The 55,693-nt window shown below is 55.9% G+C and carries 60 protein-coding genes and 1 tRNA gene; 44 read left to right on the top strand and 17 right to left on the bottom strand.

All coding sequences use genetic code 11. The features are described from left to right. Positions 1-204 precede the first annotated feature (204 nt). The 4 genes from FGF66_RS07090 (at position 205) to FGF66_RS07075 (ending at position 3,971) form a co-directional block, all read left to right on the top strand. Positions 205-930: a murein L,D-transpeptidase catalytic domain family protein gene (locus tag FGF66_RS07090; RefSeq protein ID WP_170181261.1), complete on the top strand. Its 726-nt coding sequence runs from the start codon at positions 205-207 to the stop codon at positions 928-930. A gap of 13 nt (positions 931-943) precedes the next feature. Then, on the top strand, positions 944-2,686 hold the full coding sequence (locus FGF66_RS07085; protein ID WP_139456969.1) for a L,D-transpeptidase family protein: 1,743 nt from the start codon (positions 944-946) through the stop codon (positions 2,684-2,686). Positions 2,687-2,722: 36 nt separating this feature from the next. After that, positions 2,723-3,193 carry an SRPBCC family protein gene (locus FGF66_RS07080; RefSeq protein WP_139456968.1) on the top strand — a complete coding sequence of 157 codons (471 nt, stop codon included), beginning with the start codon at positions 2,723-2,725 and terminating at the stop codon, positions 3,191-3,193. Positions 3,194-3,554: 361 nt separating this feature from the next. Beyond that, complete coding sequence (locus FGF66_RS07075) at positions 3,555-3,971, top strand: hypothetical protein (RefSeq protein ID WP_139456967.1); 417 nt, start codon at positions 3,555-3,557, stop codon at positions 3,969-3,971. A 109-nt stretch (positions 3,972-4,080) separates the two neighbouring features. On the opposite strand, the gene FGF66_RS13145 is transcribed toward FGF66_RS07075, so the two are convergent. Then, complete coding sequence (locus tag FGF66_RS13145) at positions 4,081-4,263, bottom strand: hypothetical protein (RefSeq protein ID WP_407923811.1); 183 nt, start codon at positions 4,261-4,263, stop codon at positions 4,081-4,083. Here FGF66_RS13145 and FGF66_RS13140 point away from each other — a divergent pair. From FGF66_RS13140 to FGF66_RS07030, 11 genes are all read left to right on the top strand, one after another. Beyond that, a complete protein-coding gene (locus tag FGF66_RS13140) occupies positions 4,216-4,350 on the top strand; it encodes a DUF4160 domain-containing protein (RefSeq protein ID WP_407923810.1) in 135 nt (44 codons plus the stop codon). The two genes, FGF66_RS13145 and FGF66_RS13140, sit on opposite strands and share 48 nt — an antisense overlap. 225 nt (positions 4,351-4,575) lie before the next feature. Then, positions 4,576-4,857 carry a DUF2442 domain-containing protein gene (locus FGF66_RS07065; protein WP_139456966.1) on the top strand — a complete coding sequence of 94 codons (282 nt, stop codon included), beginning with the start codon at positions 4,576-4,578 and terminating at the stop codon, positions 4,855-4,857. Between the two features lie 15 nt (positions 4,858-4,872). Then, entirely contained in the window at positions 4,873-5,127 is a 255-nt protein-coding gene (locus FGF66_RS07060; protein ID WP_139456965.1) for a DUF2442 domain-containing protein, read from the top strand. Next, positions 5,128-5,259 (top strand): hypothetical protein, encoded by a 132-nt coding sequence (locus FGF66_RS13030; protein WP_281279059.1) that lies wholly within the window; start codon positions 5,128-5,130, stop codon positions 5,257-5,259. 96 nt (positions 5,260-5,355) lie between these two features. Then, on the top strand, positions 5,356-5,583 hold the full coding sequence (locus FGF66_RS07055; protein WP_139456964.1) for a DUF2281 domain-containing protein: 228 nt from the start codon (positions 5,356-5,358) through the stop codon (positions 5,581-5,583). Positions 5,584-5,604: 21 nt separating this feature from the next. Continuing rightward, positions 5,605-5,865 carry a DUF4160 domain-containing protein gene (locus FGF66_RS07050; RefSeq protein WP_139456963.1) on the top strand — a complete coding sequence of 87 codons (261 nt, stop codon included), beginning with the start codon at positions 5,605-5,607 and terminating at the stop codon, positions 5,863-5,865. 11 nt (positions 5,866-5,876) lie between these two features. After that, on the top strand, positions 5,877-6,164 hold the full coding sequence (locus FGF66_RS07045) for a DUF2442 domain-containing protein (RefSeq protein ID WP_139456962.1): 288 nt from the start codon (positions 5,877-5,879) through the stop codon (positions 6,162-6,164). A 29-nt stretch (positions 6,165-6,193) separates the two neighbouring features. Beyond that, positions 6,194-6,325, top strand: coding sequence for a hypothetical protein (locus FGF66_RS13025; protein ID WP_281279060.1), 132 nt, complete (start codon positions 6,194-6,196; stop codon positions 6,323-6,325). A gap of 65 nt (positions 6,326-6,390) precedes the next feature. After that, on the top strand, positions 6,391-6,618 hold the full coding sequence (locus FGF66_RS07040; RefSeq protein ID WP_139456961.1) for a DUF2281 domain-containing protein: 228 nt from the start codon (positions 6,391-6,393) through the stop codon (positions 6,616-6,618). Continuing rightward, positions 6,618-7,052: a type II toxin-antitoxin system VapC family toxin gene (locus tag FGF66_RS07035; RefSeq protein ID WP_139456960.1), complete on the top strand. Its 435-nt coding sequence runs from the start codon at positions 6,618-6,620 to the stop codon at positions 7,050-7,052. Before FGF66_RS07040 ends, FGF66_RS07035 begins: the two co-directional genes overlap by 1 nt. A 303-nt stretch (positions 7,053-7,355) precedes the next feature. Beyond that, positions 7,356-9,005 (top strand): WG repeat-containing protein, encoded by a 1,650-nt coding sequence (locus FGF66_RS07030; RefSeq protein ID WP_170181260.1) that lies wholly within the window; start codon positions 7,356-7,358, stop codon positions 9,003-9,005. A gap of 153 nt (positions 9,006-9,158) precedes the next feature. On the opposite strand, the gene metH is transcribed toward FGF66_RS07030, so the two are convergent. The 3 genes from metH to mnmA form a co-directional block, all read right to left on the bottom strand. Further along, positions 9,159-12,842, bottom strand: a complete 3,684-nt coding sequence (gene metH, locus FGF66_RS07025) for a methionine synthase (RefSeq protein ID WP_139456958.1) — start codon at positions 12,840-12,842, stop codon at positions 9,159-9,161. Positions 12,843-12,928: 86 nt separating this feature from the next. Then, the gene (locus tag FGF66_RS07020) at positions 12,929-13,600 is read right to left on the bottom strand and encodes an alpha/beta hydrolase (RefSeq protein WP_139456957.1); all 672 of its coding nucleotides are present in this window, start codon (positions 13,598-13,600) and stop codon (positions 12,929-12,931) included. A 285-nt stretch (positions 13,601-13,885) separates the two neighbouring features. After that, entirely contained in the window at positions 13,886-14,980 is a 1,095-nt protein-coding gene (gene mnmA, locus FGF66_RS07015; protein ID WP_139456956.1) for a tRNA 2-thiouridine(34) synthase MnmA, read from the bottom strand. A 184-nt stretch (positions 14,981-15,164) separates the two neighbouring features. Between mnmA and FGF66_RS07010 the strand changes: the two genes are divergently transcribed. Continuing rightward, on the top strand, positions 15,165-15,443 hold the full coding sequence (locus tag FGF66_RS07010; RefSeq protein ID WP_139456955.1) for a hypothetical protein: 279 nt from the start codon (positions 15,165-15,167) through the stop codon (positions 15,441-15,443). Further along, on the top strand, positions 15,427-16,113 hold the full coding sequence (locus tag FGF66_RS07005; protein WP_139456954.1) for a CPBP family glutamic-type intramembrane protease: 687 nt from the start codon (positions 15,427-15,429) through the stop codon (positions 16,111-16,113). The genes FGF66_RS07010 and FGF66_RS07005 overlap by 17 nt, the downstream gene beginning before the upstream one ends. Before the next feature lie 4 nt (positions 16,114-16,117). Here the strand turns inward: FGF66_RS07005 and mgtE are convergent, their stop codons facing one another. Next, positions 16,118-17,500: a magnesium transporter gene (mgtE, locus tag FGF66_RS07000; protein WP_139456953.1), complete on the bottom strand. Its 1,383-nt coding sequence runs from the start codon at positions 17,498-17,500 to the stop codon at positions 16,118-16,120. Between the two features lie 69 nt (positions 17,501-17,569). Then, complete coding sequence (locus tag FGF66_RS06995; RefSeq protein ID WP_139456952.1) at positions 17,570-18,196, bottom strand: DNA-3-methyladenine glycosylase; 627 nt, start codon at positions 18,194-18,196, stop codon at positions 17,570-17,572. Between the two features lie 108 nt (positions 18,197-18,304). Here FGF66_RS06995 and FGF66_RS06990 point away from each other — a divergent pair, with 108 nt between their 5' ends. The 4 genes from FGF66_RS06990 to FGF66_RS06975 are packed head-to-tail and all read left to right on the top strand — an operon-like array spanning position 18,305 to position 21,326. Further along, on the top strand, positions 18,305-19,102 hold the full coding sequence (locus FGF66_RS06990) for a ParA family protein (protein ID WP_139456951.1): 798 nt from the start codon (positions 18,305-18,307) through the stop codon (positions 19,100-19,102). Positions 19,103-19,124: 22 nt separating this feature from the next. Beyond that, positions 19,125-20,009: a ParB/RepB/Spo0J family partition protein gene (locus FGF66_RS06985; protein ID WP_139456950.1), complete on the top strand. Its 885-nt coding sequence runs from the start codon at positions 19,125-19,127 to the stop codon at positions 20,007-20,009. 45 nt (positions 20,010-20,054) lie between these two features. Then, complete coding sequence (dapB, locus tag FGF66_RS06980; protein ID WP_139456949.1) at positions 20,055-20,804, top strand: 4-hydroxy-tetrahydrodipicolinate reductase; 750 nt, start codon at positions 20,055-20,057, stop codon at positions 20,802-20,804. A gap of 3 nt (positions 20,805-20,807) precedes the next feature. Further along, positions 20,808-21,326, top strand: coding sequence for a hypothetical protein (locus FGF66_RS06975; RefSeq protein ID WP_139456948.1), 519 nt, complete (start codon positions 20,808-20,810; stop codon positions 21,324-21,326). A 91-nt stretch (positions 21,327-21,417) separates the two neighbouring features. Here the strand turns inward: FGF66_RS06975 and menE are convergent, their stop codons facing one another. The 3 genes from menE to menB are packed head-to-tail and all read right to left on the bottom strand — an operon-like array spanning position 21,418 to position 24,700. Continuing rightward, the gene (gene menE / locus FGF66_RS06970) at positions 21,418-22,803 is read right to left on the bottom strand and encodes an o-succinylbenzoate--CoA ligase (protein ID WP_139456947.1); all 1,386 of its coding nucleotides are present in this window, start codon (positions 22,801-22,803) and stop codon (positions 21,418-21,420) included. After that, positions 22,791-23,882 carry an o-succinylbenzoate synthase gene (menC, locus tag FGF66_RS06965; protein WP_139456946.1) on the bottom strand — a complete coding sequence of 364 codons (1,092 nt, stop codon included), beginning with the start codon at positions 23,880-23,882 and terminating at the stop codon, positions 22,791-22,793. The genes menE and menC overlap by 13 nt, the downstream gene beginning before the upstream one ends. Further along, entirely contained in the window at positions 23,879-24,700 is an 822-nt protein-coding gene (gene menB, locus FGF66_RS06960; protein WP_139456945.1) for a 1,4-dihydroxy-2-naphthoyl-CoA synthase, read from the bottom strand. Before menB ends, menC begins: the two co-directional genes overlap by 4 nt. 269 nt (positions 24,701-24,969) lie before the next feature. On the opposite strand from menB, the gene FGF66_RS06955 reads away from it, so the two are divergent. The 3 genes from FGF66_RS06955 to FGF66_RS06945 all read left to right on the top strand — a co-directional run bounded on the left by FGF66_RS06955 (position 24,970) and on the right by FGF66_RS06945 (position 26,694). Next, a complete protein-coding gene (locus FGF66_RS06955; RefSeq protein ID WP_139456944.1) occupies positions 24,970-25,941 on the top strand; it encodes a KamA family radical SAM protein in 972 nt (323 codons plus the stop codon). A 187-nt stretch (positions 25,942-26,128) separates the two neighbouring features. Further along, positions 26,129-26,398 (top strand): YlcI/YnfO family protein, encoded by a 270-nt coding sequence (locus FGF66_RS06950; RefSeq protein ID WP_139456943.1) that lies wholly within the window; start codon positions 26,129-26,131, stop codon positions 26,396-26,398. Beyond that, positions 26,395-26,694 (top strand): type II toxin-antitoxin system RelE/ParE family toxin, encoded by a 300-nt coding sequence (locus tag FGF66_RS06945; protein WP_139456942.1) that lies wholly within the window; start codon positions 26,395-26,397, stop codon positions 26,692-26,694. Before FGF66_RS06950 ends, FGF66_RS06945 begins: the two co-directional genes overlap by 4 nt. Here the strand turns inward: FGF66_RS06945 and menH are convergent. After that, positions 26,685-27,485 carry a 2-succinyl-6-hydroxy-2,4-cyclohexadiene-1-carboxylate synthase gene (gene menH / locus FGF66_RS06940; protein WP_139456941.1) on the bottom strand — a complete coding sequence of 267 codons (801 nt, stop codon included), beginning with the start codon at positions 27,483-27,485 and terminating at the stop codon, positions 26,685-26,687. The genes FGF66_RS06945 and menH overlap by 10 nt on opposite strands. A 464-nt stretch (positions 27,486-27,949) precedes the next feature. Here menH and FGF66_RS06930 point away from each other — a divergent pair, with 464 nt between their 5' ends. The 9 genes from FGF66_RS06930 to FGF66_RS06890 all read left to right on the top strand — a co-directional run bounded on the left by FGF66_RS06930 (position 27,950) and on the right by FGF66_RS06890 (position 40,265). Beyond that, entirely contained in the window at positions 27,950-29,857 is a 1,908-nt protein-coding gene (locus tag FGF66_RS06930) for a site-specific DNA-methyltransferase (RefSeq protein WP_139456940.1), read from the top strand. 2 nt (positions 29,858-29,859) lie between these two features. Then, a complete protein-coding gene (locus tag FGF66_RS06925) occupies positions 29,860-30,909 on the top strand; it encodes a PDDEXK nuclease domain-containing protein (RefSeq protein ID WP_139456939.1) in 1,050 nt (349 codons plus the stop codon). After that, positions 30,906-33,887, top strand: coding sequence for a type III restriction-modification system endonuclease (locus FGF66_RS06920; protein WP_139456983.1), 2,982 nt, complete (start codon positions 30,906-30,908; stop codon positions 33,885-33,887). Before FGF66_RS06925 ends, FGF66_RS06920 begins: the two co-directional genes overlap by 4 nt. Positions 33,888-33,927: 40 nt before the next feature. Continuing rightward, on the top strand, positions 33,928-34,416 hold the full coding sequence (locus FGF66_RS12645) for a hypothetical protein (protein WP_170181259.1): 489 nt from the start codon (positions 33,928-33,930) through the stop codon (positions 34,414-34,416). Positions 34,417-34,429: 13 nt separating this feature from the next. Next, positions 34,430-34,759 carry a TfoX/Sxy family protein gene (locus FGF66_RS06910; protein WP_139456982.1) on the top strand — a complete coding sequence of 110 codons (330 nt, stop codon included), beginning with the start codon at positions 34,430-34,432 and terminating at the stop codon, positions 34,757-34,759. Positions 34,760-34,795: 36 nt separating this feature from the next. Continuing rightward, a complete protein-coding gene (locus tag FGF66_RS06905) occupies positions 34,796-35,284 on the top strand; it encodes a GNAT family N-acetyltransferase (RefSeq protein WP_139456938.1) in 489 nt (162 codons plus the stop codon). A gap of 655 nt (positions 35,285-35,939) precedes the next feature. Continuing rightward, positions 35,940-38,552: an AAA family ATPase gene (locus FGF66_RS06900; protein WP_139456937.1), complete on the top strand. Its 2,613-nt coding sequence runs from the start codon at positions 35,940-35,942 to the stop codon at positions 38,550-38,552. Between the two features lie 357 nt (positions 38,553-38,909). After that, positions 38,910-39,434 (top strand): DinB family protein, encoded by a 525-nt coding sequence (locus FGF66_RS06895; RefSeq protein WP_139456936.1) that lies wholly within the window; start codon positions 38,910-38,912, stop codon positions 39,432-39,434. A gap of 60 nt (positions 39,435-39,494) precedes the next feature. Then, on the top strand, positions 39,495-40,265 hold the full coding sequence (locus FGF66_RS06890) for an arylamine N-acetyltransferase family protein (RefSeq protein WP_139456935.1): 771 nt from the start codon (positions 39,495-39,497) through the stop codon (positions 40,263-40,265). Between the two features lie 132 nt (positions 40,266-40,397). Here FGF66_RS06890 and FGF66_RS06885 read toward each other — a convergent pair whose 3' ends face one another. After that, positions 40,398-40,913, bottom strand: a complete 516-nt coding sequence (locus tag FGF66_RS06885; protein WP_139456934.1) for a rhodanese-like domain-containing protein — start codon at positions 40,911-40,913, stop codon at positions 40,398-40,400. 197 nt (positions 40,914-41,110) lie between these two features. Here FGF66_RS06885 and FGF66_RS06880 point away from each other — a divergent pair, with 197 nt between their 5' ends. Then, entirely contained in the window at positions 41,111-41,476 is a 366-nt protein-coding gene (locus tag FGF66_RS06880) for a DUF488 domain-containing protein (protein ID WP_139456933.1), read from the top strand. A gap of 61 nt (positions 41,477-41,537) precedes the next feature. On the opposite strand, the gene menD is transcribed toward FGF66_RS06880, so the two are convergent. The 3 genes from menD to FGF66_RS06865 are packed head-to-tail and all read right to left on the bottom strand — an operon-like array spanning position 41,538 to position 45,334. Continuing rightward, a complete protein-coding gene (menD, locus tag FGF66_RS06875) occupies positions 41,538-43,292 on the bottom strand; it encodes a 2-succinyl-5-enolpyruvyl-6-hydroxy-3-cyclohexene-1-carboxylic-acid synthase (protein ID WP_139456932.1) in 1,755 nt (584 codons plus the stop codon). Positions 43,293-43,299: 7 nt separating this feature from the next. Continuing rightward, positions 43,300-44,679, bottom strand: coding sequence for an isochorismate synthase (locus tag FGF66_RS06870; RefSeq protein ID WP_246046611.1), 1,380 nt, complete (start codon positions 44,677-44,679; stop codon positions 43,300-43,302). A 40-nt stretch (positions 44,680-44,719) separates the two neighbouring features. Continuing rightward, entirely contained in the window at positions 44,720-45,334 is a 615-nt protein-coding gene (locus tag FGF66_RS06865) for a tetratricopeptide repeat protein (protein WP_246046610.1), read from the bottom strand. Between the two features lie 159 nt (positions 45,335-45,493). On the opposite strand from FGF66_RS06865, the gene FGF66_RS06860 reads away from it, so the two are divergent. Next, positions 45,494-45,700, top strand: coding sequence for a heavy-metal-associated domain-containing protein (locus FGF66_RS06860; RefSeq protein WP_139456930.1), 207 nt, complete (start codon positions 45,494-45,496; stop codon positions 45,698-45,700). Between the two features lie 71 nt (positions 45,701-45,771). On the opposite strand, the gene FGF66_RS06855 is transcribed toward FGF66_RS06860, so the two are convergent. Continuing rightward, positions 45,772-45,846: transfer RNA gene (locus FGF66_RS06855), tRNA-Asp, on the bottom strand. 218 nt (positions 45,847-46,064) lie between these two features. Between FGF66_RS06855 and FGF66_RS06850 the strand changes: the two genes are divergently transcribed. The 7 genes from FGF66_RS06850 (at position 46,065) to FGF66_RS06820 (ending at position 50,674) form a co-directional block, all read left to right on the top strand. Continuing rightward, positions 46,065-47,408 (top strand): citrate synthase, encoded by a 1,344-nt coding sequence (locus FGF66_RS06850; protein ID WP_139456929.1) that lies wholly within the window; start codon positions 46,065-46,067, stop codon positions 47,406-47,408. Positions 47,409-47,462: 54 nt separating this feature from the next. After that, entirely contained in the window at positions 47,463-47,750 is a 288-nt protein-coding gene (gatC, locus tag FGF66_RS06845) for an Asp-tRNA(Asn)/Glu-tRNA(Gln) amidotransferase subunit GatC (RefSeq protein ID WP_139456928.1), read from the top strand. 11 nt (positions 47,751-47,761) lie between these two features. Then, a complete protein-coding gene (locus FGF66_RS06840; protein ID WP_139456927.1) occupies positions 47,762-48,079 on the top strand; it encodes a DUF167 domain-containing protein in 318 nt (105 codons plus the stop codon). Next, positions 48,076-48,528, top strand: a complete 453-nt coding sequence (dtd, locus tag FGF66_RS06835; RefSeq protein WP_139456926.1) for a D-aminoacyl-tRNA deacylase — start codon at positions 48,076-48,078, stop codon at positions 48,526-48,528. The genes FGF66_RS06840 and dtd overlap by 4 nt, the downstream gene beginning before the upstream one ends. Continuing rightward, positions 48,525-49,271 carry a 3-deoxy-manno-octulosonate cytidylyltransferase gene (kdsB, locus tag FGF66_RS06830; protein WP_139456925.1) on the top strand — a complete coding sequence of 249 codons (747 nt, stop codon included), beginning with the start codon at positions 48,525-48,527 and terminating at the stop codon, positions 49,269-49,271. The genes dtd and kdsB overlap by 4 nt, the downstream gene beginning before the upstream one ends. Before the next feature lie 123 nt (positions 49,272-49,394). Beyond that, positions 49,395-49,889, top strand: a complete 495-nt coding sequence (locus tag FGF66_RS06825) for a hypothetical protein (protein WP_139456924.1) — start codon at positions 49,395-49,397, stop codon at positions 49,887-49,889. Next, positions 49,889-50,674: a DUF1828 domain-containing protein gene (locus FGF66_RS06820; protein ID WP_139456923.1), complete on the top strand. Its 786-nt coding sequence runs from the start codon at positions 49,889-49,891 to the stop codon at positions 50,672-50,674. The genes FGF66_RS06825 and FGF66_RS06820 overlap by 1 nt, the downstream gene beginning before the upstream one ends. A gap of 72 nt (positions 50,675-50,746) precedes the next feature. Here the strand turns inward: FGF66_RS06820 and xseA are convergent, their stop codons facing one another. Further along, complete coding sequence (gene xseA, locus FGF66_RS06815) at positions 50,747-51,943, bottom strand: exodeoxyribonuclease VII large subunit (RefSeq protein ID WP_139456922.1); 1,197 nt, start codon at positions 51,941-51,943, stop codon at positions 50,747-50,749. 139 nt (positions 51,944-52,082) lie between these two features. Here xseA and FGF66_RS06810 point away from each other — a divergent pair, with 139 nt between their 5' ends. Further along, entirely contained in the window at positions 52,083-53,111 is a 1,029-nt protein-coding gene (locus FGF66_RS06810; RefSeq protein ID WP_170181258.1) for an SPOR domain-containing protein, read from the top strand. Continuing rightward, positions 53,092-54,339: a chlorophyllide a reductase subunit Y gene (bchY, locus tag FGF66_RS06805; RefSeq protein WP_170181257.1), complete on the top strand. Its 1,248-nt coding sequence runs from the start codon at positions 53,092-53,094 to the stop codon at positions 54,337-54,339. Before FGF66_RS06810 ends, bchY begins: the two co-directional genes overlap by 20 nt. 209 nt (positions 54,340-54,548) lie before the next feature. Here the strand turns inward: bchY and FGF66_RS06800 are convergent. Continuing rightward, positions 54,549-55,693, bottom strand: a 1,145-nt coding sequence (locus FGF66_RS06800) for a protein kinase domain-containing protein (protein WP_139456920.1), incomplete at its 5' end; no start/stop codon positions are given.

Here is a 55,693-nt window from a genome sequence, read left to right as displayed (position 1 = left end):
GCTTGCCGCAAGGTTTTGCCTCAACGAAAAAAGGGTTATCTTTACGGGATTTTATAATAAAAGCCTGCCGGACTCTCCGGCGCGGCTATTGTACAGGGGCTTGAACCAATTCTTCCTTTCCTGTCCGAAAGTCGCCGGCTGCGTGAAATGACTGAACGATCACCATGACGCGGGAACTCTGACCGCGCTAAGAGGAGCATGTCTATGAAAAAAAGAGGAATTGCCCTTTCCCTGATGCTGATCATGGCTCTGCCCGTGACCAGCAAATCCATCACCCTCGAAGACCAGCCGATGCACCGGCGGGTCTCTTCGGTATTCAACGCCATCGAGCAGAACAGCGATATCGATCCACGAGCGCTTCAGCTCGCCCTGCAAGGTTACTCCAACCTCAAACGCCAGGGACTTATCCGCCACGAAGGTCTCATCACCCTCATCGATTTCAACAAACCTTCGGATCAGAAGCGTCTCTATATCATCGATATCAATAGCGGCACGGTGCTTCATGCCGCTCTTGTCGCCCACGGCAGGGGAAGCGGCGATGTCCTGGCGACCAGCTTTTCCAACAAGCCAGGCTCGAACAAAAGCAGCCTCGGGTTCTATTTGACCGAGAACACCTATACCGGCAATAACGGTTACTCCCTTGTGCTGAAGGGGCTCGACCAGGGGATCAACGACAGGGCGGAGACGAGGAGCATCGTGATTCACGGCGCGGATTACGTTTCCGAAGATTACATCCGGCAAAACGGCCGTCTGGGCCGCAGCCTTGGGTGCCCTGCACTGTCGATGGATCAGTGCCAAGAGTTGATCGATCTGATCAAGGATGGCACCTGCCTTTTCATTTATCATAAAGGGGAGGACTATGCTTCCCGCTCTGTTGTACTCAATCCCGAACTTGCGCTTGGCGGCGGGAAGAGGCAAAATCCTGCATAAGTTAAATATATCGATGGCTCCTTTAATATTGCTCTGCTTGGCGCTGATGCCGGTTATCATCAGTGTATCGTCGGTTCAGGTTTATGCAGCCGAAAGCGCCGGAAACCTTGAACTTCCTGACCAGACTGTCAGGACGCATCTGAAGAGTTATCTCGACCGTCTCGACCGTCTGGATGCTTCTTCCTCTTCAAGCCGGCTTGAGATTGACGGGCAGTTGCAGCGTTTTTACCGGGTGCTGGATTATCGCGTTGCCTGGACAAATCGAAATGCCATCAAGCGTCTTGTGGAGGTTATCGCTGAATCCGTCGATGACGGGCTTAAGCCCTCCGATTATCATTACGATGAAATCAGGGATTTTGCGCAAAATCCACCCGAATCGCCTGCGTTGAAGGCGCGGGCTGACCTGTTGATGACCGATGCCATCTTCTCGCTGCTCTCGCACATGCGTTTAGGCAAGGTTATGCCCAGGTCGCTCGATCCGAACTGGAACATTCCCGCCCCAAAGCCCGGCGTGAACCATGACCAGTCGCTGATGATGGCGGTCATGGGCGGCAAGTTTCCCGAGATGATTTCGTCTCTGCGGAGATCGTCACCAGGGTATTTGCCATTGCGCAAAGCACTTGCGAGCTACCGCAAGGTCGTCGGCGAAGGCGGATGGCAATCGGTATATCAGGGGCCGCAGATTGAAAAGGTCGGCCAGGTCGATAGACGTATGCCGCTGATCCGCCAGCGCCTCATCCTGTCGGGCGATCTTTCGGCGGACGCGCCGCTGGCGAAGACCAATGCCTTGCCCGCCGATTCCTCGGCCTCCGGCGTCGCGCCCGCGCCGCCCATTCCTCCCGCCCAGGTTTATACCCAGGAGCTGTTCGATGCCGTGAAGGCCTTCCAGCAAGGGCACGGTCTCTCGGTCGATGGCGTCATCGGCATCGAGACCCTCAATGCGATGAACTATCCGGCTGAGTTGCGCGCCGATCAGATTCGCGTCAATCTGGAGCGCGAGCGCTGGCACTCCAAAATATTTGGCCGGACCTACGTGATGGTGAACATTCCGGCGTTCTCGGTCGAATATGTGCAGGACAACGTCGTTCGCTGGAACTCGCGGGTCATCGTCGGAAAGCCTGAAACGCAGACGCCGGTGTTTAGCGCTCAGATTCAATCCGTCATCTACAATCCCCAGTGGGTGATTCCTTCGGGTATTCTTGTCAAGGAGGCCATTCCCGCCATCAGGAAAGATGTCGGCTATCTCGACAAGCACCGGTTGACTATCGTGGACAGCAAAGGAAAGCCGGTCGATCCCAACCGGGTCAACTGGTCGCAGTACAGCAAAGGCGGGTTTCCTTACCGGCTGGTTCAAGCTTCCGGAGACGACGGGTCGCTTGGCAGGATCAAGTTCAATATGCCGAACCGTTTCACGGTTTATATGCACGACACCCCAACCAAGCCGCTCTTCGAAAGAGCCCGCAGGGCCTACAGCCATGGATGCGTCAGGGTTGACCGGCCTTTCGAGCTTGCCGAGCTTCTGCTCCGCAATCCGGAAACGTGGAGCCTGCCAAAGATCCAGGCGGCGATCAACACCGGCAGGACGCGCACGGTGCCGATTCCGGTCAAGGTGCCGGTTTTTTTCCTGTACCAGACAGCCTTCGCCGATGGCGGCAAGGTCAGTTTCAGGGACGACATCTACAACCGCGACAAGGAGTTGCTCGGCGCGCTCAACAGCAACAAAGATCGCCGGAGCGTAGAGGAGGCCGCGCGGTAAGGGATTTCGTCTGACTGAACCTTAAACTGCCGGTTTATGCCGTTCACCGTCACTATCGACCTCTCGAAGCAGTTCGAGACTTCCGCCTCGCCGGAGCGGGTGTTCGAGCTGCTTGCCGACGTGCCTCGCTCCGCTTCGCACTTTCCCGATGTCGAAAAGCTCGAACCCCTCGGCGGCAACACGTTCCGCTGGATCACGGAGAGAATCGCCATCGGCGACCACACCTTGCAGCAGACCATCTACGCCTGCGTTTACCGCAGCGACCGCGCGGCAATGAGTGTAAGCTGGACGCCCGTGGAGGGTGAGGGCAACGCACGGGTTGAAGGCGGCTGGCGCATCGAACCCGCCGGAACCGGCTCGAACGTTCAGCTCCACACCAAAGGTACGCTCGATGTCGATCTCCCTGGCTTCCTGCAATTTCTGCTCTCGCCGCTCATCGAACTCGCCTTCACGCAAAAGATCGACCGCTACATCTCGAATCTGCAAGCCGCTTTCGCAAAGGGGTAAGAGGCACGTTGCCTTGAAGCTCTTTGTCATTGCGAAGAGCGCAGCGACGCGGCAATCCACTCTTTTCCGGTATCGCGCGACCTGTTGGCAAGGCTGTAACAAACAGGGCGGTTTCGTTTGTATTGCCTGTCATTCTGAACCCGACGCAGTCAGGCGAACAATCCGGAATGGCTTCGTAACATATTATGAATTTGTCATATACGGCAATATTCCAAAAACTGGATTCTTCACTTCGTTCAGAATGACAATCGAAAAATGAATCAGTTTTTCTTTGGTGAACGTAGCGCCCGGATGCTTCGATTGTTCGGGATATTTCCGTTTATTCAGGGCATGACATGCCAACTCTCAAGACACTTGACCAATGAACGACCTTTCTGAAAAGAGCCTCGAATCGGTAACGAAACTCGCGTTGCAATTCCTTGCCGAAGCTATCGGCCATTGTCCGGCGGGGCTTGAGCGGAGTGGCAATCAGGATGTGGTGTTCGCCGTGGTGGGCTTTCAGTACGGCGCGGTGCAGAGCGCGGCGTATGTTGCCGGACTTGGCGCGGAGGCGTGGAACGGCATCGCGGGTGAGGTGATCGCCCGGATCAACGGCATGGAGCAAGCGATGGTCGCGCAGTTTCTCACCGTCATGCCGATGCTCGCCCGAAAGGAGTATCCCCCGATCAGCATCGGAGGCCAGGCAATCATCCGCTTCTACAACGCCGCCACCGACGAAGAAAAGCTCACCGCCGCCGCCTCGCTGAGCGAAATTCTCCGCCAGATTGATGAGGGGTGAGCGCGCACATTAGGATCAGCCGCACAAAATCCGCGATAAATTTGTTAAAATCGAAAGTTCAACGCTGCATTTAACAAGCCGGATAACGGGAGGATCGATGCCAATCATATCAATGTTTTACGGAATCATTATCCGGCTGTATCTGCTCGATAACAAACATCACAATACTCCGCACTTTCATGCGAGATAAGCGGAATATGAAGCCTCTGTTGGTTTCAAAGATGGGGAGATTCTGGCTGGCAATTTGCCGCGCAAGCAACTGCGCTTGGTGCAGGCATGGATTGAATTGCATCGTGATGAATTGATGGCTGATTGGGAGTTGGCGGTGAATGGAGAAGAGCCTTATAAAATTAGGTTCTTCGTAGAATTTCGTGGGTAAGCTCAAGAAGTTTCGCTCAGGCAAGCATATGGGCCACACAATAAATTTTACTAATAATCATAATAAGTGTTTATAATATAATCAGTTAATGTGATTTTTTAATTGATGAACTGCGGCTTGAAAAGGGTTTTAGAAGGGGCTCGTGGTCACTCAATTCACCCATACTCACCATTCACCCACGAAATTCCGCGAAGAACCTAAAATTACACCACTGTGAGGTCTTGTATGTATTGGGATGCAAAAGTTGTGAAGCCGTTGCCTGATTATCGGCTTTATGTTGAAGTTGAAGATGGGCGTCGGGGTGTTTTTGATATGAAGCCTTATCTCGATCTTGGCGTTTTCCGGGAGCTGAAGGATGAGCATTATTTCAATCAGGTAGGCATTCTTTTTGGCGCTGTGACCTGGCCGCACGAGCAGGATATTGCGCCGGAAACGTTGATCGAGGAGATGGTTCCGGTTGACGCGATGCCGGATAATGTTCTGCAATCGGACGCTTTGAACCGGTGAGCTGGAGATAACCCCGTGTATCCTTCAGTAATAAAAGTCACGGCGGAAAAGGATTATCAGATAGTTGTGGAGTTTGATAATGATGAACGTGGTGTTCTGGATATGAAGCCGTATCTGAATTTTGGTGTTTTCAAAAAGCTTTCAGACCCGGCGGTGTTTCATGCTGTAAAAGTGTCGTTTGATACCGTCGAGTGGCCTGATGGCGTCGATCTCGATCCTGAGTTTGTATATGAGAAATGTATAAGAGTGCCGTGTTCGGCAAAGGTGTGAATGGCGTGGTGTGGGGGGTTCAGCATCGGCCGCCAGGCGATCATCCGCGTCTACAGCGCCGCCACCGACGAAGAAAAACTCACTGCCGCCGCCTCGCTGAGCGAAATTCTCCGCCAGATTGATGAGGGGTGAGCGCGCACATTAGGATCAGCCGCACAAAATCCGCGATAAATTTGTTAACATCAAAAGTACAACGCTGCTTTCTCAAGCCGGAAAACAGGAGAATCGATGAACACCGCTGAAAAGATAAATAAAGTTATACAGGGACTTTCCGAACCGATGCGTCATGAAGTGCTCGATTTTGCCGAGTTTCTCAAGCAGAAAAGGGCTGCTGGGGTCTCAAAACCAGGCAATATCGCTGAACGGATTCACAGGCGATTTGCAGGACTGGATGCGGAAAATATTCCGTTCCCCGAGCGTCATTTACCCCGTACACCTCCATCTTTTGACGAATGAATAAAGAAAGGATGGAGAATCATGCCTGAAATCAGTCGTTTTCTGGGAATTGTGATCTACATGTATTTTAACGAACACAACCCGCCTCATTTCCATGCTGAGTACAATGAGCATAAGGCGTCAATTGCCATCGATACCTTTGGACTGATGGAGGGCAAGTTGCCTTCGAAGGTCATGAGTCTTGTTGTTGAATGGGCGCAAGAGCATCAGGAGGAGTTGCTGAAAAACTGGAATAGTATTAAGGAGACTGGCGAATTTCATAAAATCGAACCACTGGTATAAGAGGTGCCCTTATGGTAGAGGTGAGCAACGCAGAGTATTTGGGGGATTATGTGATCAGCCTTTTTTTTAATAATGGCAGATCAGGGAACGTGAATCTTGAAGAGCCGTTGTTCAATGATAAAAGAGCTGCCTTTGCCGTGTTGCGAGATAAATCAGAATTCAGGAAGTTCAAGGTAGAGCACAGCACGCTTGTGTGGGGTGACGAGTTCGATCTGGCTGCGGAATACTTGTTTTTTCTTGCTTTCAAAGATGACCCGGAATTGCAGGATCAATTTAAAGCCTGGGGCTATGTCGCATAAATGGGAGAAAAAAGATAGTGATTTCCGTGATGCTGGTGCTCGCCCCGATCAGCATCGGCGGCCAGGCGATCATCCGCTTCTACAACGCCGCCACCGACGAAGAAAAGCTCACCGCCGCCGCCTCGCTGAGCGAAATTCTCCGCCAGATTGATGAGGGGTAGAATGCGAATTTTGTTAATATCAAAGCTGCAACGCCGCTTTGTCAAGCTGGATAACAGGAGAATCGATGACTACAGCCGAAAAAATAAATAAAGCCATACAGGACCTTTCCGAACCGATGCTTCATGAGGTTCTGGATTTTGCCGAGTTTCTCAAGCAGAAAAGAGCGGCGGAGACTCCTAAACCAGGCAATATTGCCGAACGGATCCACAAGCGTTTTGCCGGACTGGATGCGGAATCTATTCCTTTTCCAGAGCGTCATTTACCCCGCACGCCTCCATCTTTTGATGATTGATGAAGGCCTCATTTCTGATAGACACCAATGTTTTGTCTGAATTGATGCGTGTTCAGCCGGACGAGCGGGTTCTGAAGTGGCTTGAACGACAAGCCGATACAGAACTATTTACCTCTTCGATTACAAAAGCCGAGATTTTTCTCGGTATTGCAGTGCTTCAACAGGGTAAGCGTCGAACGCATCTGGAAGCAGCGGCATACGTAATGTTCACTGAAGATTTTTCTGGCCGTTGTCTGCCGTTTGATAGTCAATCGGCAGAGGTTTATGCCCAAATCGTTGCGAACAGGCAACGTCTGGGAAAGCCGATAACTACCGAAGATGCACAGATTGCAGCTATTGCCCTGACAGCCAATCATACCCTTGTTACTCGGAATACGAAGGATTTTGTCGAGATCAATGGGCTAAAGCTTGTGAATCCGTGGGAGAGCGATTGAGTGCTGTCGGATTGTATTCAGCATCGGAGGCCAGGCGATCATCCGCTTCTACAACGCCGCCACCGACGAAGAAAAACTCACCACCGCCGCCTTGCTGAGCGAAATTCTCCGACCGATCGACGAGTGATAGTGAGATTTGAGGATGCTGTAAGTGCACTCGTTACGATTATTTTAAGAAAATATAGTGTGCACGATGTTGAATTTTTGCGTTTAATATATTAATATAATTTTATCCTGCTTTTATTGTCGAGATGCTCATTCCCGATTCAATCCAGACAAGCTTTGCAAATTCTGTTTTGAAGTTTGAAGAAAAAATCCACAATAATAAAATACGTTAAAATGAAAATTCGTATCGCATTATTACTGTCCCTTATTATGGTGAGCACCTCTGTTTGCTTTGCAAGAAGTAAAGGTGCTGCAAATAATACAGTAAAAAAAACTGCTTTGTCCCAAAGCTTTGAAATATTTGCTCTGTCGCAGTATCCAGATAAAGATTATGTGCCTATTGCTATTCATGGCGCTAAACTATGGGGATATGCAAATAGAGATGGTCGAATTGCAATAGATTTTCAATTCGATGAAGTTTATCCATTTGCACAGAATGGTCTTGCGCTTGTTAAAAAAGATAATTTATTTGGATATATACGTTTTGATGGGAGTTATGCTATAAAGCCGCAGTTTTTGGAGGCTTGGGATTTTGGGCCGAACGGTCTTGCTCCAGTACGGGTAAACAATAAATGGGGTTATATTCGTGAAGATGGTTCAGTGGCAATAGCTCCTATTTACATAAATGCATTGTGTTTTGCGGCTAACGGACTTGCTGCAGTGCAATTAGAAAGTTCTCGTCGGTGGGGTTATATAAAACAGGATGGCAGTTTTGCTATCACGCCAAGATTTGTTGAAGCTGGGAATTTTGCAGAAAATGGTCTTGCTCCGATCATGGAAAGAAATAGAATTGGACGGGATATATGCGGCTATATATACCAAGATGGAAGTATCGCTTTTTCTAATGAAGAATGGACAGACGTTGGCGATTTTTCAAAAAACGGATTGGCCCCTATATCAAATGGTAGGGATAAAATTGGATATGTAAAAGATGATGGTACACTGGCCTTGCCTATTGATTATTATAGAAACTTAAGTGTATACATTAGTCATTATGGTAGTCGTAAGCCTTATAACTTTTCAAGTAATGGGTTAGCATTAGTTAACTATAAATGGGAAACCTTTTTTATTCGGTCAGATGGCAGGCGCGCTTTTGATGGTATGTATGAACACAAGTATTTTGATTATTGTGCCAATGGTCTTGCTTTTGTTGGAAAGAAGATTAAGACGGGCGATCGATATATGTCGTTAGGTAGCTTTACCAGAAAAGTCGGAGAAGAATTTAAAACCGAGTATCAAGTTATTGATAGCGATGGGAACGCGCTTTTATCGGTAAACGAAAATTATCCATGTAAACAAGGTTCTGGAAAAATTGAGGCTGTTGTTAGAAGTGATGGTAAGGTTGTATGGCCATTGAATTTGACGGCTGCTTGCCGAGCAAAAAGTGCAGCGCTTGCAAAAGCCAAGCAAGAGGAGACGAAACGTACACAGCTTCAAAAAATATCATCCACAACAACAGCGTCATCATCGTCCTCATCAAACAATAGAATAACAAACGTTGAGATTGAGGTGAGAAAATGGGATTGGGAGGTGAAAAGTTTTACTGTTTCAGGCGGGCCTGGTAAATGTGACAAATGGTCAAATGATAAATGGCATGTTAAACCATTTGGTAAAGGTGTCGCAGGTACCTATCATTGGACGGCAACTATAGGATATGGGTCAAAGCCAGATGATACGGATATCGTATGCAGTGGGACGTTTCGTTTAAACGGCAATGAATATATTTACAAAATAAAAGTGTATTCTGATGGCAGTGAAAGTACTCCATATATTTATTATTATCGCTAATTATAAAGAGGCAAAAACTATTTCATCTCATTTGTACGCCGGGTTTTTCTTTATGTGAGCAAGTTCCGAGAAAAATCATACCGCGCTAAAAACACACTGCCCGCTTACGTTTTATCGCAAGCGGCGGTGTTTTCGTTTTATAGCGGCAATCCCTTACGCCGGGTCGTAGTTCAACGCTGGTGCGAGCCACTTCTCGGCTTCTGCTACTTCCAACCCTTTGCGGTTGGCGTAGTCTTCGACCTGATCCTTTCCAATCTTGCCGAGCACGAAGTATTTCGATGCCTTGTTGGCAAAATACAATCCGCTGACTGAGGCTGCCGGGTTCATCGCGAAGGTTTCCGTCAGCGTTACTCCGGTTGCCGCTTCGGCGTTGAGCAGGTCGAAGATGGTGGCCTTCTCGGTGTGATCCGGGCAGGCGGGGTAGCCGGGGGCGGGGCGGATGCCCTGGTACTTTTCGGCGATCAGCTCTTCGGGGGTGAGCTTCTCGCCCGGCGCGTAGCCCCAGAGTTCGCGGCGCACTTTTTCGTGCAGCATCTCCGCGAACGCTTCGGCGAGACGGTCGGCGAGGGCCTGCGTCATGATGCGGTGGTAGTCGTCGAGTCCGTCGGCGAACTCCTTCAGGAGCGTTTCGATGCCGAGTCCGGCGGTGACGGCGAAGCAGCCGATCCAGTCGGCGATGCCGCTCTCGCGTGGAGCCACGAAGTCCGCCAGCGCGAGGTTGGCTTCGCCGTGCTTTTCGCCTTGCTGGCGCAGGGTGTGCAGCACGGCGCGGATCATCGAACGCTCGTCGTCCGCATAGACAAAAATGTCGTCGCCGATGCTGCTGGCCGGGAAGATGCCCGCCACGCCTTTGATGCCGAGCAGCTTTTCGCTGTCGATGCGGTCAAGCAGGGCGGTGGCGTCGCTGAAGAGCTTCGTTGCCTCCTCGCCGACCTTTGCGTCGTCGAATATCTGCGGATAGACGCCGTGCAGCTCCCAGCTTCGGAAGAAGGGCGTCCAGTCGATGTAGGGGCGGAGCGCGCCGACGGTGACGTCCTCAAGCACGGTGACGCCCGGCTGCGCGGGCTTGGCGATGGTTTCGGCCTCCCAGTCTATGGCCAGCCGGTTGTCGCGGGCGGCGTCGAGCGAGACGTACTTCCTCGCTGCCGTGCGCTCGGCGTGGCTCTTGCGCATCGCCTCCTGCTCGGCTTTCAGCGCGGCGATGTAGCCTTCGCGCTGGGCGGGGTTGCAGAGGCTGCTGACCACCGGCACACTGCGCGAGGCGTCGAGCACATGCACCACCGGGCCGGAGTAGTTCGGCGCGAGCTTGACGGCGGTGTGCACCTTCGAGGTGGTCGCGCCGCCGATGATGAGCGGAATCGTCATGCCGAGCCGTTCCATCTCTTTGGCGACGTGCGCCATCTCTTCGAGCGACGGCGTGATGAGGCCGGAGAGGCCGAGCACGTCCGGCTTCTCTTTGAGCACCGCATCGAGAATCTTGTCGCACGGCATCATGACGCCGATGTCCACCACGTCGAAGTTGTTGCAGGCGAGCACCACCGAAACGATGTTCTTGCCGATGTCGTGCACGTCGCCCTTCACGGTGGCGAGCAGCACCTTGGCTTTGGCGCTGGTGTCACAGTTGCGGGCCTTCTCCTCCTCGATGTACGGAATCAGCACGGCCACGGAGCGCTTCATAACGCGGGCGCTCTTGACCACCTGCGGCAGGAACATCTTGCCCTCGGCGAAGAGGTCGCCGATGTGGTTCATGCCATTCATGAGCGGCCCTTCGATCACCTCCAGCGGACTCGGGTAGAGCTGGCGGGCCTCCTCGGTGTCTTCGTCGATGAAATCCACGATCCCTTTGACCAGCGCGTGCTTCAGCCGCTCTTCCACTGGAGCGTTGCGCCACTCGGCGGCTTTGGCTTCGACCTTTTCGCCGCCGTCGCGGATTGTCTCGGCGAAGGCTACGAGGCGCTCGGTGGCGTCGTCGCGACGGTTGAGCAGCACATCCTCGACGTAGCCGAGCAGCTCCGGCTCGATCTCCTCGTAGATGCCGAGCTGGGCGGCGTTGACGATGCCCATGTCGAGACCGGCGTGGATGGCGTGGTAGAGGAAGGAGGTGTGCATCGCCTCACGCACCGGCTCGTTGCCCCGGAAGGAGAACGAGACGTTGCTGATGCCGCCGGAGACCTTCGCGTGGGGCAGGTTCTGCTTGATCCAGCGCACACTCTCGATGAAGTCGAGCGCGTAATTGTTGTGCTCGTCGATGCCGGTGGCTACGGTCAGCACGTTCGGGTCGAAGATGATGTCTTCCGGCGGGAAGCTCACCTCTTCGGTCAGAATCTTGTAGGCGCGGCTGCAAATCTCGATGCGGCGGTGCAGGCTGTCGGCCTGGCCAATTTCGTCAAAGGCCATCACAACCGTTGCCGCTCCGTACTGCATCACCTTGCGGGCGCGTTCCCTGAAGAGCGCTTCGCCCTCCTTGAGGCTGATCGAGTTGACGATGCTCTTGCCCTGGGTGCAGCGCAGGCCGTTTTCGATCACCGACCACTTCGAGGAGTCGATCATCACCGGCACTTTGGCGATCTCCGGTTCGGAGGCGATGAGGTTCAGGAACTCGACGATCACCTTTTCGGAGTCGAGCATCCCTTCGTCGAGGTTCACGTCGATCACCTGCGCGCCGTTCTCGACCTGCTGGCGGGCGATGGAGAGCGCTTCGTCGTAGTTGCCCTCCTTGATGAGGCGGGCGAACTTGCGCGAGCCGGTGACGTTGGTGCGCTCGCCGACGTTGATGAAGCCGGTGGTTTCGTCCACCACGAGCGGCTCGAGGCCGGAGAGCTTCAGCACGTGCTCGTTGGTCGGGCGCTTCCTCGGCGCGAGGTTTTGCACGGCTTTGGCGATGGCGCGGATGTGCGTCGGCGTGGTGCCGCAGCAGCCGCCGACGATGTTCACGAAGCCCGATTCGGCGAATCCGGCGATCTGTGCGGCCATGTACTCCGGGGAGTCGTCGTACTCGCCGAACTCGTTCGGCAGGCCGGCGTTGGGATAGACGCTGACGTAGCTTCCGGCGGCGTTGGAGAGTGCCTCGATGAAGGGGCGCATCTGCTTGGAGCCGAGGGCGCAGTTCAGGCCAACCGAGAGCAGCCCCGGCATGTGCGAGATCGAAATCCAGAACGCCTCGGTGGTCTGGCCGGAGAGTGTGCGTCCGCTCGCATCGACCACCGTGCCGGAGACCATCACGGGAACCTGCCAGCCGGTCCGGGCGGCGTACTCCTCGATGGCGTAGAGCGCCGCCTTGCAGTTCAGCGTGTCGAACACCGTTTCGACGAGCAAGAGATCGACGCCGCCTTCGTGCAACCCTTCGAGCTGGGCGGTGTAGTTATCGACCATCTCCTGGAAGGTGACGGCGCGATAGCCGGGGTCGTTCACCTCCGGCGACATGGAGAGGGTCTTGTTGGTCGGCCCGACGGAACCGGCCACGAAGCGCGGCTTGTCGGGCGTCTTTGCGGTGTACTCATCCGCCGCCGAGCGGGCCACTTTTGCTGCCGCCACGTTCAGCTCGCGGGTCAAATCCTGCAACTGGTAGTCCGACTGCGAGATCGGGTTGGCGTTGAAGGTGCAGGTTTCGACGATGTCCGCGCCCGCATCGAGGAACTCGCAGTGGAGCGAGCGGATGATGTCGGGCCGGGTGATGACGAGCAGGTCGTTGTTGCCCTTCAGCGAGTGGTCGTGCGAAGCGAAACGCTCGCCCCGGAAATCCTCTTCCTTGAGGCCATGTCTCTGGATCATGGTGCCCATGGCTCCGTCGAGTACCAGAATTCTCTGCTCGATCAGGCCGTACAAAGTGTCGTTCATGCAGCGGCGGAAATTGGTTGGAAAAAATGATCCTCAAGGTAAGCAAAAAAGCGCTCAAATCCCCACCCGCCGGAGGGCGAGGCGCGTCACGAAAGCGCCCGGTCGATGCGCCCGGAAAGCCACGAAGCCATGAAATCAAGCGACTCCTGATCGATCTGGTGCGCCATCGGATACTCGCGGTAGGTGTAGTCGGCGATCCTGCCGCGAAGCCACGCATCGGCCTGTCGTCCCCGGTCGATGGGCAGCACCTCGTCGAACAGCCCGTGCTGCACGAGGAACGGTACTTCGGCAAGTCCTTCGGGCATGACCTCCGCGCCGGGCCGCGCATCGGGAAGCTGCCCGCTGAGGGCGAGGACGCCGTGCAAGAGCGCGGGAGCGCGGAACGCCGTGAGGTAGCTCATGACCGTCCCCTGGCTGAAGCCCATGAGGAACGCCTTGTCGCCGCTTGGCTGGAGCTTTTCGATCAGATTTTCGAGGAACGCCGTGAATTTGTCAGCCACTTGCCGGGCAGCCTCGCGGTCAACGGTGATGCCGCCGGGCGTGAAGTCGATTGGGAACCAGCCGAACATCTCCGGCCCAAGCACGAGCGGAGCGCGTATGCTCACGACGCGAAGCCGCGCATCGAGCGCCGGAGCCAGGCTGATAAGATCCTTTTCATTGCTGCCATACCCGTGCAGCATGACGAGGAGCGGACTCTGTTCGTCGGAACGGCGGTTATAATCAAGCCAGGTGAATGTGTCGTTATTGCGTGTGAGCATGGGGAGGTGGGTAGGTGATGTGAATTGAAATTGAATAACCTGTAGGGGCAGACCTGCATGTCTGCCCTGGTATTGTGGTTTGTTGATAATCTGTCGTAAAGGTCTATGGAAAAAGAAATTAGGCTGAAGCCCTGATTTTTTTAATTGTCCTTTAACCCCGGACTAAAGTCCGGGGCAATTGTTTAAGCGTTTGAACCACAGAGAGCAATAATTGCCCCGGCTTTTAAGCCGGGGTTATTTAGCACAAAAAAATAATGGGGCTTCAGCCCAATTTCTTCCAATGCTTTATGACTCTCTTTCAGGATTCACCTCCGTGATAATCCCGCCGCCGAGCACCTCGTCGCCATCGTAGAATACCACCGCCTGCCCGCAGGCCACGCCCAGCTTGGGTTCGCGGAAGGTCACTCGCGCCCGGTCGCCCCCGTTACCTGCGAGCGGCTCGACTGTGCAGGCGCTCTGCCGGTCGCGGTAGCGGATTCGTGCTTCGGTCTCGAAAGGCGCGTCCGGCGCGGCGACGGCGCTCCAGTTCATGCCGGTGGCGATGAGGCTGCGGCATTCGAGATCGCTCTGGCTGCCGACATGGATGCGGTTCTGCGCGGCGTCGATCTCGGTCACATAGACCGGCTCGCCGGTCGCGACGCCGAGGCCGCGCCGCTGGCCGATGGTGTAGAACGGATAGCCCCGGTGGTGGCCGATCACTTTGCCCGCCTGATCGACAATCTCGCCGCCCGCCACCCGCGCTTCGAGGCCGGGGATCGCGCTCGCGAGGTAAGCGCAGTAGTCGTCGTGCGGCACGAAGCAAATCTCCTGGCTCTCCTTTTTTTCCGCCGCATGAACGCCGAACGACCGCGCCAGCTCGCGCACCTCGGGCTTTGTGTAGCCTCCAAGCGGAAAGAGCGTCTGCGCCAGCTCCCCCCGGCTGAGCATCCAGAGGAAATAGCTCTGATCCTTCTCCGGGTCTTTTCCCTTGCGGAGCCGCGTCACGTCATCGCGCACCTCCGTGCGGGCGTAGTGGCCGGTGGCCACGCAATCAGCCCCAAGCTGCCGCATCGCCTCAAACAGCCCAAACCACTTGATCGCCTTGTTGCACACCATGCACGGATTCGGCGTCCGTCCGGCGAGATAGTCGTCATGAAAATAGCCGATGACATCATGAGCGAACTTCGCGCTCAGGTTCAGCGTAAATACCGGAAAATCAAACTCTTCCGAGTCGCTGACGCGCATCGCCGACGGCGTCAGCACCGGCGCATCCACCGGCGTATCGAGCACGCGGATATTCAGCCCGGTCACGCGAAACCCCTGCCGGACGAGCAAACAAGCCGCCGTCGAAGAATCGACGCCGCCCGAAAGGCCGATGATGACGTGTTGTGGTGAGGTCATAGGCGTTGTAGTTGGTTTTTGGGAAACTTACGGATTTTTGTGGGATTGTGCGGATAGGCTTGACTGGCCTGTTCAAAAGACAGATGGCAAAGTGGTTCGAGAAAATCAGAGCGCTTCTTGGTTGGGCTGAGGTGAAATAATGTGTAAATTTTACGCTTTCTGAAATAGCTATAACTTAGTTGCAATGACTGAAGAAAAAAAACAACCGCAACCACCACCACCGCCGACGCTTGGGCCGTATTTTTTGTCTGTCTTTTTATTTGCGCTGGGGATCTGGTGTGTGTATGATGGGTGGTTCACGACCGATCCCGAAATGTTCCGGCATATGGATTTTAACCGAATCATGGCGGTTATCTTCATCCCTATCGCGATATTCGATTTTATCCGCACCCACCGCTTTGAAATGGCTCGTAAAGCGAAAGCAACCGGTAAGGCTGTAGCAAGCAATGATTCCAACTCATAGGCTTCTGGTTCCATACGCGGCCCCGTATTTCGCCTATGTGCTGATCGCAACAGTGGCCGAGCGGTTCGTGCCGATGGAGGTGAATTATCTCTTGCGCATCGTCATCGTTTCCGCCACGCTGCTGTGGGCCAGGCAGTGGTTCTTTTCATTCAGAGGCCCAAAGTCTCCTGTCGTTTCAACTCTCGTGGGGATTCTGGCTGGCGTGGCCGGTTTGATTCTCTGGATTGCGCTGTTGACTCCTTTCGTCTCGATTGGGGACGGAAAGTCCTGGTCTCAAAGCGCTTTTATCCTGCGATTGCTGGCGGCTGGCTTTCTGGTGCCGGTCTTCGAAGAGGTGCTGATGCGTGGCTTTATTTTTCGTCTGGCGTTGCAGTGGGACGAGGCGCGGAAGAGCAAGGCGACCGATGCTCTGTCCATTGCAATGGATCGGCGATCCGTCAACGACGTCCAGCCGGGAGCGTGGTCGTGGGCGGCAATTATCGTTTCAACGCTGGTCTTCACCCTCGGCCACACCACGCCGGAGTGGCCCGCATCCATCGCCTACGGCCTGCTCATGGCCGGATTATATATTCTCCGAAGAGATTTACTGAGCTGCATCGTCGCGCACGGAGTGACGAACATCGCCCTCGCGATCTATGTTTATCAGACCGGAAAGTGGTATCTGTGGTAGTTCGTTACAGCAGTATGCCTTTGAGCAGCAACGAGGCGAAGCTGAAGTAGATGACGATGCCGGTGACGTCCACCAGCGTGGCCACGAATGGCGCTGACGAGGTGGCCGGGTCGATGCCGAGACGCTTCAGCAACAACGGAAGCATCGAGCCTGCCAGCGTTCCCCACAGCACGATGCCGAGCAAAGAGAGTCCCACGGTGATGCCGAGCAGCAACCACATGACGGAGTAGTGGCCCAGAAGCGTCGCCCAGAACACCACCCTGAAAACGCCGATGAGGCCGAGAAGGCTGCCAAGCATCAGGCCCGAAAGAATCTCCCGCTTCATCACCGCCCACCAGTCGCGCACGGTGATTTCGCCGAGCGCCAGCGAGCGGATGATCAGCGTGGCCGCCTGGGAGCCGGAGTTGCCGCCGCTCGAAATGATCAGCGGAATGAAGGTGGCCAGCACGATCGCCTTGGCCAGTTCGTCCTCGAAATAGGCCATTGCCGACGCCGTGAGCATCTCGCCAAGAAAGAGCACCACCAGCCAGACCGCGCGGTTTCTGACGAGCTGGAGCAGCGGCACGTCGATGTAGGGTTCGTCGAGGGCTTCGATACCGCCGAACTTCTGGATGTCTTCGGTCTCCTCCTCTTCGGCCACGTCGAGCATGTCGTCAACCGTGACGACGCCGATCAGGTAGCCGTTGGAATCGACGACCGGAAGGGCGACCCGGTCGTAGCGCTTGAAGGCTTCGAGCGCGTCCTTCTGATCCTGCGTGGCCGTGAGGGTGATCAACTTGTCCTCGTCGATGATTTCATCGACCTTTTTGTCGAGCGGCGAGAGCAACAGGTCGCGGGCGAGCATTTCGCCGACGAGCTTGCCGTGGTCGTCCACCGCGTAGATGACGTTCAGCGTTTCGCTCTCGTGGCCGTGGGTGCGGATGTATTCGAGCACCTTGCCAATTTCCCAATCCTTCTTGACGCTCAAAAAGTCCGGCGACATGAGACGCCCGACGCTGTCCTCAGCATAGGCGAGCAGCGTTTTGGCGATCTTGAACTCCTTGAACGAAAGCAGCTTGATTAGCTCCTGGGCCACCGGGCCGGGCAGCTCTTCGAGCAGCGCCGTGCGGTCATCGGCGGACATGCTGTTGAGGATGTGCGAGACATCCTTCTGCGTCAGGGCGTTGAGGAGGTTCTGCTGGGCGTCGAAGTCGAGGTACTCGAAAGTTTCGGTGGCCGCGTCCTTGGAAAGCAGCCTGAAGAGGATCGCCTGCTCGTTTTCGGGCAGGTCGGAGATCAGTTCGGCCAGGTCAACCGGAAGCCAGTCGTCGAAGAGGCGTTGCAGGGCGCTGAAGTTTCTCTGTTCGATCAGCTCGCGAATTTCGGGAAGGATGGGAGTTCCGATCATGGCTGGCTTGAGGTTGACTTGATGAGGTTCCCTCGTGTAACCGTACGAGCCTAAAAAAGGAAAATTTAACTACTTTCCAATCCCTTTTTTCCTCTTTTTTGACGGAGCGCCGATTTGTGTTTTCGACACGTGCGGCGAGCCGGTGACGAATCTTCGCCACGGCAGCGCGGCGCTGCGCGAAATACCGATGCGCGGGCTCGCGCCGATCAGCTCCGGCGGCAAGTCTGGCGCGTCTTCGAGCCAGCAGATCTCGCCGGAGAGTGACTCGCCGTAGTGCGCCGGGCCGAGGCCGAGCGCCTCGGTGAGCTTGCCGGGGCCGCTCATGAGCGCCCGCTCGTCCACTTTCCGCCGCCGCTCACGCATCCACTCGACGCCCTCGACCGGCTCCATCGCCCGGAGCAGCACCGCGCCAGCCACGCCTTCCGGCTCCGAGACGATGTTTGCCAGGTAGTGGCAGCCATACGCGAAGTAGATGTAGAGTGTGCCCGGCGGGCCGAACATCGCGCGGTTGCGTTCGGTCATGCCGCGCCAGGCGTGGCAGGCCTCGTCGCCTTCGCCGAGGTAGGCCTCGGTTTCGACGATCCGCCCCCGCGTCACGCGGCCCGATGCTTCGCGGTGCACGAAAATCTTGCCGAGAAGCCGTTCGGCGAGCACGAGCGTCGGCGCTTCGTAAAATTCGGCTCCAAGCTTTTTCATGGGTCGATATAACTGTTTGTAAAAGGTCATGCAAGTATTATACTATAGCTCATATCTCCGAAGAAGATCAACCGCTTGTATATTTTCCATTTCGCTGGCTACTGTTTCATGGGTAGAGTCATTGCTATTGCAAACCAGAAAGGCGGGGTTGGTAAAACAACCACCGCGGTGAATATTGCGGCTTCCATTGCGATATCAGAGTTCAAAACACTCCTGATCGACATCGACCCCCAGGCCAACGCCACCTCGGGTTTCGGCCTCGAAACCGGAGACGAGATCGAGAACACCTTCTACAATGTCATGGTGAACGGCGGGGAGATCAGGGACGCCATCAAGCCTTCCGGCCTCGAATACCTCGACGTCCTGCCCTCCAACGTCAACCTGGTCGGCATGGAGGTGGAGCTGGTCAACATGCGCGAGCGGGAGTACGTCATGCAGAAGGCGCTGAAAGGGGTGCGCGACCAGTACGATTACGTCATCATCGACTGCCCGCCCTCGCTCGGTCTCATCACGCTCAATTCGCTCACCGCCGCCGATTCGGTGCTCATTCCGGTTCAGGCCGAGTACTACGCGCTCGAAGGGCTGGGCAAGCTGCTCAACACCATCAGCATCGTGCGCAAGCACCTCAATCCGAAGCTCGAAATCGAGGGAGTGCTGGTGACGATGTTCGACGCCCGGCTCAGGCTGGCGACGCAGGTGGCCGAGGAGGTCAAGAAGTTTTTCAAGGACAAGGTCTATAAAACCTGCATTCGCAGGAACGTCAGGCTTTCGGAGGCTCCGAGCCACGGTATGCCGGCGCTGTTGTACGACGCCCAGAGCATTGGCTCGAAGGATTACCTCGATCTGGCGAAGGAGATATTCGAACGAGATGGCAACATCAGGAAATTCAAAGTTCGGCAGCAGTAGGTGGCCGGTTAATTCTGAGCATATGTCTAAACAAGCACTGGGAAGGGGCCTGAAAGCGCTGATCTCCGAAGAGGGCTTCGCAGCCGCCGAAAAGGCCGAAGAGAGTCAAAAGATGCAGGAGGGCGCCATCGGCAGTCTTCCGGTTGAAAAAATAAAGGCCAACCCGTTTCAGCCCCGCAAGGAGTTCGAGGCGACGGCGCTCGACGAGTTGCGTAACTCGATCATCGAAAATGGCGTGATCCAGCCGGTGACGGTCTGCCGCGACGGCGACGGCTACCAGCTCATCAGCGGCGAGCGCCGCCTGCGGGCGGTCAAGTCCGCCGGATTCAAGTTCATTCCCGCCTACGTCATCGAGGCTCGCGAGGATGCCAGCAAGCTCGAACTGGCGCTTATCGAGAACATCCAGCGCGAAGATCTCAACGCCATCGAGGTGGCGCTCGCGCTCCGCAGCCTGGTCACCAAGTGCAACCTCACGCAGGACGAGGTGGCCCAGAAGGTGGGCAAGAACCGCTCCACGGTCGCCAATTTCCTGCGTTTGCTGAAGCTTCCGCGCCAGATTCAGGACAGCATTCGTTCGCGGGAGATCACCTCCGGCCACGCCCGGGCGCTCATCAATCTGCCGAGCGAGCACTTGCAGCTCAAGGTGTGGCGGCAGATCATGGCGCGGCAGCTTTCGGTGCGCCAGACCGAGACGCTCGTCAACAACATGTTCAAGGACAAGCCAAAAACGGCAGTTTCGGCTCCCGAACCGCGCGCTGTCCAGCTCGATCAGATCGAGGGCCAGCTCCGCGAGCGGCTCGCCACCAGGGTCAGCCTCGTCGAAAAGAAGGGCGGACAGGGCGAGATTCACATCAAATATTTTTCAGGCGAAGACCTCGACCGCATCCTCGACCTTATCGGTCAGTGAAATTGCCTGAACCAACAACCAGAATTTCAAGAACAAGCTGAGATCATGAAGATAACTTTGGTCGGCAATGGCCGCATGGGCCGTCAGATAGCCGACGTGGTCGCCGCGTCGGGAACGCACTTCATCGACCGCGTACTCGATGTCAACGATACCATCGATGCCGGAGCGTTCGAGGGAACGGACGTCATCATCGATTTTACCGTCAGGAGCGCGTTTCTCGCCAACTACCCGGCGCTGGTCGCCTCGGGCGTACCGGTCGTGGTGGGCACCACCGGCTGGGACGATGCCGTGCCGCAGGTTCGAGAGAGGGTGGCTGCGGAAGGCTCCTCCATGTTTTACTCCGCAAACTATTCGCTTGGCGTCAACATCTTCTTCCGGACGCTGCGCGAGGCCGCGCGGCTGATCGCGCCGTTCGAGCAGTTCGACATCGCGCTCTCCGAGCAGCACCACACCGGCAAGGCGGACTTTCCGAGTGGCACGGCGATCAAGGCTGCCGAGGAGATTCTGAAGTCGAATCCGCGCAAGTGCAAGGTCGTCCGCGAGCTTGAGGATGGCCGCAAGTTGCAGAGCGACGAGTTGCAGGTCGCCTCGATCCGTCTCGGTTCGGTCTTCGGCGTTCACTCGGCGCTGATCGATTCCGAGTCGGACACCATCGAGTTGACCCACACCGCCAAAAATCGCACCGGCTTCGCCTCGGGCGCGGTTCGCGCCGCCGAGTGGCTCGTGCAGCGCCACGCCACGTCGCCCGGCTTCTACACGATGGACGATTTTCTGAACGATCTTTTTTCCGCCTGATTCATGGGAGTTGAAACCGTACCGGGCCGTCCATCGAAAGTCCCCGCGCTGCTCGTCGGAGCCGTGCTGCTCGTGCTGACGACGACGCTGCCCTACCTGACCCTCATCAACGCCGTGCTGTTCGCCGGGATCATCGCCTCCGGATCGGCGGCGGCCTGGTACTACATCATGCGCCACCAGATCCGGCTGGAGCATGGCGAAGCCTTCGTGCTCGGCGCGCTGAGCGGCTTTGCCGGTGGGGCGCTGTCGGTGCTCGCCGCGTATCTGCTGGAAAAGTGGTTCGGCTATATTCCGGGACTCGAAAGCCTCCAGCTTCTGGTGGCGTGGGCAAGCCGCCTGGCTCCCGAAGAGGCCCCGAACTTCCAGCAAATGCTGGCGCTCGTCACCGCGCCGAAGGAGATTTCACTCTCCGACCTTCTGGTAAGCATGCTCCTGACCGGCATGTTCTACGCCCCCTTCTCCGGCCTCGGTGGCAGGTTGACCGTGTTCGTGCTCAAGCAGCGGGCGAAGAAGAAGGTGTAAAGGTCTGGCAGAATCGTCTTCACCTCTTTACCTGTACGACCTATAGGACTTATAGGTCGTACAGGTTCTATAGGATGAAGATTTTACACAATTACCCTTTTTCCGATTCACCCAGCTTGCGGTACCATCCCCGGTCGATTTTCGCGGAGCCGGGGAGGGTTTGCCACTCCTGAACTCGATGAATCGCCACCGGCGTTTTGAGCTTGCCGAGGCTTTGGGCGAGGCTCGCCGAGATCGCGGCGTCATCGGGCGCGTTGCTCCGCGCCTCGATCCACGCTACCGGCCTCGCGCCGTACTCCGCATCGGGCGCGGGAGCCACCACGGCTTCGTCGATGCCTTCGATCGAGCAGAGCGCCTCCTCGATCTCTTCGGGGTGGATGTTTTCGCCGCCGGAGATAAACATGCTGTCCTTTCTGCCAAGCACCGTCAGCCGCCCGTCCTCCGACAGTTCGCCCATGTCTCCCGTGTGAAACCATCCTTCGGCGTCCCGCGCCGTGCGCAATCCGCCATCGTCGAGATAGCCCATGAAGAGGCACTCGCCTTTGACGAGGATTTCGCCGTCCGGCGCTATCGCGACCTCGCGCCAGGGCAGCACCGCGCCGCTGTCGCCCCGCGCCAAAGTGACCGGGCCAGGCGAGGTCGTGACCTGTGTGCTCATCTCGGTCGAGCCGTAGGTGAGGTAGATTGGTGCTCGCTCGCGGATCGCCTCATCGAGCAGCGCCGGGCTGACCGCGCTGCCGCCGAGTAGCAGGGCCTTGAGGCTCCGCAACCGTTCCGGGCCGCCGCTCGCGCGGAGCATCCGGTAGAGTTGCGTTGGCACCAGCGAGAGGTGCGTTACCGGAAAGCCCGCGAGCGACTTGGCAAGCGAGGTATCCGGCGACGGAATGGCGAGCGCACCGCCGCCGAGCAGGCATTTGTAGAGCATCGAGTAGCCTCCGACGTGGTAGAGCGGCAGCGAGAGCAGCCAGCAGTCGCCCGGCTCGAAGGGCAGGTTTTGGGCGGAGCCTGTCGCACTGAAGTAGTGGTTCGCGAGGCTGTGCAAGGCGGCCTTCGGCTTGCCGGAGCTGGCCGAGGTGTGGATGATCGAGGCTGGTCGCTCCATCTCCGTCGTAGCGACGAAGGCCGCGTCCCGTCGGGCGAGCGCGTCCGTGACGAAGGCATCGAGAATTGTCGCGTCGAGCGTCATCGCTGGCTTCAACCGCTGGATAACGCCTTCGACGTGGCTTGCGGGAAAGCGGTGGTTCACCGGCGCGGCGACTGCGCCCATGCGCATGAGCGCCATCAGCGCGAGCACGAGCGGTACGCTGTTCGGCGCGACGAGCGCCACGATGTCGCCGCGCCGGACGCCCCGCGCCTCGAATGCGGCGGCGATGCGGGCCGTGTCGGCGTGGAGATCGGCGAAGCTCCAGCGTCGTCCGGCAGTGATGAGCGCCGGGGCGTTGCCGAATCTTTGCGCGGCCTGGGCTACAATCTCCATGACGCGATGGTTTCGATCATCCCGGGCTTCACGCGCTGGCTGTCGCGCCATGCGGCGGCGGGGTCGGCGCGGCCGTCCGGCGCGGCGAAAGGCTTGTCGGTGAGGTCGTCGGCGAGAAAGCTTGCTGTGTCGAGGCCCGACGCCGCCGGAGTTGGCGACGAAACGGCGGCCAAGAGCGCGTAGAGGCCGAGGCTGACGCTGCTCTCGAATGCCGAACTGAAAACCGCCTGAAGTCCCATCCGCCGTGCTTTCGCGGCAAGATCGAGCGACCTCTGGATGCCGCCGATGCAGTTCGGTTTGATGACGAGCGCTCCGAGCGGCGTGGGGCCGATCTCGTCGAGCAGCGCCGGACGCTGCCAGAGCGACTCGTCGAGCGCCGACGGCAGACCGGTGGCGGCGTGGAATTCGGGAATCAGCGCCGTATCCGTCAGCGGCTCCTCGATGTAGGAGATGCTGCCCGGCGGCAGAGCCTTGCCGAACCTGACCGCCTCGTCGAAATCGAGCGACTGGTTGGCGTCAAGCCGCAGCTCCGCCTTGTCGCCAAAAGCCTCGTGAAAGGCGCGGATGCTTGCGATTGCCTCGTCGAGCTGCCCTTTGCGAACCTTGAGCTTGAAAGCGAGGAACCCTTCGGCGTAACGCTTCGCGGCTCGTTCGAGCACGGCTTCCGGCTTTCCGGCAAGCAGGGCATTGACGGGAATTTTCGATGCTGGCGGGAAAGCGCCGGGAAACGACGGAAGCGAGCCGGTCGTCAGCGCGGCGAGGTTGACGAGCGCCATCTCGATGCCGGTCGCCACCGACGGTGGCAGCGTCGCTTCGTCGAGCAGGCGTCGCCTTTCGTCGGAGCTGTTCAGGTTAAGTCGTGAAAGTTCGGGAATGAAGGCGGCGAGCGCTGACGTCGCCTCGTCGAGCGACTCGGCGTGCAGGCCCGGCAGGGGAGCGATTTCGCCGAAAGCTGTCGCCCCCTCGCATTTCAGGCGCAGAAGCAGCCCCTCGCGGCTGGCGAGGAGTACGCTCCTGACCGTGACCGGCGCGGTGAACGGGACTTCATACCGGCAGATGTCGGCATGAAGCGGCTTCACGGGTGCTTCGGGAACTTGCTGAAATCGGGTTTGCGCTTTTCGACGAAGGCGTTGCGCCCCTCCTGCCCCTCTTCGCTCATGTAGTAGAGCAGGGTGGCGTTGCCCGCAAGCTCCTGCAAACCGGCCTGGCCGTCGCAGTCGGCGTTCAGCGCGGCTTTCAGGCAGCGGATGGCGAGCGGCGAGTTGGCGAGGATTTCGCGGCACCACTGAATGGTCTCCTCTTCGAGCCTTTCGAGCGGCACCACCGTGTTGACCAAGCCCATGTCGAGCGCCTGTTGCGCGTCGTACTGGCGGCAGAGATACCAGATTTCGCGGGCCTTCTTCTGGCCGACGAGCCGCGCCATGTAGCTCGCGCCCCAGCCGCCGTCGAACGAACCGACCTTCGGGCCGGTCTGGCCGAAGCGGGCGTTCTCCGCCGCGATGGTCAGGTCGCAGAGCATGTGCAGCACGTGGCCGCCGCCGATGGCGTAGCCCGCCACCATCGCGATGAGCGGTTTCGGGCAGGTGCGGATGTCGCGCTGGAAGTCGAGCACGTTGAGCTTGTTGACGCCCTTCTCGTCGGCGTAGCCCGCGTTGCCGCGAATCTTCTGGTCGCCGCCGGAGCAAAAGGCGAGGTCGCCCTGGCCGGTCAGGATAATCACGCCGATCTCCGCGTCGTTGCGCGCATCCTGCAACGCCTCGATCATCTGATCCACCGTCTGCGGGCGGAACGCATTGCGCCGCTCCGGGCGGTTGATGGTGATTTTGGCGATGCCCTCGGCCTTGTGGTAAAGAATGTCGGAAAACTCTCCGGCTGCAATCCAGTTGACGGTGCTCATATCGAAGTCTCGATGGTTGTTGTTGATGGCTGAAAAAGAGTTCAAATATAAGCAATCCCCGTTGATTCGTGAGCCACGACGGGGGAATGGGACTTATAGGACTTATAGAACGGGGCGAATTATTTAGGGGTCTTTGCAGGGGCGGAGCTGCGTGTCCGCCCTTCTTCTCCAGCCTTGTCCCTTTTGCGTCGATAGCTGAGATAAAAAATAAGTGAACGGTATTTCCTATATTTCAGGATTTCCGCTCACCGTCGTAACCAGCAGCACCCATGACACACATCCAGCCTGAACGCGCGATCATCACGACACCTGAGCAGCTTGCTGACTATGTCACGCTGACCGATGTCGAAAAGGAGGGCATTCGCCAGTGCCGGGCGATCATGCCGATGAAGATCACCCGCCATTACGCGGCGCTGCTGGAGCGCGACAATCCTGACGATCCGCTCCGGAAGCTCGTGATTCCCTCGCTCGAAGAACTCATGCGCTACTCCGACGACGCCGAGGTCGATACTCACAATGACGAGGCGAAGTACCAGCCGGTGGAGGGGATCATCCACCGCTATCCAGGCAAGGTGCTGCTGATGGTTACTACCGCCTGTTTCGCCCACTGCCGCTTCTGCTTCCGCTCGGAAAAGGTCGCCACCACGCTCGACGGGCGACGTCTCGACAAGGCCATCGAGTATATCCGAAACGACCAGTCGATCCGCGACGTCATCTTCACCGGCGGCGATCCGATGCACGGCAACCCCGAGCGGCTCGCTCGCGCCCTCTCCGAAGTCCGCAGCATTCCGCACGTGGAGATCATCCGCATCACGACCCGCGCGCCCATTTTCGCCCCGGAACTCTTTACCGGCGAAATGATCGCCATGCTCAGCCGTTTCAAACCGCTCATCCTGATCACCTCCTTCATTCACCCGCGAGAGCTGAGCGACGAAACATGCAGCGTACTCGACCGTCTCTCCGACGCCGGGATCGTGCTGTTGCAGCAGGGGCCGATTCTCAGGGGACTCAACGACGATGCGGACACGCTCAGAACGTTGTACGAAAAGCTGGTGCAGCATCGCACCATTCCGTACTACGCGACCTGGGGCATCGTCTCGCCCGGAAACCGGCACTTCACGCTCGACGGCGAGAGCGCCCGCAGGCTCATCCGGCAGCTCGAAAACACCACCTCCGGCTTCTGCATTCCACACCTCAGCACCCTCGACCAGAACAACAACAAGACGCGGACGATTGGATGAAGTTGCAGGAAAGGGAGGGATCGTTTGGAGTAATCTTCCGTAGGGGCGGAGCTGTGTGTCCGTCCTCCGATTCAGCATAGAAAGTGGATGATGCGCATGACGTGCGCCAACTGGCGATTGCATGTTCGCCGCTGAATCGCTAATTTGCATTGCAAATACAACGCAATACCATCAAGCCACGACTGTCATGAAAAGCGTCTCGTTACCATCGCTGCGGGTCGAGCCGGAGCTTCGCAAGGCTGTCGAAGAAGTTCTGCGAGCAGATGAAACGCTCTCCTCGTTCATGGAGGATTCAATCAGGGCGAACATCGAGCGGCGCCTCAGTCAGAAAGAGTTTATCGCTCGCGGACTCACTTCACGGGATCGCGCTATCGAGACTGGTGAGTATGTCGATGCCGGGGCGGTTCTCGACAGGCTGGAGCTGATGCTGAACGAGGTGAAAGAACAGCGCTCATGAGCTTCAACGTCCGCTTTACCCCTGAAGCGGAAGACGATCTCGTGCGTCTCTACTCCTTTCTTCTGCGTGAGGATATGATCGCAGCCGAACAGGCGCTTGCCGTGCTCAGGAAAGCGGTCGATTTCTTGCGCGAATTTCCGTTCAGTTGCCGGAAAGCGATGCCTGGCAATCCATTGCTGCGCGAATTGCTGGTTCCGTTCGGCCAATCAGGCTATGTCATGCTGTTCGAGATCGAGAGCGCACACAGCGTTACCGTGCTTGCCGTCAGGCATCAGCGTGAAGACGATTACCACTGATCGGCAAACCGCTCCACGCTCGCAAGAAACCGCTCCGGCTCTTCGATGTGCAGCGTGTGGCCGCACCGCTCGAAGATTTCGAGGCGCGATTCGGGACAAAGCTCCGCCATTCGATGCCCGACCTCCACGTATTTTGAATCCTTTTCGCCGACGCAGAAGAGCATTGGCAGGCGGTTGCCGGGCAGCTCGTTCCAGAACGACGGCTGGTTGCCGGTGCCGAGCAGGCGCAGAGCGCGGGCGAGGTTTTGCGGCGAACCCTGCTTGCGTTGCGCCTCGACTTCGTGGAAGAGCGCGTGGCTTTTCAACGTCGCGAAAAGCGGCTGGTCGTACCAGAATTCGATGAATCCCTCGAAATTTCGCTCGATCTTCCGCGCGATGCCCTCGTCGCTTTTCCGCCGCGCCGCCCGCTCCTCCTCCGTCCGCAGGCCCGGCGACGACGACACGATCACCGCCTTCGAGAACAGCTCCGGACGGCGCAACGCCAGCGCCAGCCCGATCCGCCCGCCCATCGAATAGCCGACCAGTACGCACGGCCCGGCGCTCAACCGCCGAACTTCGCCCGCCAGCGCCTCGACCGTTCGCATGAAAAATCCGTCCGTCTCGCCATCCGCCGCCGGAATCGCCGCTTCGCCATGCCCCGGCAGATCGACCAAGACGCTGCAAAAGCGTCCGTCGAGTTTGCGGGCGAACGGCAGCCAGTCGCTGCCCGATCCGAGAAATCCGTGCAGAAACACGATCTTCGGCAGCGCCGGGTCGCCGACGGTGGCGAGGTGGAGGGGGATGGTTGTCATGGTGAATCAAGCGTTCGTTGTCGATGTGGCTGTGCGAGCAATATAGCCAGCGAGCCGTTCACTATGCGTTTGCGACTTATGTGCTAATAGTGGAAATTGAATGCCTTGGCGGGTTCATCACCCCCCTCCGGCTCGATGAGCTGCACTGCAACATCAGAAGTATCAAAAAAACGAATGGCTCTCAGGAAATCCGATCTCTATTCCATCCTCTGGCAGAGCTGCGACGCCTTGCGCGGAGGCATGGCGTACTTTTTCGTAGTGATGGCGTAATCGAAATGCGGCGCAACCTTGTCTGGTTTGGGTATATTAAAGGCGTCTTCATGATCGACGCCCGTGCGGGCTGCATGGCGAGTTCGTCCCTCTGCGCCGTGCGCGGGAAAAGAGAGGCAGATTCCCCGGCAGGTTGAGCTGAACCCGGAACCAAGGCGGGTTGAAGCGCAACCGGCAACAGTAAAACAACAATTATGACCGGACAAGAAGAGTCGCCCATCAAGCCGTTCACCGCAGATGATCCCGAAGCCCGATCAGCCGATTTGCTGGCGGGCAATGTCGAGCAGTTGAAAACGATTTTCCCTGAAGCGTTCACCGAAGGCAAGATCGATTTCGAGGTGCTCCGCCAGCTTCTCGGCGGCACGGTGGAGGAGCGGGAGGAGAAGTACGGCCTCAACTGGCACGGCAAGCGGAAAGCTCGTCAGCTTGCGCTTACCCCGTCAACCGGAACCCTGCGCCCCTGCCCGGAGGAGAGCGTCGAGTGGGAGAGTACTCAGCATCTGATGATCGAGGGCGATAATCTTGAAGTGCTCAAGCTGTTGCAGAAGAGCTACTCCGGCAAGGTGAAGCTCATCTACATCGACCCGCCATACAACACCGGCAAGGATTTCGTCTATCCCGACAACTTTCAGGACAACATCAAAAACTACCTCGAACTCACCGGCCAGGTTGAAGGGGGCCGCAAGATCAGCAGCAACACCGAAGCCAGCGGACGGTTTCATACCGACTGGCTGAACATGATGTATCCGAGGTTGAAGCTGGCAAGGAATTTGTTAAGGGAAGATGGGGTGATTTTTATCAGTATTGATGATAACGAATCAAGCAATTTGCGGAAAGTGTGCGATGAGATTTTTGGGGAGGAGAATTTTTTAGCAGATATTTCTTGGGAAAAAAGGTTTACAAGGAGTAATAACTCTAAAACCTTTGCATCACTGGTTGAACATATTCTTTGTTATAGAAAGAGCGATTTATTGGCAGAAATAAAAGAGCCAAGAAATGAAAAGTCTGATTCAATTTACACAAATCCAGATAATGATTCTCGTGGAGTATGGACAAGTGTATCTTATGTAAATCCTGCTACTAAAGAACAAAGACCAAACCTTTATTATGGTATAACAAACCCGTATACAGGGGTAGTTGTATGGCATCCTACAAATGCTTGGAAATATGAAAAATCAACTTATGAGGAACATAAAGCTCACAACAAGCTTTATTGGGGAAGAAATGGTGAAAATACTTATCCACGTTTAAAGAAGTTTCTCTCGGAAATGGATGGCGGTATGGTGCCAGTGAATTTCTGGTCATATGATGATACTGGTTCTACTGATGAAGGGAGTAAAGCCTTGGAGAGTTTAATGGGTGTTAAAGTATTTGACTTTCCCAAGCCGCATGGGTTGATTCAAAGAATGGTAAAAATAGTCGCAGCGAAACCTAAAGACCTTATTCTTGATTTTTTTGCTGGTTCCGGTACAACAGGACATGCTTTGATGACACAGAATGTTCTGGATAGTGGTAACAGACGATATATCCTTGTCCAGCTTCCTGAACCATGTACACCAGACAGTGAAGCGTTCAAGGCTGGCTATAAAACCATCGCCGAAATCACCAAAGAGCGTCTTCGTCGTGCGGCGAGGAAGATCAAAGAGGAGAATCCACGCTTTCATGGCGACATTGGGTTCCGCGTCTTCAAGCTTGATTCAAGCAACATTCGCACCTGGGAACCGGACCCTCACGATCTCGAAGCATCGCTTTTCAACTCCATCGAGCACCTGAAGGCCGGTCGCTCCGAGGCGGACATTCTCTACGAGCTGCTCCTCAAACTCGGTCTTGACCTCTGTGTTCCTGTCGAGAAAAGGACATTTGCAGGCAAAGCGGTTCACTCCGTCGGCGGTGGTGTGCTGCTTGTCTGCCTTGCCACGCTTGTCACTCGTGAAGAGGTCGAGCCTCTGGCGCAAGGCATCGTTGCCTGGCACGGCGAGCTTGCGCCAGCGGGGGACACCACCTGCGTGTTCCGCGACAGCGCCTTTGCCGACGACGTTGCCAAAACGAACCTTGCCGCCATTCTCCAGCAGCACGGCCTTGAAATTATCCGGAGCCTCTAACAATGGCAAATCTGATACCGAACACGCCGCCCTTATCGGGCTTGCTGAATGCCTTGCGGGAACTGATTCAGCAAGGTCGGCAACAGGCTTTGCGAGCCGTGGACAGGGTGCAGGTGCAAACCTGCTGGGAGATTGGCCGCCATATCGTCGAGTTCGAGCAGGGTGGCCAGGCCCGTGCGGCATACGGAAAAAAACTTCTGCCAAAACTCGCGGAATCGCTGACCCGTGAATTTGGTAAGGGGTTCGATACCACTAATTTACGGCACATGCGAGGTTTTTATCTTGCTTTTCCAATTCGCGACACAGTGCGTCGCGAATTGAGCTGGTCGCACTATCGGGCACTGCTGCGAGTCAGCAACAAGGAGGCCCGTGAGTGGTACGTACACGAAGCCGCCTCGCAGAACTGGAGCGCCCGCGCGCTGGATCGGCAGATTGGCACGTTGTACTATGAGCGATTGCTGCTCAGCGGCGACAAAGCCGGCGTGGCTGCCGAGGCCGACGCCAACATCTCAGCACTGCAACAAACACCGCGGGAGTTCGTGCGCGACCCGGTGATGCTCGAATTCCTGGGGCTGCCCGGCACGGGCAAGCTGCTCGAGTCGAAGCTGGAGCAGGCGCTTATGGACAAGCTGCAAGCTTTTTTGCTGGAACTGGGCAAGGGGTTCGCTTTCGTCGCCCGTCAGCAACGCATCAGTACCGAGACACAGGACTTTTACATCGATCTCGTGTTTTACAACTATCTGCTCAAGTGCTTCGTGCTGATCGACCTGAAGACCGGTAAGCTTGCGCATCAGGACATCGGGCAGATGGACATGTATGTGCGTATGTACGACGACCTTAAACGTGGCGAAGGCGACAACCCGACGGTCGGTATTCTGCTCTGTGAGCATAAGGATCACTCCGTCGTTCGCTACTCTGTATTGAACGACAGTGAACAACTGTTTGCCACCCGGTACCGTCTGGTACTGCCATCCGAGGAAGAGCTTCGTCTGGAGATTGAGCGTGAACGCGATGCCATCGAGGCTGCACGTCGATGGGAGGAAGAGGAATGAAGCTGCACTTTGAACCAAACCTTGACTATCAGCTTCAGGCGGTTGAAGCGGTTTGCGACCTCTTTCGCGGCCAGGAGACCTGCCGCACGGAATTCACCGTGACCATGCCGACGACGAAAGCCATGCAGATTCCTGGCATGGAGAGTGACCTCGGTATTGGCAACCGACTGACGTTGCTCGACGATGAGCTGCTCAAAAGCCTGCATGACATTCAGCTCCGCAACGGTCTGCCGCCATCCGGCAGTCTCGCCTCCAGTGACTTTACCGTAGAGATGGAGACCGGAACGGGCAAAACCTATGTCTATCTGCGCACCATTTTTGAACTCAACAAGCGCTACGGTTTTACCAAGTTCGTGATAGTCGTTCCGTCGGTGGCGATCAAGGAGGGCGTGTATAAAACCCTTCAGATTACCGAGGAGCACTTCAAGGGTCTCTATGCCGGAGTTCCGTTCGACTATTTCCTTTATGACTCTTCAAAACCGGGGCCTGTTCGCAATTTTGCCACCAGTTCGCAGATTCAGATCATGGTGGTGACGGTTGGCGCCATCAACAAAAAGGAGGTCAACAACCTCTACAAGGAGAGTGAAAAAACCGGAGGCGAGAAGCCGATTGACCTGATCAAATCGACCCGCCCGATTCTTGTTGTGGACGAACCGCAAAGCGTCGATGGCGGTCTGTCGGGAGCCGGAAAGAGTGCGCTCGATGCCATGAACCCGCTCTGTACCCTGCGTTACTCGGCTACGCATGTGGACAAGCACCAGATGGTCTATCGTCTCGACGCGGTTGATGCGCACGACAAGGGGCTGGTCAAGCAGATCGAGGTGGCCGCCGCTACGGTGGAAGCGGCGTTCAACAAACCCTACGTTCGTCTTCTGAAGGTCGAGAACAAGCGAGGCACGATTTCCGCGCTCGTTGAGCTGGACAAGCTGACGGCCTCCGGTGTCAGGCGAAAGGAGCTGGCCGTGCAGGATGGCGATAATCTCGAAATGGTAACAGGCCGGGCGATCTATGCCGATTGCGCCGTCGGTGAAATCCGCGTCGAAAAGGGCAAGGAGTTTATGGAGTTGCGCTTCCCCGGTGGCGAGCAGTTCCTGAAACCCGGTGAAGCTTACGGTGATGTGGACGGCCTTGCCGTGCAGCGCCAGATGATTCGCCGCACCATCAGGGAGCACCTCGACAAAGAGCTGCGCCTGCGCCCTCAGGGCATCAAGGTGCTGTCGCTGTTTTTTATCGATGAGGTCGCCAGGTATCGCTCGTACGACGCGGACGGCAACTCGGTGAAGGGCGAGTATGCCCGCATTTTCGAGGAAGAGTATCGCCGGGCGGCGCGGCTGCCCGATTACCAGACGCTTTTCGGCGAAGTTGACCTGACTCATGCCGCCGAACAGGTGCATAACGGCTATTTCTCGATAGACAAAAAAGGCGGCTGGAGCAACACCGCGGAGAACAACCAGGGGAACCGGGAAAGCGCTGAACGGGCCTACAGCCTGATTATGAAGGAGAAAGAAAAGCTGCTCTCTCTGGATACACCACTCAAATTCATCTTTTCCCACTCGGCGCTCAAGGAGGGGTGGGACAACCCCAACGTGTTCCAGATTTGCGCGTTGCGTGAAATGGGAACCGAGCGCGAACGCCGCCAGACGATAGGCCGTGGCCTGCGCCTTTGCGTCAACCAGCAGGGCCAGCGCCTGCGCGGATTTGCGGTCAACACCCTCACGGTCATAGCAACCGAGAGTTATGAGCAGTTTGCCGAGAACCTGCAGAAAGAATTCGAGCAGGAGAGCGGTATCCGCTTCGGGATTGTGGAGGAGCACCAGTTCGCAGCCATTTCCATTACCACCGCTGAAGGCGAGTCGCTTCCGCTGGGATTCGAGCACTCGAAGCTCTTGTGGGAGCATCTGAAAGAGCAGAGCTATATCGACAGCAACGGCAAGGTGCAGGAGTCGCTGAAAAGGGCGCTCAAGGCGGGAGAGCTTGTCGTGCCGGAACCATTGACGGCGCAGCTCGATCAGATTGCCGCAGTGCTGAAAAAACTTGCCGGAGGGCTGGAGATCAGGAACGCCGATGAACGCAGGCCGGTGCACACCCGGCAGGCCGTGCTGCACAGCCCGGAGTTCAAAGAGCTTTGGGAGCGAATCAAGCACAAAACAACCTATCGCTTGCAGTTCGACAATGAAAAGCTGGTGGAGAGCTGCATCAAGGCATTACAGCAGGCTCCGCCAATTTCGAAGACCCAAATGCAGTGGCACAAGGCGGATATTGTTATTGGCAAATCAGGCGTCGAAGCAACCGAACGGAGCGGAGCTGCAACGGTGGCGCTCGATGAAAGCGATATCGAGTTGCCTGATTTGCTTACGGATTTGCAGGATCGCACCCGGCTTACCCGCCGAACCATCCATCGTATTTTGACGGCCTCCGGGCGGCTCAACGATTTCAAGCGCAACCCGCAACAGTTCATCGAGCTTGCCGCCGAAGCTATCAATCGATGCAAGCGCCTCGCCATTGTGGATGGCATAAAGTATCACCGGCTTGGCGACGAACATTTTTATGCCCAGGAGCTTTTTGAAGAAAAAGAGCTGACCGGCTACCTGAAAAACCTGATTCCGGTTCAGAAATCGGTCTATGAACAGGTAGTATATGATTCCGACGTTGAAGCAACCTTTGCCGATCAGTTGGAGAAGAATCTGGCCGTCAAGGTCTATGCCAAGCTGCCGGGATGGTTCAGGATTCCCACGCCGCTCGACAGCTACAATCCGGACTGGGCGGTACTTGTCGAACAGGATGGCGAGGAGCGGGTTTACTTTGTCGTCGAGACCAAAAGCGGCCTGTTCACCGACGATTTTGGCGACAAGGAGGGCGCGAAAATCGAGTGCGGCAAGGCTCACTTCAAGGCGCTCGGTGTTGGAGAGAAGGCGGCCCGCTATGTTGTGGCCCGATCAGTGGATGATGTGCTGAAAACCGCTTCCGTTCAACCATGAGGATTGTGAGTTTCGATGTATTTTTAATGTATTTTTTACTATGCCCACCACAGACGACTATCGCACCGGCAAGATTGTCGAGGGGATCAAAAAAGCCGAACTGGTGCTCGACAGCAGATCCGCATTGACAGATGGCGATCCCGCGTTCGAGCGTATCCGGGAGAAGATCGTGGCGTTCAAGCCTGTCTGGATCACGGCGGAAGAGGCAGCCGGGCTGATCCGTCAGGCGGAGATGGTCGCGGTTGGCGAGCGCGTTTGCCGGGCGCTGCATCCGGAGTCGCCGGTAACGCAGACGGTGTTTCTCGACGAGCTTGCCGAAGCGATGGCAGGCGTCGAAAAGGCGGAGATCGTCACGGCGGCGGAGGCGATGAAGGTCGTCAAGCGGCAGGCGCATCGCCGCATCATCGCTTCGATGGTCAGCGGCAAATACCTCGAACTCTGCGCGGCCTGGCCGAAGGACTGCGTTTTCTGCAAGGCTGAACGTGCAGGTATCCGCTGCTTCGGAGAGCATCCGGACTCTCGAATCTGAAAACAATGTCACTATGTCATCCGATCTACCGTTTGTCGAATATGCGTGCGAGCAGATGAGCGGCGCGGGCGCGATCACCTTCCGGAAGATGTTCGGGGAGTATGCGGTTTACTGCGAGGGGAAAGTGGTGGCGCTTGTGTGCGATAACCGGCTTTTCGTGAAACCCACCGCCGCCGGGCGCGACCTCGCCGGGCAGCTTGCCGAAGCGCCGCCCTATCCGGGAGCGAAGCTGCATCTGCTTGTCGGCGAAGAACTTGACGACCGTGAGTGGCTCTCGAAGCTCATCCGCGTGACCGCGCGCGAGTTGCCCGCGCCGAAAGAGCGACGTCCGGGGCGACATTGAAAAACAGACCTCAACGAACAAAGTTATTGCCGGAGTATGTCAGAGCATCAGCATCAGTTCACGATCCGCAGGGCTACTCTGGCGGATGCCGAAGCGGTGGCTTCGATGGTCGGCGATCTTTTGTCGGAGATCATGGAGGCGATTGGTATTCCTGCGTTCGAAGTGGCTTTCGAGGAAACGGCGGAGAGGCTGCTGAATTTTCTTGAAACCGGCCGCTATGTGGTGTTTGTCGCCATCGACGGGTACGAGGAGACTGTTGGTTTCATCGCCCTGCACGAAAGCTGCGCGCTCTACGCCGGTGGCGTGTTCGGCGTTATTCCGGAGCTGTACGTGCTCCCGGAGTGCCGCAGTTTTGGCGTGGGGCGGGGGTTGCTCGACGCGGCAGTGCAGTTCGGGCAGTCTCGCGGCTGGACGCGCCTCGAAGTCACGACGCCGCCGCTGCCTGAGTTCGACCGGACGCTCGCCTTTTACGAGCAGGAGGGGTTCGAGGTGACGGGTGGCCGCAAGTTGCGGGTGTTGCTTTGACGTTTTCGCTGCCGAGACATGACTGCCGAGGTCGGGATGCTCGAAAGGGGGAGTATCGCGGTCTGACGATTTTCCGCAGATCGACGCCATTGCAACGCGCCAAAAGGGGTGCGGACAGGAATGTCCGCCATTTATTGCTCTGGCCTTTAAAACTCTTAAACAATTGCCCCGGACTTCAGTCCGGGGTAAGCGGATAACGCAAAATAAATCAGGGCTTTAGCCCAATATTTTACAACGGCGTCGATTGCGTTTTTTTGTCGCCTGAGTAATAATGGCGGGCTGGAAAACCCGCCCTCCGTTCAAAAGGCTTGTCTGAGTTTTGCTTATGAGGCCGGCTTTTCGCATTTCCGGGGGTGGATAAAAATGGAAATCCTGCGGCTGATGCCCGCCATTCGCTTGTATGGCGGTACAAAATTTTTACATTTATAAATTGTGTTGGCTGAATTTACAAGGTAGTATCACCTTTCCCCCACAGCAAATGCCTCACGCAAGCACGTACATAAAGATCGCGCTTCTCGAATGCTGGGGTGGAATGCCACGATTAGCGGACGTACGGTGGAGCTGCTGGTGTTGGGTTGGCTTAGATTTGGATGGGGGGATTGGACAAGGCTAAAAAAAGAAAGCGTAAATTTGAAATACTTCACAATAGATAAAAATGGAAGAATCAAGCAACATATCAGAAGTAGAAAAACAAGTGGAGACACTTGAAGCGGAAGTGAAGAAATTCGCTAACGGACTTCATTATTGGGCAAAATATCTTACTGAAAAGATTTTGTCGGGTAATGAGATTTACGATGACGATATTGAGACTTCATATTCTTACCTACTTGAAGAATTAAAACTCAAAGAAGAAACTGAAAAGCCTGAAATTACAATCAACTACAATACTGCAAACACAGGAGACTATAAACCAGATTTACTCCTAACAAAACTTGAAAATGTTGAAGGTGTAAACGCTTTAACTGAAAACCAAACAATTGATTTTAGCCAAAACCTTACAATCATTTACGGTGCAAATGGCTCAGGAAAATCAGGCTATGCAAGGTTGCTAAAAAAGGCTTTTTACTCAAAAGCTCCTGAAGACATTTTACAGAATGTTCATCTTGAAAACGGGCATAAAAGTGTAAATGCAAAGTTTACTTTCAAATCCAATAATGCGGATATTCCGCTAAAATACTCACAAAAAGACAATGCAGAGTTTGAGCAATTTGCTGTGTTTGATGGCAAAGGGTTATTTAAACAACTTGCTGAAAAAAATGAATTTGAGTTCCGTCCAGCGGGACTAAGTTTCTTTGCCGAATACACAAATGCGGTCAATCGTGTAGAACAAAAATTAAATACCGATATTCAATCAAAAAAATCAGGAAACACAGCTGATGACCTTTCTGCTTTATTTGACGGAGAATCAGAAATTATGACTATTGTTCAGAACCTAAATGCTCAAACAAACATTGATGACCTGAAAAAATACACGCCTTTTTCTGATGACGATAAAGCCGAAAAAGAAAATATTCAGAAACAATATGACGAACTTCTTTTAGCATCAAAAGGTAAAGAGAAAGAACAAAGAAATCTTGAAGCAATAAAAAAGCAATTAGCTGAAAGTAAAACTTCAATCGAAACTATTAATAAATTTTTTGAAGGAGACTATCTGTTAAAAATCAAAAATACAATTGCTGAATGCGTCACCAAAATAGCAACAGCAAAAGCCGAAGGAATTGAACACTTTAAGACTGATAAAATTGAAGGTGTAGGAACAGAAGAGTGGAAAAATTTTATTGTGGCAGCCGAAGCATTCGCTAATAAACAGAGACCTAATAATGAAGCTTACCCCGAAAATGGCGACAACTGCATACTTTGTCAGCAACCACTTTCAGAAGATGCTGAAAAACTGATTATAAATTATTGGAAATTCATTAAGAGTGTAGCAGAAGAAAATGCAAGGAAAACACAAGAGGCGCTCGATAAAGAAAAGCAAGTATTTGAGAATCTAAACTTTGATTTATTTCCTGAAGATAAAACACTTACGATATGGTTAGCTGAAAAATACCCCGATGAATTAGAGGCGTTAAAGAATAAGCTTTCTGAACAGAAAATACTTTCTCAAAATATTGTTTCTGATATCCAAAACAAAACGGCAAACGATAGAAAGGAAATAAAGATAGATACAGAAAAATACACCACTATTGAAACAGTAATTGACGAATCCATTAAGTTCATTGAGGAGGATGAGCAATCAAAACAGTTGGCTAAATTATTAAAAACAAAAACGTTTTTTGAACACAAAGAGAAATTTAATACACATTTCTCGAAGTTTGAATTCTACGTTAATAATCAGGTTTGGCTTAAAAAAGCAGAGAATGCCAGCTTTGCAAAGCGCAAGATAACAGATGCTGAAAAAGCTTTATCTGAAAAGTATTTCAATCAAAAATATATTGATGTTTTCAATGAAGAGTGCCAGAAACTAAATGGAAATTTTGGAATTAACATTAATCACACTGGTTCAGGAGGTAAATCATACAGACAACTTAAATTAAAAGGAAAAACCCCAAGCGCAATTCTAAGTGAAGGCGAACAAAAAGTTATTGCCATTGCCGATTTTCTTGCGGAAATGCAGTTGTCTGAAGTAAACAGAGGGATTGTTTTTGACGACCCTGTCACATCCTTAGATGAGAAGCGGAAAAGTGAAATAGCTGAACGTCTTGTAAAGGAATCATCTCAAAAGCAAGTGATCATTTTTACTCACGATTTAGTATTCGTTTCATCATTGATTAGTCATTGTAAGGTATCTAATATTTTAAATGAGTGTCATTGGATTGAAAATGTTGGAGGTGGTCAGCCAGGAACAATTTGGCTGAGAAATACACCTTCGTTCGAAAAGGAATACAAGACATCAGGAAAAGCACAAAGTTATCATGATGACGCAAGGAAAAGTTCTCTTGGACAAAGAGAGGATAAAATTAAAAATGGTTTTGCTGCTTTAAGAACAAGTTATGAGACTCTGGTTGTATTTGGCTTGTTTAATGGAGTGGTTCAAAGATTTGATGAAAGAGTAAGTGTAGATAGCTTGGGAGGTGTAGTTTTTGATGCAGAAATAAAAGATAAAGTACTGGATGGCTTCTATCAATGTTGCAGGTATATGGAGGGCCATTCACATAGTGATAAATATTCATATAAAAAGCCAAGTATAGAAAATCTGAATGAAGAAATACAGCGGTTTAATGCAATAAGCAAAGAAATTAAGGATAAGAGAAAAGAAAAAGTCTAACCTATAAATATAGTTCATTTGGCGGATGGTGTAAAATTTGAAAATAATTACATTTATCAAAACATAAAGCGGCTTGATTGATAAGCGTTTCAAATCGCCAAATGCTTTATATTGTCACCGTTATAAGGAATAGGTTATGACCACGATTAAAACAATCTGAAAACCCTCGTTTTTTTTCGGGTCTCAACAACAAAAAATCTCATCCCCCCCTTCCCTCGTTCAACCGGACGCTCGACATTTACGTACAGTAAGGCTCCGCAGTAACAAGTGGCCGCAAGTTGCGGGCGTTGCTCTGAAATCGTATCGCCAAAATTCTCTACATTCAGACGATGTTCTCCTGTAATAAATCGACCTGTCATGGACGCTCTTTCGTTGCTTCTCGATCAGTTCCGCCACATGGGCTGGGCGGATGTGCTGGTTTTGTCCACGATTTCCGACAACCCCGTGGCGGCTGCGGATGCGTCTATCCTCGCCAAATTGCGGCACTTGCACGTGGTGCAGAAGATTTTTCTCGACGTGTGGCTCGCCCGTCCGCTCGATCCGCGAGTGGCCGATGATCTTGATCTCCGCGCTCTCTGCGCGTTCGCGCGTGGCGTCCATCAGGAATCGATGCGCTTTCTCGAAGCGCTGACACCGGCGGAGCTGGAGCGCGTCGTCGAGCTGCCGTGGTCGAAGACGGCGACCGCAAAGCTCGGCTTCGAGGTCGCCGCGCACACGCTTGCCGAAACGCTCGTGCAGGTTCCGCAGCACAGCGCCTACCATCGCGGGCAAGTCGCCACACGGCTGCGCGAACTCGGCGTCGATCCACCTATGACCGACTTCATCGCCTGGGTCTGGCGGCACAAGCCGGAAGCGGCGTGGCCGGGCGTTGACCGGGAGTGACGCAGCACGTCAGCAGACTCCTCAGATTCAGTATTTTGTTAAAAAAACTTCGGATAAGTGATGAAAGCCGCCAACTTCGACCTCGCCTCCTATCTCGCTCGCATCGGCTTCGAGGGCGATCCGTCGCCCGATTTCGAGACGCTGAAGCGTATGATGCGCTGCCAGCTCTGTTCGGTTCCGTTCGAAAATCTCGACGTGCAGGCGGGCAAAGTTCCCTCGCTCGCGCCCGAAGCGATCTGCGCCAAGATCGTCGAGCGACGGCGCGGCGGCTACTGCTACGAGGTGAACGGTCTCTTCGCGATGGCGCTCGAAGCGCTCGGCATTCCGTACCGGCTCGTGGCGGCGCGTCCGATGACCTACGCCGTCCGGCGTCCGAAAACCCACGTGGCGATTATCGCCGCCGTCGATGGCGCGGAGTGGCTCTGCGACCTCGGCTTCGGGAGTTTCGGCATTCGCGAGCCGATCGATCTCCGCTGGCTCGACCGGGAGTTGAAGCAGGATTTCGACACCTTCCGGCTGACGATAGCGTCGGAGCACGATTACCAGTTGCAGTCGCTCGTCGATGGCGAGTGGAAGAAGCTCTACGAATTCAACCTCTGCCCGCAGGAGATGGTGGACTTCGAGCCTGCAAACTGGCTCAACGCGACCCATCCCGATACGATTTTCACGCAGGGCCTGATCGCCGTCTTGCAACATCCAACCGGCAAACTGGTACTGAGCGGCGAGCGCTTCAGGAATTTTTCGGAAGGGCGGGTGGAGGAGAAGATTGTCAATCAGGAAGAGGTCGGGGAGCTGTTGCGGACGCGCTTTTTGCTGAATAGCGACCGTTGATCGCCATGCCCATGCAACTCTCGCCGGAGGCCTCGTCAGCGCGACGCCTCCGGCGAGCGGCGTAAAATCTTACTTCGGCAGGTACGCCCTCTGCTGGTCGAGCTTGTAGCCCCAGGGTAGATTGGCGTTTTTTCAGCCGTTGACGGAGCGGCGTCCCTCCTTGCTCATGTCGCCTTCGAAACCATCATACACCGAATAGACGTTGGTATAACCGGCATTGGTGAGCAGGTTTGCGGCGGCGGCGCTACGGTCGCCCGAGCGGCACATCAGAATGACCGGGTCGCTTTTCTTCAAACCATGCGTGGCCATCGCATCGGCGATTTTCGTGGCGAAGGCTGAGTTCGGGTTCATCTGGAAGCGGTTTTTCTTGCGGTCCCAGCTCGAGTAGTCATCGAGCATGTAGGGAATGTTCAGGTTGACCGGGTCGGCGATGCCCACAAACCGGGTTTCGGCAGGCGTCCTGACATCGACGAAAAGCACTTTTTTGGGATTTGCCACCACCATTTCATACGTCTCTTTTGCGGAAAGGTATTTGCCAGCGATGGTTCGCTTTCCTGCCGGAAGCTGTGATGGATCGAATGATGCGGCGTGAAGCAGGCTTGTCGAAATGAAAAAGAGCGTGACGAGCAGGGAGACGATTTTTTTCATAAGGGTATGCTGGTTTGAAAGTTGTGACGTCAGTGGATAGTTCGGCGTTAAACTCGATGTGCCTTGAAGGGAAACAGGGTAAGCAGATCGTGTTTTTGGGAATGCCGTAGAACCATGCGATTATATGATAAACTAAAGCGTTTTTTGCAAGTATAAAGTGATATATAATTTTTGAAAAAACAGAGGAGTTCAATTGCGTGAGAGACATCAGGATAAAGCGGGTGTATGAGCCTGCGTTACCGGAAGACGGGTGTCGCGTGCTTGTTGACCGTCTCTGGCCGCGGGGGTTGAGCCGGGAGCGGGTTCAAGCCTCGATGTGGCTGAAAGAGGTCGCTCCGGGCGCCACGCTGCGGAAATGGTTCGGGCATGATCCGGCAAGGTTCGATGAGTTCCGGCGGCGCTATCTCGAAGAGCTTGCGGGAAAGCCGGAGGTTGTGGCGGGTTTGGTCGAGCTGGCGCGCAAGGAGCGGGTGACGCTGCTGTACGCGGCTCGTGACACCGAGTGCAACCATGCCGTTGTCTTGAGGGACTATCTGCTGTCGAGGGATACGCCGGGCCAGTGACCTGCAGGGCGGTCTCTCGTGGCCGCCTTTATCCGATTATGCGATACGTTGCTTGCAGAAGTCAGGCATTGCCGAAGCCGTCGGCGATCTCGAAAATCGGGTCGAGTTTTGCCTTGATTGCGCGATGCAGGAGGAAGTTTTGCTGCCGGTCGCTTTTGACTTCGATGACGAGGCTTTCTTTCCGTTCGAGCGCTTCGGCGTAGAGTTTCGTGAAGTCGCGGTTCGTTGCCGGGCAGGCGTAGCCGAGGCCGAAGGTGCGGGCGGCGGATTCGACGCTGAAGTTTTGCGGCGTGGCGAAGCACTCGTCGAGCCGGTCGGTTTGCGAGGCGATGGGCAGGAACGAGAAGATGCCGCCGCCGTGGTTGTTCAGCACGATGACGATGAGCGGATTCCACGGTTGGCCGAGCAGTGAAAGAGCGTTCAGGTCGTGCAGGAACGAGATGTCGCCGATGAGCAGCGTCGCGGGTTTGCCGAGGCCCGCTGAGAATCCGGCGGCGGTCGAGATGATGCCGTCGATGCCGCTGACGCCGCGATTGAGCGCCACCGGCAACGGCTTGTGCGCCACCGGCGCGGCGTACAGATCCATGTCACGCGCGGGCATACTGTTCGAGACGAAGAGTGCGTGCTCGCCGCCGGTGAGCGCCGAAACGATGCGAGGCGCGGAGATTTCGTTGACCGGCTCATCCGGCGAGCAGGCCACTGCGTCAATCGCGCTGGCAACGTCCGAAAAGAGATCGGCGCAACCGTTCGTCTCCGCAGGTTTGCGGCATCCGGCGAGCGCCGAAGCGACCGAGGCGGGCGCGGCTTCGATGCTCAGCGTGACGTTGTGGTCGGGGCCGAAGCGGCCGGGATGTTCACGCACGACGACGTAGTGCAGCGGCGGATGTTTGCGGATAGCGAGCGCCGGTTGCTTGCCGATGAGCGGGCCACCGAAATGGAGCACCGCGTCGGGCCGGAATTTATCCGTAAAGGCTTCGTTCTGGAAGGCGAGCTGCCACGGCGCGCAGTTCGCCGAGAGCCGGACGCCGGAGGTGAGATCGGCCAGGAGCGGCACGCCGAGCGATTCGGCGAGCGTCGCCACGGCCTCGGCGTCCGCGAGGCTGCCGAGATTCCCGGCGACCAGCAGCGGACGCTCGGCTTGCGCCAGAAGCTCCCGTAAAGTCACGATGCTCTCCGCCGCCGGTTCGTGCAGCGGTAGCGAGAACCTGTTCCACGGCTCGCCGGAGGCTCGCCACGCTTCGAGCGGCGCGGCCCACGGATGGGCAAAGTCGGGCGCTTCGGGTTCGAGCGGTTCGCGGAAGGGCAGGTTCAGATGCACCGGCCCAGCGGGCGAGCCGAGGCTTTTGCGGACGGCTTGGTCCACCGTCGAGAGCAGCGAGGCGAGCGGCGTCGCCATGCCGGGTTCGGGCAACTCGAAGCTCCAGCGGGTGTAGCCGCCGAAAATATCCTGCTGGCGGATAGTCTGGTTCGCGCCGCATTCGAGCAGCTCGAAGGGGCGGTCAGCCGAGAGCACGAGCATCGGCTGCGAGTCCGCCGAGGCTTCGACGACGGCGGGGAAGTAGTTGGCCACGGCGGTGCCGGAGGTGCAGACGAGCACGGCGGGCAATCCGGTCGCCTTTGCGTAGCCGAGCGCGTAAAATGCCGCCGAACGCTCGTCAGGGAACATACGGAATCGCGCCTTCTGGTTCGAGGCCACGGCGAGGGTCAGCGGCGTCGAGCGCGAGCCGGGGGAGATACAGAAAAATCCGGCGCCCTGCCGGATCAGTTCTTCGACGATGACCGCGCACCAGAGCGTGGTGATCTGCTTGTGGTTCATGGGTGCTTCATGAGGTCTGCTGCGTTATGGCCATAATGTCCCCGATCTTCTGATCGACCTCCTCCCACTCCGATTCCGGATTCGATCCCCGAACCAGCCCTGCGCCGGAATAGAGATAGACCTTGTCGTCATTGACGAGCGCCGAGCGGATGCCGACCGCGAACTCTGCGGCGTCGCGGCTGAGCCAGCCCACCGGCGCGGCGTACCAGCCACGGCAGAACGGCTCGATCGACAGAATCAGCGACATCGCCTTTTCCCTCGGTACGCCTCCGACCGCCGGAGTCGGATGGAGCTGGCGCAGCACGGTGCTGTCGTTGCTGAACTCGGGAAGAAGCCTGGCCTTGCATCTGGCCAGGAGATGGGCGAGGCGGTTGAGCTGGAGCACGCCCACCTGCTCTTGCATGTCGATGTCGCTGCACACCGGCTGCAACTCGCGGTAAATCGTGTCCTTGACGAAGCGATGCTCCCGGATGTCCTTTTCGGAGTTGAGCAGCAACTCGGAAGCGGCGCTGTCGTCCGCCTTGAGCGCCTCCTTGGTGACGGTGCCCGCGAGCGCTTCGGTTTCGAGCATGTCGCCATCGCGGCGGTAGAGCCGCTCGGGCGTGAAGCTGACAAAGGCGTGGCCCTCGGCCGGCTCGAAGTAGAAACGGTAAGCGGTGTTCTCCGGAAAAGGATAGTCGAGCAAAAAGCGGATTGCCGGAACCTTGCCCGCGAAGGAGAGTTCGGTCTGGCGGGCGAGGATCACCTTGTCGAGTTTGCCCTCGTCGAAATTTCTCAGGATGGTCTCGCAGTTTTCGATCCATCGAGTCTTGTCGGGGCAGTAGGCGACCTGCGTCACTTCCGGAATCGCGGGAGCCTCTGGCGCGTCACCGGCGGATACCTCCGACAGGGTCAGCAAGAGTTGTTCGAGCGCTTTCTGACGGTCGTCGCCGGGCTTCAGCCACATCGAGCAGCTCATCGATGCCTGGCCGTCGCGGTACTCGACGCTGACGAGCGGCAGGATGAACAGTCCGGGGCTGAAAGCCTTCCAGAGATCATTCTGTTTCTGAAGATTGTTGAAGCAGAACCCGCCGATGTATCGGGCGTGCGGATTTTTCCGCTGCATCGCCTCGTCGAGCACCAGAAAGCTGCGATCGTTGGGGCCGGTTTCGGAAATCTCGATGCGATCAGCCTCTCCAATACCGGCAATCCATTCGCTCTTCTCGCGGTTCATCCAGAAGAGCCTCGGGAAGAGCCTCTGCGCCGACAGCCACCGCGTGGCGTCAACCTCGCCGAGCGGCGCGGTGAAGCGCTCCAGCACCGGCTGCCCGCTAACGGCAGGTGAGCCGTCTCGTTGCCGCATCGCGGCTTTTACCGATTCTTCGAGGAGTTGAAGCGCCTTTTGCATCATAAAGAAACTGTCGTCCGCCGGCACGGGATTACGAGGTTCATTTTCCGGCCTTGTCAGGCACATCGTTCTGCAGGTGCCTCTCAAGGGAGACGGCAAGATAATTGTTTTTATTCTGAAGCCATTTATGGATTTTTCGGGCTTCGTCGATTTTTCCAATCTTGATGTAACAGACCGCCATCGAGTAGTACGCCTCCTGGAAGGAGTAGCTGTTGTCGATCGCTTTCTGGTATGAAGCAATCGCGTTGTCATAGCGATTGAGCTGGAAATAGACGTTGCCGAGGTCGAACTGGCGGAGCGAGTCGTCCGGCGCGATCTCGACCCGCTTCTGCATCCAGGGCAGCGCCGAGTTGAATTCCTTTTTGTCGAAATAGGCAGCGCCGATCGCCGAGTATGCCTCGTCGAGACCGGGTTCCAGGCCGATGGCGCGGCGGTACGCCTGGATGGCGTCGTCGTAGCGCTGCTGGCGGGCGTACTCCTTGCCGAGGTTCAGGTAGCCTCGCGCATCTTCCGGATGTTGCCAGACCTCCTGCTGCAACTCCTCGATGCGGGCCTCCTTGTTATTGCAGGCGGAGAGTCCGGCAAGGCAAAGCAGAATGAGGAGCGGGCGCAAGAGGGCCGCGACGCGGCGGTATGTTTTCGGGCTTCGTGTCATAGGCTTCAATATAGCGACTGGTTTATTTTTCTGCTAACTCCCTCATTCCATTGCGGTTTTCGCCGGGCAGGGCGAAGCATGATGTTGGCGGAGGCCGATTTTTTCCACACTTTTCCGAAAGCGCCCGGCGTTTTGATTCAACAATAAAACAACAGAGTCATGAAAACGGAAATACATGTCAGCGGAATGCGCTGTTCCGGCTGCGAAATGCTGGTCAGCGAAGCGCTCGAAGAGATGGAGGGGGTACAAAAAGCCAGCGCCTCCCATCAGAAGGGCGTGGTCGAAGTCGAGTACGACGAGTCGAAGGCCGATCTCGAATCGATCAAAAAGGTGATCGAGGGGCAGGGATTCAGGGTAACTGCGTGAAGGCCGAGTGGCGCAATTCCTGAAATAAAAAAAGCCTCTGGTTTTCCAGAGGCTTTTCGGGGAAAACGGTGCGGAGCTGACGGGGCTCGAACCCGCGACCTCCTACGTGACAGGCAGGCGCTCTAACCAGACTGAGCTACAGCTCCGTTCCTTTTGGGTGGACAAATGTAGAAAACGGGATCGTTGTTTCCAAAAAAAATTTCTTTTTTGTCGCGAATTGCCATCACACATGAGCCGGAAGGGCAGAACCGCGTGACGGGAACAAGGATAATGCCGGGAGTTTTTTAAATTTACAGCCGTAGTGACGGCAAGCCTTGCTTCCGGAGGCGTTCTTATTTCTGTAAACGCAAAATGTCACACGCTCATGAGCGATTCAGACCACCGCAATTCGCTGACGATCATCGATAACCGTACCGGCAAATCGTACGAACTTCCGATTGAAAACGGCACCATCCGCAGCATGGATCTTCGCAAGATCAAGGAGTCGGAGGATGATTTCGGCCTTCTCGGCTACGACCCCGCGTTTCTGAACACCTGCTCCTGCAAGAGCACGATCACCTTCATCGATGGTGACAAGGGCATCCTGCGCTATCGCGGCTATCCGATTGAGCAGCTCGCCGAAAAAAGCTCGTTCCTCGAAACGGCTTACCTGCTCATCAAGGGCGAGCTTCCGGACAAGGAGCGTCTCGCCGTCTGGACCTACAACATCCGCCACCACACCATGACCCACGCCAACCTGACCAAGTTCATGGATGGCTTCCGCTACGACGCCCACCCGATGGGCATTCTCGTTGGCACGGTGGGCGCGCTTTCGACCTTCTATCCCGACGCCAAAAATGTCGGCCAGGAGGAGTCGCGCAAGCTTCAGGTGCGGCGGCTGATCGGCAAGATGCCGACGCTCGCGGCGATGAGCTTCCGGCACAGCCTCGGTTTTCCGTACGTGCTGCCCGACAACGACCTGAGCTACGCGGGCAACTTCCTTTCCATGATGTTCCGCATGACGGAGCGGAGCTACAAGCCCAATCCGGTGCTGGAACATGCGCTCGACGTACTTTTCATTCTCCATGCCGACCACGAGCAGAACTGCTCGACCAACGCCGTTCGCTCGGTGAGCAGCTCGATGGTCGATCCCTACTCGGCGATCGCCGCCGGTTGCGCCGCGCTCTACGGCCCGCTGCACGGTGGCGCCAACGAAGCGGTGATCCACATGCTCAAGCAGATCGGCTCCGTCGATAAAATCCCGGAGTTCATCCGGTCGGTCAAGAGCGGCGAGGGACGGCTCATGGGCTTCGGCCACCGCGTCTATAAAAATTACGATCCGAGGGCGCGAATCATCAAGAAGATCGCCTTCGACGTTTTCGAGGAGACCGGACGGAACCCGTTGCTCGACATTGCCATCGAGCTGGAACGGATCGCGCTGGAGGACGATTACTTCATCGGTCGCAAACTCTACCCGAACGTCGATTTCTACTCCGGCCTCATCTACCAGGCGATGGGCTTTCCGACCGAGATGTTCCCGGTGCTATTCGCTATCGGGCGTGTTCCGGGATGGCTTGCCCAGTGGATCGAGCACGTCAAGGATCCGGAGCAGAAGATCGCCCGCCCGCGCCAGATCTATCTTGGCGAGGAGTGCCGCCACTACGTGCCGCTCGACGACCGTCCGAGAAGAGGGGATGACGAGCAGAAATTCGGCATCTGCCGACTCTGAGCCGGACTTGCCGTCCAGAAAACAGTATTTAGTTTAATTCATTGGATTTACGATATGTCAGTCACGAAAGAAAACGTCGCCTACATCGCCGAGCTTGCCCGCCTGAAGTTCACCGACGCCGAGCAAGAGAAGATGACCAGCGAGCTGAACATGATTCTTCACTACATCGAAAAGCTCAACGAGGTCGATACCGAGGGGGTCGAGCCGCTGAGCACCATTCACGACCAGATCAACGTGCTTCGCGCGGACGTCGAGCATACGCCGCTCTCGAACGAGGAGGCGCTGAGAAACGCGCCCGACAAGCAGGATCGCTTCTTCAAGGTGCCGAAGGTGATCGGCTGAACCAGTCTGCGATGCCTCCGATCAGCCAGAAGGGCGACGCCGTTTGCCTCTCCGTGCGTGTGCAGCCCCGCTCATCGAAAAGCGGGGTTGCGGGCATGTACGGCGAGCAGATCAAAATCTGCCTCAAATCCGCGCCGGTCGATAACGCGGCCAACAAGGAGTGCTGTGAGCTGCTCGCCAAAGCGCTCGGTGTGCCGCGCTCCAGCGTGTCGGTGATGAACGGCGCAAGCTCCCGCAGCAAGGTGCTGAAGGTCGAAGGCGTCACGCCGTCGGTTGTCCGCGAAGCGCTCGCGTCCGTGCTCGGCGATGAAGCGGAGGCAAGCTCGTGAGAACGGTGGTGCAACGGGTGCGCGAGGCCGCCGTCTCCATCGGCGGCGCGACGCACAGCGCCATCGGCGCGGGGTTGCTCGTGCTTGCCGGAATCTCGCGTGAAGACACGGCGGACGACCTCGCCTGGATGAGCCGAAAAATTCCGAACCTGCGCATTTTCGAGGACGAGGAGGGGAAGATGAACCGCTCGCTTCGGGACATTGGCGGCGAGCTGCTTGTCGTCTCGCAATTCGCGCTCTACGCCGACGCCAGTCGCGGCAACCGCCCCGGCTTTTCCGAATCCGCGCCGCCGGAGATCGCCCAGCCGCTCTTCGAGCGCTTCGTCGAATCGATCAGCCGCGAGGCGGCGTGCCCTGTCCAGGCCGGCGTGTTCGGCGCGGACATGCAGGTCTCGCTCATCAACGACGGCCCGGTCACCATCATTCTCGAATCACCGAAAAAATCATGAACGCCGTCATCGTCATACCTGCCCGTCTCAGCTCCAGCCGCCTGAAAGAGAAGATGCTTGCCGATCTCGAAGGTGAGCCACTGATTGTGCGCACCTGGCAGCAGGCGATGAAGTCGCGTCTGGCGAGCCGCGTGGTGGTGGCGACCGACAACGAGCGCATCTTCGCGGTGCTTCGTGAGGCCGGGGCGGAGGTGGTGATGACCTCGCCCGACCTGACTTGCGGTACCGACCGCATCGCCCAGGCCGCCGGGCAGGTTGGCGGCGACGTGTTCGTCAACCTCCAGGGCGACGAACCGCTCATCGATCCCGCGACGATAGACCTCGCCATCGCGCCCTTTTTCGAGGAGGGCACGCTGCCCGACTGCACCACGCTGGTCTTCCCGCTGAAGCCGGACGAACGGCACATCATCGACGACCCGCACGTGGTCAAGGCGGTGCTCGACACCCGCGGCAACGCGCTCTACTTCTCGCGCTGCCCGATTCCCTTCCGCCGCGAAACGCTGCCCGACACGCGCTACTACCGCCACATCGGCCTCTACGCCTTCCGCGCCGACGTGCTCAAAGCCTTCGTCGCGCTCCCGCCCTCGATGCTCGAACGCACCGAATCGCTCGAACAACTCCGCCTCCTCGAAAACGGCTACCGCATCCGCTGCATCGAAACGACGACGGATACGCCGGGAGTCAACACCGAGGAGGAACTCGAAGAGGTGCGCAGGTTGTTCAGGGCGAGGTATGGGGGGTGAATAATTGCCGCCAAAGCGCATCTGCTCTCAGACATATTCGACAAAAGGCGTATTTTATCCACATAAGATAGCCTGACGCTGTAGGCCTCACGATACATTCAAAGCCTCCAACCCCTTGCGATTATGGCGTTTGAAAGTCTCACCGATGAGTTCATCGAAGCATTGATCAGTTGCCCGAAAAGAGTTATCAATCCCAAAGCGAGGGATGTTCTGAAGCCGGGTCATAAACAGATCAATTACATTGCTCATGCTCTCGATGAATCCGGGCATGAATTCCAGTTGTTTGTCCGGCAGAATCTGGCCGTTGGAATGGAAGATGATTTCAGTTGCGGACTCCTTTGGGATGCTCCGAATGGCGAAACACTGATTCTTTGCCGGTACAATGGCGCGTCACACATACACAGGAACAAAATCGAAGACAAAACCCTTAATCTTGTTTTCCATATACACAGAGCTACAAAAAAATACATTTCTGCAAACCGGAATCCAGATGGTTTTGCCTGCGAAACCGACCGATACCAGACACTTGACGAGGCACTGATTTGTCTGATAAGTGATTGTAATATCGATGGATTAGGGGTAAACCCAGGGACTAACCAGCTCGATCTTTTCAACTGATGACGATAGATGTCAAAATATTGCAGGAGACGCTCTGCCGGGCCATGTGCGGCACCGTACGGATTCGAGAGAAATCCCCGGAGCTTCTGGCCGTACATACGCCATTTCTCTTTCCGGATGGGGATCTGTATCAGCTCTACATTAAAATTCTTCCCGGCGGCCTCCTCAGGCTCACCGATATGGGGCATACACTGATGCATCTCAGTTATGAGCACGATATCGACAAGTTCAGGGATGGAACCAGAGGCGAGCTGTTTGAAAAGATCAAGACGCACACCTCGGTTGACGAAAAGGACGGAGCGTTGTTCATCGACACCACGCCGGAACGGCTTGCCACTGACATTTTTCATGTTGGCCAGGCTATTACTGAAATCTTCGATCTGACCTTTCTGAAAAGGTCACGGGCGGAATCCACGTTTTACGAAGACCTCCGGGAATCGATTTACAGGATTATCCCATCCGAACAGGTGACGAAGGATTATCTGTACGAAGGGATGGCAAATGCATCGGACTATCCGATCGACTACAAAATCGACGGTAGGGAGGAGCAGATTTTTCTGTTTGGCATCCCCAATCCCGACAAGGCTAAAACGGTCACCATCATCCTCGAACACCTGCTCCGGGCGCAGGTCAAGTTCGACAGCATCCTGGTTTTTGCCGATCAGAAATCCCTGCCTCGAACCGATCTTGCCCGCTTATCCAATGTGGGTAACGACATGATCTCATCGCTTGATGCCGAATCTGACTTCCGCCGCAAACTGGAGAAAAAAGCCCGGCTCAACTAAGCGATCTGTCGCAGTAAAGGGCATCTTTCTGATAGCCGCCAAACGGTTTACCAGCGATCCTCACTCTCCGCTCTACCCCCCAACCCGCGCCTCCCGGCGTCCGTCGTGGAACGTCACGTTGATCTCCGACCCGGCTTCCAGCCCTGCGGCTGAAGTAACGTAGCGGTCGTCCTGCGTTACCAGCGCGAAGCCGCGTTTCAATACTCGCTGCGTGTCGAGCATCGCGAGGCGGTCGGCGGCGGCGGTGAGGTGCTGCTCGCGGTCGCGGAGCTTGTCGGCTATGGCCCGCTTCAGCTCCTTTTCCGTCAGCGCCAGCCGCTCTTCGGCTTGGGCGAGCATCTGCACCGGGCGGTTGAAGGCGTAGCTGTTGGTGATGGAGTCGAGCTGGAGTTGCGTTCCTGAAATCATCCCCTCCATGAGGATCGATTGCCGGTTGAGGAGGCTGTCGATCAGGCGCAACAGCTCCTCGCGGTCGGGCGCGGCTCGTTCGGCGGCGATCGATGGCGTACCCGCGCGGAGGTCGGCCACCATGTCGGCCACCGAGAGGTCGGTTTCGTGGCCGATGGCGCTGATGACGGGGATTTTCGAGCGGTAGATCGCTTCAGCAACCGCTTCGCTGTTGAAGGCTTGCAGGTCTTCCGACGAGCCGCCGCCTCGCGCCACGATGAGCACGTCGGGCTTGTGCGCCGGATTCGGCGGGTCGTTGAAGTAGTCGAGCGCTCGCACGATCGACTCGACGGCCCGATCGCCCTGCACCTGCACCGGGTAAAGCAGCAGCTCCGCCGCCGGAAAGCGCCGCGCGAAGACGTCGCTCATGTCGCGGATCACTGCGCCGGTGGGCGACGTAATCATGCCGATGCGGCGGGGAATGCGCGGGATAGGCTTTTTGCGTTCGGCGTCGAACCAGCCCGCTTTGGCGAGCTTGGCGATGAGCCGTTCGAGGGCGAGGCGCTGTTCGCCTTCGCCGCTTTCGAAGAGCGCCGTGCAGATGAGCTGGTAGCGTCCGGCGGGCGGATAGACCTCCAGCCGCCCCTCGGCGACCACTTCGAGGCCGTCGCGCAGCTCCAGCGGAGAGCGGGCGCGCACACTTTTCCAGATCACCGCCGGAATCTGCGCCTCGCTGTCCTTGAGCGTCAGATAGACGTGGCCGGAGCTGTGCGCCTTGCAGTTCGACACTTCGCCCTTCACTCGCACATAGGGGAAAAGGCTCTCCAGCTCGTTCTTGATGGCGCGGGTCAGTTCGCCAACGCTTTGCGCGGTTTCGATCATAGGGTCACGGTTTTTCGGCAAAATACGGTTTTCCCGACTCACTTCCCGTGCCGCGTCAGCAAGCGCCTTTGATTCCGATATGTTATATTCGAGCTGGAAGTTCAAGGCTTGGTCAACTCTGCATTTCGGGGGAAACGCAATGGCCGCTGATACCGCATCCGATATTCTCGCCCGGCTACTCGGCATTGATTCCGACGAGGCGCAGCGCCGTCTCGACCGCTTTGCCGGAGGCATGACGGCGGAGCTGCTCGACCGCAAGCTGCTTGCCATCGACGGGCTGGGCGGTTTTTCGGTCGTGCATGAACAGGCGGTGAGGCAAGCGACCTCCGCGGGCATACGCTATCAGCCGCCGAAGAACCGCGTGGCGTTCGAGGCGCGGAAGGAGCGGGCGGGCGACGCCGAGCGCATCGCGACCGGTCGGCTCGGGATGGAGGCGAGCGAGGTCAAGCGTTTCGCCAAAGCGCTCGCCGAGACGTTCGAGGCGGTGAAAAAGGGGCCGGGACGGCTTGAGTTGCGAGGTTTCGGCTCGTTCACGCTGGTCTCCGGCGCGTTGCGCTTCCAGCCCGAAGCGTCGCTCGAAGCGCTGCTCAACATCGGTTATGGCGACTTGAAGGAGATCGTCATTCCCGAAAAGCCGCCGGATAAGCAGACGCCGCCGGTTCCGGAGAGGCCGGGAGGATTGAAAAAGGTCGCGCTGTTTGTCGCGGCGGTCTCGATTCTCGCCTGCGGCTGGTTCCTGTACCGGCAGTTTGCGCCGGGGGGATTCGATCTGCCGTCCGCTGGCGGTTCCGCTGAGTCGGTTATCGCGGCGTCCGTGGCGACCGTTGCATCGAGCGTTCCGCCGTCCTCGATCGCGCCGGGAATCGTTCCGTCGTCGCCAGATTCGCTTCAGCTTCGCAAGGGGCGATACACGGTGATCGTCGCGACCTTCAATACCCGAAAGGTTGTCCGGCAAGAGATGGCGCGGCTTTCGGAGATGGGCTACCGGGTCTGGTTCTGGCCGGTAAAATCCGGCAGTGGGCGCTCTTACCGCATCGTCACCGGAGATTTCGGGACGCGGCGCTCGGCGCTCGACAGCATGAAGTCGATGCCGAAAGGGCTGCCGCAACACAGCTATATTCAGCAAGCACAAAAAAATGTCGTTTTGTATGGAGAACAAGGCTTGTAACAAACTGCATCCGCAATCGATGTGCCCCGCCTTCGGCGGCCTGCGCGTCCTCTTGCGCATCGACGGCTCGCAGCTCTGCATGGCCGCCGATCAGGGTTGCCTCTACGGACTCACCTTCGTGTCGCACTTCTATGCCGCCCGCCGCTCGGTCGTTTCGCCGGAGCTGATGAACGTGCAGATTTCGGGCGGCACGATGATCGACGACCTGCGCCGCGCCATCGAAAAGATCGCCGAAGACCCGGCGGTGCGCTTCATTCCGGTGGTGAGCACCTGCGTGGCTGAGACCGCCGGTATCGCCGAGGAGCTGCTGCCGAAGCGGGTCGGCAACGCCGAAGTGCTGCTCGTGCGGCTTCCGGCGTTCCAGATTCGGACGCACCCGGAGGCGAAGGATGTGGCCGTGTCGTCGCTCGTGAAGCGGTTCGGCGCGTTCGGCGAGCCGAAAAAGGGCAAGACGCTCGTGGTGCTTGGCGAAATCTTTCCGGTCGATGCGATGATGATCGGCGGCGTGTTGCAGAAGATCGGCGTCGAGTCGGTCATCACACTGCCCGGCGCTGACCTCGACGACTACGTCCAGGCCGGACGCGCCTCGGCCTGCGCGGTGCTGCATCCCTTCTACGAGCGAACGGCGGCGCTCTTCGAGTCGGCGGGGGTGAAGATTGTGGGCGGCAATCCCATCGGCGCGAACGCCACAGGCCAGTGGATCGAGCGGATCGGCGAGGCGCTCGACCTCGATCCGGCGACGGTGAAGCAGGTGGCCGACGAGGAGCGCCAGAAAGCGCGGCAGGTGATGGCGGGATTCGAGAGCCGGATGCACGGCTCGGTGATCGTCGCGGGCTACGAGGGCAACGAGCTGCCGCTGGTGCGCCTGTTGCTCGAAGCGGGCCTCGACGTGCCCTACGCCTCGACCTCCATCGCCCGCACCCCGCTCGGCGAGGAGGATCACCGCCTGCTCACGATGCTCGGCACGGAGGTGCGCTACCGCAAATATCTCGAAGAGGACATGGAGGCCGTGCTGGAGCACAAGCCCGACCTGGTCATCGGCACCACCTCGCTCGACAGCTTCGCCAAGGAGCACGGCATTCCGGCGATCTACTACACCAACAACATCTCCGCCCGCCCGATCTTCTTCGCCTCCGGTGCGGCGTCGGTGCTTGGCATGATAGCGGGATTGATCGAGAAGCGGGAGATTTACGGAAGGATGAAGGAATATTTCATGCCGACGGAGTGAGGGGGGGAGCTGGTTTAGAAAGAAATGAAAAAACCTCCAGGTTTTTGTATTGTGTGTTTTGGGTCAGACGATATGCCGATGCGTGCAGAATGCGTCGAAGCGTGAATTGAAATGCAAGACTTGAACAACGATAAGGGGAATGTTAGCATATGACGTCTTGGCTGACGTTCGGGGATATGTAATATATGCCTTGTTGTAAGCAGGTTTTATTATAATCTCATTGATATTTCAGGTAGTTTATTTTTTCTTACTTCGCGCTCAAAATTTATAAATTCTTTAATATCAAGATTGCTATTATTGTCTTTTAATTTTTTTATAAACCGTATAACGTTTTCATCATTTTTTGTGTTTAGAATGCAATGGTATCTTGTTCCGATGAAAAAGTAATCTTCTTTTTCTTGTCGTTCTATGAATTCAACTTTGTGATCAGACAATTTAATAATATCTCCATTTATGTCGGCGTAACCATTTTCATATTCTGAATAGGAGATATGATATTCGTCATCAACAATTGCCGTATAAAAAAATCTTTTTTCATTGATGATGAAAGGCTCAGATGGCTCAAAATGAACTAAAATAAAGTCATTAAAAGAACTGTTGTCATAGTGTATCCAGATTTCTTTTATTGAGCATTCTTTATTCCGAAATTTCCAAATAGCCTCACCTTTTTTAGTAAGTGTAAAATCAATGTTTGCTGAGCCATTATGCCACCATAAATGATTACCAAAATTCTTTTCACTGTCTTTAAAAGTCTGAAAAAGTCTATCTATTCTTTTTTTGTCTGATGAGTGGATGATCCCAGAATCATTTCTCGGGAAATTACTCCTTACAATGTTATTGAATTCTTCTATATAGTCAAAAATATCTTTTTCTCTATTCCTTTTGATATAGTCTCTTATCTCGGAAATATTTTGAAAGCGACTTGCTGGGTTCTGCGATAGACATCTGTCTATTATGCTATCATATACTTTTAAATCTTTGAATATAGTTGTTATTCTTTGTCTATTAGTTCCTCTATGAGTTGATCCTGTGGAGTACCACTGCATAATTTGCCCCAAGGCATAAATGTCCATAGTTTCATGTGCGACCATGCCGGATTGTTCTTGTTCTGGAGGTGAAAAGAGTCTGTTCCCAATGCGTTCCTTTTTTTCTGTTTCTGCCCTAATATTGAAAATATCCGGATTGTAACTTGCAATGCCAAAATCAGCCAAGACAAAATCAGCTTTTTCAATAAGAATGTTTTCTGGTTTTAAGTCTCGGTGTATAATTCCATTTAAGGGCATCTCTAAAAAGAGCGATTTGAAATATTCTTCTGACCAGCGACATCGAAACAAGGCGATATTGCCCTGCAAAC

Source organism: Chlorobaculum thiosulfatiphilum, assembly GCF_006265165.1.
In the GTDB taxonomy this organism is placed as follows: Bacteria; Bacteroidota; Chlorobiia; order Chlorobiales; family Chlorobiaceae; genus Chlorobaculum; species Chlorobaculum thiosulfatiphilum.
The sequence above is the reverse complement of the archived record's forward strand: the minus strand, read 5'-3'. Positions and strand labels throughout refer to the sequence as shown.

Coding starts and splice junctions, on each gene's coding strand:
- FGF66_RS06990 (WP_139456951.1), top strand. CDS start 18,305: ATGGGTAGAGTCATTGCTATTGCAAACCAGAAAGGCGGGGTTGGTAAA.
- FGF66_RS13025 (WP_281279060.1), top strand. CDS start 6,194: ATGCTGGTGCTCGCCCCGATCAGCATCGGCGGCCAGGCGATCATCCGC.
- xseA (WP_139456922.1), bottom strand. CDS start 51,943: ATGATCGAAACCGCGCAAAGCGTTGGCGAACTGACCCGCGCCATCAAG.
- FGF66_RS06895 (WP_139456936.1), top strand. CDS start 38,910: ATGGACGCTCTTTCGTTGCTTCTCGATCAGTTCCGCCACATGGGCTGG.
- FGF66_RS06975 (WP_139456948.1), top strand. CDS start 20,808: ATGGGAGTTGAAACCGTACCGGGCCGTCCATCGAAAGTCCCCGCGCTG.
- FGF66_RS07005 (WP_139456954.1), top strand. CDS start 15,427: ATGATTCCAACTCATAGGCTTCTGGTTCCATACGCGGCCCCGTATTTC.
- mnmA (WP_139456956.1), bottom strand. CDS start 14,980: ATGACCTCACCACAACACGTCATCATCGGCCTTTCGGGCGGCGTCGAT.
- FGF66_RS06885 (WP_139456934.1), bottom strand. CDS start 40,913: ATGAAAAAAATCGTCTCCCTGCTCGTCACGCTCTTTTTCATTTCGACA.
- FGF66_RS07035 (WP_139456960.1), top strand. CDS start 6,618: ATGAAGGCCTCATTTCTGATAGACACCAATGTTTTGTCTGAATTGATG.
- kdsB (WP_139456925.1), top strand. CDS start 48,525: ATGAACGCCGTCATCGTCATACCTGCCCGTCTCAGCTCCAGCCGCCTG.
- FGF66_RS07055 (WP_139456964.1), top strand. CDS start 5,356: ATGAACACCGCTGAAAAGATAAATAAAGTTATACAGGGACTTTCCGAA.
- metH (WP_139456958.1), bottom strand. CDS start 12,842: ATGAACGACACTTTGTACGGCCTGATCGAGCAGAGAATTCTGGTACTC.
- FGF66_RS06820 (WP_139456923.1), top strand. CDS start 49,889: ATGACGATAGATGTCAAAATATTGCAGGAGACGCTCTGCCGGGCCATG.
- FGF66_RS07045 (WP_139456962.1), top strand. CDS start 5,877: ATGGTAGAGGTGAGCAACGCAGAGTATTTGGGGGATTATGTGATCAGC.
- FGF66_RS07020 (WP_139456957.1), bottom strand. CDS start 13,600: ATGCTCACACGCAATAACGACACATTCACCTGGCTTGATTATAACCGC.
- FGF66_RS06860 (WP_139456930.1), top strand. CDS start 45,494: ATGAAAACGGAAATACATGTCAGCGGAATGCGCTGTTCCGGCTGCGAA.
- bchY (WP_170181257.1), top strand. CDS start 53,092: ATGGAGAACAAGGCTTGTAACAAACTGCATCCGCAATCGATGTGCCCC.
- menE (WP_139456947.1), bottom strand. CDS start 22,803: ATGGAGATTGTAGCCCAGGCCGCGCAAAGATTCGGCAACGCCCCGGCG.
- menH (WP_139456941.1), bottom strand. CDS start 27,485: ATGACAACCATCCCCCTCCACCTCGCCACCGTCGGCGACCCGGCGCTG.
- FGF66_RS07050 (WP_139456963.1), top strand. CDS start 5,605: ATGCCTGAAATCAGTCGTTTTCTGGGAATTGTGATCTACATGTATTTT.
- FGF66_RS06925 (WP_139456939.1), top strand. CDS start 29,860: ATGGCAAATCTGATACCGAACACGCCGCCCTTATCGGGCTTGCTGAAT.
- FGF66_RS07085 (WP_139456969.1), top strand. CDS start 944: ATGGCTCCTTTAATATTGCTCTGCTTGGCGCTGATGCCGGTTATCATC.
- menB (WP_139456945.1), bottom strand. CDS start 24,700: ATGAGCACCGTCAACTGGATTGCAGCCGGAGAGTTTTCCGACATTCTT.
- FGF66_RS06900 (WP_139456937.1), top strand. CDS start 35,940: ATGGAAGAATCAAGCAACATATCAGAAGTAGAAAAACAAGTGGAGACA.
- FGF66_RS06810 (WP_170181258.1), top strand. CDS start 52,083: ATGGCCGCTGATACCGCATCCGATATTCTCGCCCGGCTACTCGGCATT.
- FGF66_RS06870 (WP_246046611.1), bottom strand. CDS start 44,679: ATGCAAAAGGCGCTTCAACTCCTCGAAGAATCGGTAAAAGCCGCGATG.
- FGF66_RS06995 (WP_139456952.1), bottom strand. CDS start 18,196: ATGAAAAAGCTTGGAGCCGAATTTTACGAAGCGCCGACGCTCGTGCTC.
- gatC (WP_139456928.1), top strand. CDS start 47,463: ATGTCAGTCACGAAAGAAAACGTCGCCTACATCGCCGAGCTTGCCCGC.
- FGF66_RS06920 (WP_139456983.1), top strand. CDS start 30,906: ATGAAGCTGCACTTTGAACCAAACCTTGACTATCAGCTTCAGGCGGTT.
- FGF66_RS12645 (WP_170181259.1), top strand. CDS start 33,928: ATGCCCACCACAGACGACTATCGCACCGGCAAGATTGTCGAGGGGATC.
- FGF66_RS07090 (WP_170181261.1), top strand. CDS start 205: ATGAAAAAAAGAGGAATTGCCCTTTCCCTGATGCTGATCATGGCTCTG.
- FGF66_RS06910 (WP_139456982.1), top strand. CDS start 34,430: ATGTCATCCGATCTACCGTTTGTCGAATATGCGTGCGAGCAGATGAGC.
- FGF66_RS06905 (WP_139456938.1), top strand. CDS start 34,796: ATGTCAGAGCATCAGCATCAGTTCACGATCCGCAGGGCTACTCTGGCG.
- FGF66_RS06930 (WP_139456940.1), top strand. CDS start 27,950: ATGACCGGACAAGAAGAGTCGCCCATCAAGCCGTTCACCGCAGATGAT.
- FGF66_RS06825 (WP_139456924.1), top strand. CDS start 49,395: ATGGCGTTTGAAAGTCTCACCGATGAGTTCATCGAAGCATTGATCAGT.
- menD (WP_139456932.1), bottom strand. CDS start 43,292: ATGAACCACAAGCAGATCACCACGCTCTGGTGCGCGGTCATCGTCGAA.
- FGF66_RS07080 (WP_139456968.1), top strand. CDS start 2,723: ATGCCGTTCACCGTCACTATCGACCTCTCGAAGCAGTTCGAGACTTCC.
- FGF66_RS13030 (WP_281279059.1), top strand. CDS start 5,128: ATGGCGTGGTGTGGGGGGTTCAGCATCGGCCGCCAGGCGATCATCCGC.
- FGF66_RS13145 (WP_407923811.1), bottom strand. CDS start 4,263: ATGCAATTCAATCCATGCCTGCACCAAGCGCAGTTGCTTGCGCGGCAA.
- FGF66_RS06850 (WP_139456929.1), top strand. CDS start 46,065: ATGAGCGATTCAGACCACCGCAATTCGCTGACGATCATCGATAACCGT.
- FGF66_RS06955 (WP_139456944.1), top strand. CDS start 24,970: ATGACACACATCCAGCCTGAACGCGCGATCATCACGACACCTGAGCAG.
- FGF66_RS06950 (WP_139456943.1), top strand. CDS start 26,129: ATGAAAAGCGTCTCGTTACCATCGCTGCGGGTCGAGCCGGAGCTTCGC.
- FGF66_RS06840 (WP_139456927.1), top strand. CDS start 47,762: ATGCCTCCGATCAGCCAGAAGGGCGACGCCGTTTGCCTCTCCGTGCGT.
- FGF66_RS06865 (WP_246046610.1), bottom strand. CDS start 45,334: ATGACACGAAGCCCGAAAACATACCGCCGCGTCGCGGCCCTCTTGCGC.
- FGF66_RS06890 (WP_139456935.1), top strand. CDS start 39,495: ATGAAAGCCGCCAACTTCGACCTCGCCTCCTATCTCGCTCGCATCGGC.
- mgtE (WP_139456953.1), bottom strand. CDS start 17,500: ATGATCGGAACTCCCATCCTTCCCGAAATTCGCGAGCTGATCGAACAG.
- dapB (WP_139456949.1), top strand. CDS start 20,055: ATGAAGATAACTTTGGTCGGCAATGGCCGCATGGGCCGTCAGATAGCC.
- FGF66_RS07065 (WP_139456966.1), top strand. CDS start 4,576: ATGTATTGGGATGCAAAAGTTGTGAAGCCGTTGCCTGATTATCGGCTT.
- FGF66_RS06945 (WP_139456942.1), top strand. CDS start 26,395: ATGAGCTTCAACGTCCGCTTTACCCCTGAAGCGGAAGACGATCTCGTG.
- FGF66_RS07075 (WP_139456967.1), top strand. CDS start 3,555: ATGAACGACCTTTCTGAAAAGAGCCTCGAATCGGTAACGAAACTCGCG.
- FGF66_RS07040 (WP_139456961.1), top strand. CDS start 6,391: ATGACTACAGCCGAAAAAATAAATAAAGCCATACAGGACCTTTCCGAA.
- FGF66_RS07010 (WP_139456955.1), top strand. CDS start 15,165: ATGACTGAAGAAAAAAAACAACCGCAACCACCACCACCGCCGACGCTT.
- FGF66_RS06985 (WP_139456950.1), top strand. CDS start 19,125: ATGTCTAAACAAGCACTGGGAAGGGGCCTGAAAGCGCTGATCTCCGAA.